This is a genomic window from Micromonospora sp. DT81.3, assembly GCF_049847225.1.
In the GTDB taxonomy this organism is placed as follows: domain Bacteria; phylum Actinomycetota; class Actinomycetes; order Actinomycetales; family Microbacteriaceae; genus Microbacterium.
Genome location: NZ_JBNCNY010000011.1, coordinates 57,458 through 112,588, shown reverse-complemented (window position 1 = coordinate 112,588; position 55,131 = coordinate 57,458). Strand labels below are relative to the sequence as shown.

Genomic DNA, 55,131 nt, shown 5'->3' with positions numbered 1-55,131 from the left:
GCCGATCGGATCAGGTTCGAGACCGGCAACGACAACATCGACGTCCGAGAACTTGAGCTGACCGATCTCCGGTCGGTGCGCAGGTTCGTTGAGGGCTGGAACGAGCCACTGCACCTGCTGATCAACAACGCCGGGGTGATGGCCATCCCCGAACGCACCGTGAACGACGACAGTTGGGAAGGGCAGTTCGCGACCAACTTCCTCGGACACTTCGCCCTCACCGTCGGGCTTCGCCCGTCGATGGCCGGCGTGGACGGGGCGCGCGTGGTCTCCGTCTCGAGCTCGGCACATCTCTTCTCTCCGATCGTGTTCGACGACATCAATTTCCGATTCCGGCCCTACGACCCTCTTCAGGCGTACGGGCAATCGAAGACCGCCGTCATCCTGTTCGGGGTCGGCGCGTCGCACCGGTGGTCTGATGACGGCATCACCGTCAACTCGCTGAACCCCGGGGCGATCGCCACGCCGCTCCAACGCCACACGGGCGGCAAGCTCGCCACCCCTTTGAACCTGCAAAAAACACCCGCGCAGGGGGCCGCCACCACCGTGCTGCTCGCCACCAGCCCGCAGCTGAAGGGAGTCAGCGGCCGCTACTTCAATGACAACCAGGAAGCCACGCCCGTCGATCACCGCCCGAGCGATGTCACCGAGCTCGTCAACTCCGTCGCTGAGTACGCCCTCGACATCGACGCCGCCGATCGCCTCTGGGACCTTGCCGGTCGGGCGATCCGCTGAGACGCGGACGCTCAGGAGAGGACTGTGGCCTCCTCGCACCTCGCCAAAGTCGACCGTGCAACACCGGCGCAACACAGAACCCGACGATGCTCGATGCGGGCGCGGTCTGGCGAAACGGAGCGAGTAGTGCGACGCGGTGCGCCGGATGCAGCGCCGCTCAGCGGCTGATGGAGACTGAGAGGTCCTCGAGGAGCGTGGCGAGCTGGGCAACCGGCAGTTGCGAGGGATCGAGCGCATACCGCTCGACGATGTCACTCGGGGAGGTGTACGCCGACTTCGTGGTTCCATTGTCATCCCAGATCAGAATGCGGAGGGGCAAATCGATTCCGGCGCGAGCGTTGTGCTGCATGAGCTTCGTCCCCAGCGTCGGATTGCCGAAGATCGCGACGACCTCATCCGGGAGCGTGAGCCCCGCCTCGCGCGCCGCGTCAGCATGGTCGATCACGGCGAAGAGCCGGACACCCCGTTCCTCAAGTTGGATCAGCAGTCGAGCAAGAACGTCATGCACCGACCCGACGCAGCCGCGCTCGACGAATGTTCAATCATCAGCGACGCCCGGAACGGATCGCACGCTGGCTTTCAGGGCTCGAGCGTTGCAATGGGCTGACCCGTCTCCACGATGTACGTCGACAGCATCTTCCCGGTGTCGGGGCCGAGGTCGGTCGCGTTGTGGGGGACTCCCGGCGGGATGAGGAAGCCGTCGCCCGCGTTGAGGATCTGGGTGGTGGCGTCTTCGCGTTCCATGCGCACCTTGCCGGCGACGATGTAACCGACCTCCTCTCCGGGATGGTGGTGCCATCCCGAGGACACGTCCACGGGGATCTCCGTGAGGACCTGCACGATGTCTCGTCCGGGGATCGATGAGGAGGCGTGCTGGATCTCCGTGCGCTTGAGCCTTCCCCGAAGCTCGTCTGCATCCTGCCCTGGAGCATCCGGAGTGGAGGGTGAATCGTTCATGATGTCTTCCTTCGAAGGTCGTTCTGAGTCGGCTCTGGAAACGGCGAACGCGGTTAGCTGCCGGTCGTGGTCGCGCCGGCGGCTTCGCGGATGAGGTCGAACACCTGGGCGGCTTCGGGGATGCCGACGGTATGCGATCCGCCCTTGAGCTCGATGGTCTTCCTGGAGCCGGCACGGTCGGCCATGAAGTGGTGCACGGCGGCCGGGATGTTCTTGTCGAGCTCGCCGAAGAGGAACCATGACGGGACCGACTTCCAGGCCGGCTCGCCCGAGGCCTCTCCGAAAGCGGACTCCTGGATGGGGCGTTGTGTGACGGCCATCACCCCAGCGACCTCGGTGGACGAATCCGCCGCGAACTGCGCGTGGTACTTGTCTTGCTTGATGTACAGGTCAACCCCTCCGCCAGGCAAAGGCACCGGCGTGAGTGTTTCCGCGAGCGTCGAACCGGGCAGCTTGCCGGCCAGGTCTCCGGGCGTTTCACCTTCGTCCGGGGCGAAAGCTCCGATGTACACGAGTGCTTTCACATTCGCGTTGCCCGCGCCGCCCCCGCTGATCACCGTGCCGCCGTACGAGTGGCCCACCAGCACGATATCGCCGCTGATGTCCGCCAGCGTGGCCCGCAGGTAGTCGGAATCGAACGCCACGCCACGAAGCGGGTTCGCGACCGCGATCGCGGGGTATCCCTCATTCCGCAGGAGCGTGATCACTCCGCTCCAACTCGATGACTCAGCAAACGCGCCATGCACGAGCACGACCGTCGGCTTGGACGTGGATCCTTCGGTGATACTCATCTCGCCGTCTCCTCTATGGCAGGGAGGACAGTCGGTGCGCCGCGGAGTATGAGTCGCTCCCGACGAGCCCCACTGTTGACTTCCTGCTCGCTTCAGTTGAGTTGATTAAGAGTGTTCGCGGCTGCGGTCCGAAGCGCGCGCCGGTCAGCCGGAGAAGATTTCCGGAGAACCCTACGGTGCAGCCGCGCTACGTCGGCGGTATCATAATGACACCACCAGGAAAGGAACCGTCATGGCCCGCACTGTGCGCCTTTCGCCAGAGGCGGAAATGAAGCTCACCGAGCTCGCTTCGCTGATGGGGCAGAGCAAGAACAGCGTGATCGAGATGGCCGTGCTCGAGCTGGACGCTCGCACGATCCGCCGCGAGCGGGTACGCCGTGCGTTCGATCGGGTCCGCGACCGCGACGCTGACCTGCTCGACCGGCTGTCCCGGTGACGGAGTACATCGAGCCGGATGACGTCGACGAGCTCGTCGAAGATGAGGGGTTTCACTACCGGGATCGCAATGGCCTGCTGTCCGCCCTGGCGTCGCCGATGCCCGTGTTCGGCGAGGAGGTCTACCCAGCGATTCACCAGAAGGCGGCAGCGCTGATCAGCGCGATCAACCACAACCATCCGCTGCTGGATGGCAACAAGCGGTTGAGCTGGTTCGTCACGGTCGCCTTCTATGACATCAACGCCTACGACCTGCGCGCCGACGCCGAGGACGCCGACCACTACATCCGACTCATCGCCGGCGCGAACCCACCGCCTCCACACGACGTCGAACTGTGGCTCGACAAGCACACGTTTCCCTTGGACTGACCAGCACCTCGCGGACGCTGCGGGTACGTAGACCCACAGGGCCGAGAACTCGACCAGCGCTGGATCACGTCACTCACCGAACCGGTGCTCGACGTCCTCGATGTACTTGGACTCTGGCGGGCAGGAGGTCGGCGCCGCGACGTGCCGGCCACAGCCGCTGTTCGCGCGATCGCCCGCCTCGCATTCAGATAGCGAGGCGGGTCGGACCCCTCTATCGGGTCGACGATTGCCGAGGCAGTGAGTCGGCCCACCGCTGCACAGCAGCAGGCCGTGGACGCGCTAGTCACGGCGCGGCGACCGACGAGGTGACACGCAGAACTGCTTGCCTTCGGAGGGGTCTGTGAAGGTGAAGACGGAGTCGGAGGACTTACCCGGAACGATGCCGGTGAAGCTCCGACCATGAACATCTTCGCCCGAGCCACTCGGACTCGACTTCGCGCGAATGTCAAAGGTCGAGGAAGTCGCCGAGCCAGGTCCGAACTCGGAGGAGGCAGGGGTCACTGACGGCGCCGGCGATCCCCGTCAGACGTTCCCGGGTGAGGGTGCGCGGTTGCTCTGTCATGATCCACGAGGGGTGCTTGAGACCGCTCGCTCCCTCGACACGCACGTGATTCGGCCATCCTCGATCGACCGACGTAATCGGCAGGACGATCGCCAGAGTTGTCACCGCGTCGAGGTATCCCTCCGAGGCGACGACGAGAACAGGGCGGTGACCGCCTTGCTCTCGGCCGCGAACTGGCTCGAGGGCGGCCCAGGCAACGACTCCGGGCGCGAGCTCGAGGTCAGTCACGTGGGAGGTCGGAGAGTTCTGCGAGCTCCCACGATTCCGACTCCTCGGCGTGAGACGAGCGGTCTTCGATCGAGGACGCCGCGATTGCGTGTTTAAGCGATGCCATGCGATCGCGGCGGTCCGCGGCATCCGCGAGTACTGCGAGGTGTGCGCCGAGCGTCAAACCGGCGCGTGAGGCCTGCTCCTTGAGCCGATCACGCAATTGATCGCTGACCTTGATCGTCGTGGTCATACTTTCAGTATACCGGTGGACCCGGCGCGGCACAGCTCGAGCATGCCCTCTCGACAACGGCGATCTTCCGGGGGTCAAGGAGGCCTCCCGCCCGTCCCGCTCCGGTCCTCCGACTCCCTAAATGGAAGGTCCAGCTATGCTCAGCACTCTGCGCAACAGTCGAGGCTTTTAGTCCGGCATACTGAGCATTATGCTCAAAATCACCATGATGGAATTTGCTCTCAAATGCTGATGAATGACGGCCCCCTCCAGAAGGCTCTGCTTGAGCGGCAGATCGGCCCATTTTTGCCCGCATTTTGCCCGCATCCCATTTGCCGGTGGCTGTTTTCGGACGTACCTCGATGTCGTCTGACTCTCGAAAATCCGCATAATTCCGCGGAACTTGCAGGTTCATGCGCCCATGCAAAATGCTCAAAACGTGTTCGAGTCCCTCCAGGGGCAACTGTAAACGTCCACCGACAACTGGGATCAAGATTCGTCATGGAACTGATGGCGACGGCGGGTTGCGCCGCCTTCACGAGCCACCTCCCCGCGATCTTCGCGCTTAGGGTGCTGTGCGGGCGAGGCCGTTCATCTGGCCGCCTCCTACGGGCTTGAGGCGCCGGGTAGCGTTGACGCGTGCCCGCACGCCGTTCACGCCGGATCCTCCGCCTACGCGTATCGATCGTGGGCATTCAACCGGAGATCTGGCGCACCATCGATGTCGACGACAGCCTGTCGCTCGCCGAGTTCCACATGGTGCTGCAGGTGGCCTTCAACTGGCTCGATTCGCACCTGCACCGCTTCTCCGAGGACGATCCGTGGGCGCGCAGCAACGGCATCCCGCGTATCGGACGGCAGCCTCGCGCGTGGGTCGATGCCTGGTCGCTGGCTGAGCTCGAACTCGAGGGCGAGGAGGATGAGGCGGAGACGACCATCGGCGAGGCGATGCAGCACGACGGACCGCTCTGGTACGTCTATGACTCGGGCGACAACTGGCTGCACCGCATCGATCTGATCGAGCGCGATGCCGCGAGAGCCGATGAGCCGCTCGCGCAGTTGATTTCAGGGGAGCGGCGCGCGCCTTTCGAGGACTCCGGCGGCATCACCGGCTACCAGGAGATCGCCGACATCCTTGCCGACCTCTCGCATCCCGAGCATCGGTCGACGAGGGCGTGGGTCGCCACGGCAGTCGGACCGTGGGGTGCAGACGATCTCGAGGATGCCGATCTGGACGGCGCGCGCGGCGAGCTCGCCTTGCTGTTCGGCCCGCCGGAAGCTGAACTCTCGGGGCTGGTGAATGCCGCCACCGGCGTCACAGCCGATTCGCCCATTGCCCGACTCGCCTCAGACCTCCCGGTGCCGTTGAGATCGAACCTCCGACGGCACGTACGGCGCGGTGGGCTGCTCGGGCCGAACCGGCTGCGCGATGGGGACGTCGCTGACAGCGTCAGGCCGTATGCATGGCTGATCGACCGCGTCGGGATCGAAGGGCTTACGTTGACGAAGGCAGGGTGGATGCCGCCCGCTGTGGTGCTCGACGGGATGACAGCCCTCGGCTGGCACGACGACTGGATCGGCGAGGCGAACCGCGAAGACCTCACTTATCCCATCCGGGAGTTGCGCGCGTCGGCCGAACGGATGCGCCTGATCCGCAACGTGAAGGGGCGCCTCCAGCTGGTCAGCCGCACACGCCCGGCGATCGGGCGACCGGCGCTGCTGGCCGAGCAGATTGCCCGGATGCTTCTTCGACAACGGATGACGGATGGCCAGCGCGTCGCCGGCACGATATTGGTCATCGGTCTGGCCGACGGGACAATCACCACGCGACGTGAGGCGGAGAGTCAGGTGATCGACATCCTCAATGAACTCGGATACATCGACCCGCAGGGTCGAGAACTCGACCGGCCCTGGTTCTCCTCGCTGACCGAGCCTGTCCTCGAGGTGCTTGACGCGCTCGGCCTTTGGCGTTCGGACGGCCGCCGCAGAGACGTCCCGCCTAGCGACGCCGTTCGGTTCATCGCCCGCCTCGCACTCAAGTAGCGAGTCCGAGTCGCCATCTTCACAATGGGGAAGTGTGGGTATCGAGCCACAGTTCGATGTCCCTCAGAGGCAGATCGGCGCGGCCGCCTTCTGGTGCATTCCGGCATAGACCTCTTCGCCGAACACCAACTACCCGCCGAAAACCCCCGCCGCGGGCACCCGGAAGTTGTCGCCCTCGTACGTCCACACATTGGACCACTGCGAGATCACCTTGTCGCGCTCGCTCGGGCTGGCCGTGTAGAAGTGGTGGAGGACGCTCGGGCTCCAGAAGCGCGCGACCGGCACCGTGTCGGGTTGCGTCGACGTCGCCGGGTATACGAAGTAGGCGACGCCCTCATAACTCCACACGTTCTGCCAGACGGAGATCACCTGGTCGCGCTCCGCAGGGTCCGCGGTGTAGAAGTGGCCGTTCAACGCCGCGCTCCAGAATCGGTACAGGGGTACCGTGCCAGGGACCTGGCTCTTGAAGGCGGTGTACCGCTCTCCCTCGTATGACCAGACGTTCGGCCAGCGGGAGATCACTGTGTCGCGCTCGACGGGGTCGGCCGTGTAGAAGTGGCCGTAATAGACCGAACTCCAGAACCGGTACACCGACACGGGAGTCGCTGAGACCTCCCGCGGCGGCACGTCGGCGCCGCGGTACTCGACGTGAAGGTGGTCGCAGGTGTCGTTGAAGCGGGTCCATCCGGTGGGCAGGGAGAAGTTCTGCCCGCAGTTGTACTGTCCCACGCCGGCGGGGACGGGCAGAACGCTCGCAAGCGAGCGGATCAATGCGACGTCCTGGGGTGTGGCGCCCGTTGAGGGCACGCCGTTCACCCGGACGATGTCGATAGCGTGACCACCGCCGTTCACGATGTGGTACTGCCACCAGATGGTGGGCTCGCTGCCCTCGCACCACCGGTTCAGGGAGCTGACCCGGATCGAGAAGCCATGATCGACCACGACCTTCTTCAGGGCATCGAGGAGGACGTCGTTGAGGTTGCACGGGCGATTGGTGAGGGGGTTCACGTACTCGTAGCCCTCGGCGTACGCCTCTACCTGCGACTGCGGAGACGACCACCCGAACGTCAACCGCCCGCTGGCGAGCAGCGCCTGCGCATTCGCCTGCGCCGCCGGATCCACCTCGGCGGCGCGTGCCGGCCGGGCCTGGCCGACGAGCACCGCCGCCAGCACAAGGAATACCAGCCCGAGTGCTGCGGTCCGGAACCGGATGGAGTGCTGCATACGAAATCCTTCTGTCCAGGACGAGCAACCATGGCGCCGGTCAAGACTCGGCTCGGCGGCTAAGGCGATAGCGACTCCAGAGCGAACCCTATCGACGGGGCGGGCGGGGGGTATGTAGGCCGTTTGGTGGACAGTACCAGCCCGGCGCCCCGTCCCGCGGGATCAATAGAACCGACTCATCGAGGCTGCGTGGATGCTCGAGTCCACGATGTCATGCCACCCGAGCGCGGCATCACCACTGGCGCTGTGGTGAGCGCCGACCGCCTCCAGGATGCGGTCGCGGAAGAGTTCCCCGTTCTCCCACCCCGTCACATCCAGGGTCACGACGTCGATGTCGCGCCCTCGCGTGCGCTCGAAACCGGCGTGCAGCCGGGTGGCAGCCTGGGCGGCAGTGCCCAGGCACGACCCCTCGGGAAGCGACCCGCCGTGGGTGTAAACCACGAAGAGATGCGCCATTCGCGGGTGGGCGGCGGAGTAGGCCCCCACCTCCTGGCACACCTTGCGGAGGGTCTTCTGGGCCGCGTGACGCGACCGTTCCCGTGAGAGATCGACTCCCCAGACGAGAGCCTGCGGTGACTCCGCACCGGATGCCTGGACGACGGCGAGCGGGCCGAGGATGGGCAGGTTGTCGCCCCGGACGATCAATGCTGCAGTCACGATGGTGCCTTTCGTTCGGCGTCGTACGCGCCGACCGGACTTTCCGACTCACCACGCTCCGCACGGCGATCGTGCGGAACCGAAACGACACTACGCCTCCCCGGCGACTCCACGGACGGCGGCACGCAAGATGCCGGATCTGGTCCGCGAAGCGTCAGCCGGCGTCGACTGTGCCGCGCAAGACCGGAGGACGATGGGCGATGGGACTTGCGAATGCCGTGTCCAACGGCGCAATGGACAGGCCGGGCACGAGGATGGAGGCGGGGCCGTCGAAGCCCTGGACGAAGACGGTCGTGAAACCGAGGGTCGCGGTGCCGGGACCGTCGGGCAGATGTCCGAGGAAGACGATTGTTCCGCGTCGCAGCTGGCCGGCGGCGATGCTCTCGCTCCACGAACTGCGGAACGGGTCCGCTTCCAGAGTCGTGCCGTCCTCGGCGCTGAGGGTCGCGTTGGCGTACAACGGGAGCGAGATCGTGTTGGCGAGTCGGTTCTGCACAGTCAGTTCCACGCGCGTGAAGTCCTTGGTGTGATCAATGCCCTCCACTGTGGTCACGACGCCACCGGAGTCCACGGTGACCGGGGCGTTCTGCAGCCGCGGGACGCCCTCCTGATCACCGGTGAGGAATCCGGTCAGAGTCGCGACACCGTAGCTGACCAGAGCACCGGTGAGCCCGACGACGGCGACGATGACCAGGACGGCGATCGCAACGGGGGCCCCACCGCCTCGGGGGCCGGCCGCACCGACCGGCCCCGGCGCCGTCGACCTCCGTCTTCCGGACCGCGCGACGACATACTCCCTTACGACCTCGCCCAGGGCGGCGACGACGGCGATGAGGGGAGCGGCGAGCCATGGCAGCCCCCACTGACCGGTCGCGAACTGGATGGTGACGCCGACCGCAAGGACGAGGAGGTTGACGACGATGCCGACGACGATGGATTTCCAGATGCGCACCCGACCATGCGCGCCGCCGCGCGGCTGCGGTGCGGGCGCGCTTCCATGCGACATGGACACACCTCGGTTCCAGCGGAGACTTGGAGTCCGCGGATGCTGCGGAGGTTGATGCCAGGGTACTCCTCACGGACCGGCGGATGCAGGACTGTTCGGTCGCTGGACCGAATGGTACTTTCGGGTGTGTCAGGCTTCTTCGGGCCGGTCCCGACCGCAGGCGACGAGGCCCCGCTCACGGTGACGGGGCCCTCGCAGGTGCCGTTGCACATCGCTCCGCGAGGAATGGTTTCCTTCGATGTCGCGAACCTGACCGTTCGTCCCGTCCGAGCTCGCGTCTCCGTCGATCCGATCGCCGGGGCCGAACTGTCGTGGTTCGACATCGAGGGTGGAACGCGACGCGACATTCCGGTGGGCGGCCAGGCGACGGTCGAGGTCAGCGTCCAGGTTCCAGGAGATGCGCCGCCCGGGACGGCGTCGTTCCGGTTCGTGGCGGCTCTCGAGGAGGACCCGAGCCAGGCGACGAAAAGCCCGACGGTCCAGTTCACGGTCCCGACGAGAGGTGACGGGACCCGGCGGTGGATCGTCGTCGTCCTGGCCGCGGCTCTGGCAGTAACTGTGGTGGCGGCCATCGGCATCCTGATCTTCGGCGTCATCCGTGACGACGACGAGCCTCCGGCGGCGGCTTCATCGCCCGCGGCGGCGTGGCTCGAGAACGGCGGGGCGGTCGCCATCGTGACGTGGGGAGACGGGTCCTGCACGCCCGCCCTCGGTGATTCGACGTTCTGGGACAGCAGATTCGTCGTGGAGCTCATGGACCCCGTGGGGGAGGAGTGCTCCGGCGAATCGGTTCCCCGCCCGACTCTCGCTCCGCTCACCGAGCCGCTGGCCCTGACGGAGGAACTCGAGATCGTGCTGGCGGGCGACTACGAAGGCGTCATCCGGCTGGCCGGTGACCCGGAGCCGCCGCCGGAGGTGGGCTTCGCGGAGCCCAGCGCCGGCTGGTATTCGCCCGACGGATTCGTACTCCTGACCTGGGGCAGCTCCAGCTGTCCACCCGAGGTCGCGTCGACCGAAGTCACCGCCGAGGACGAGGTGACAGTGGTCTTCGTGGCATCCGGGGAGTCCCCGTGCACGGCGGACCTCGCCCGGCGCGCGACGATCGCGGAGGTCGACGAAGCGGGTCTTGGCGACGGTCGTGTGACGGCGATCCTCCAAGGCGACGGCTCCGACGACATCGAGGTGCCCATCGCGGGAGTCCGCTGGGAGTAGGCGTCGTCGAGGGCCTCGACGCCGCTGAGGGCCGGCCTACGGCCCTCCGCGCCAGTGGTCGATCCGGTGGGTGTCGGGGGAGAAGCCGTGGCGCACTCCGTAGAGGACCGCCTGGGTGCGACTGGTGGCGCCGATCTTGCGATACACGGATCGCACGTAGGACTTGACGGTGTTCGGACTGAGGTACGTGAGGCGCGCGACATCCGCGTTGCTCTTGCCCTGAGTGATCAGCGCGAGGATCTCCGACTCCCGGTCGGTGATGCCATCCAGCCGCCCGGGCCAGTCGAGCCCGGGCGCGCTCGGCGCCCTGTTGCCCTGGTCGCTGATCACGACCTCACCGGCATGGACGGCCTCGATCGCGGCCACCAGCTGAGGGGCGGTGAGGGTCTTGGAGAGATAGCCGTGCACCCCGAGCCGGCGGGCGGATTCGATGAGCTCGGGATGGAAGTTCCACGTGTAGACGACCACGCGCCGGGCGCGCGGGTTCTTGATGAGCTCGGCGACTTCGTCGTGGTCGGACTCCGGCTGGGCGAAGGAGTCGTAGAGCACGACGTCGACCGAGTCGCTCATCGCCGCGTTCGCGTCTATTTCCGCAACCACCACGCGATCGCTGTACTCATCGAACAGGTGGGCAAGGCCTTTGAGGACGACGTCGTAGTCGTCCACGAGGGCCACCGTGATAGGTCGGTGCGGCGCGGGCATGCCCTCAGCATTACACCCCCAGGGGTGTGCCGGTACACCCGGAGGGGTGGTTCAGTCAGATGTCGCCACTTCGTGTGGCGGCCGGCGCCTCACCCGGTGCGTCGCAGTCATCCGCCCCTCGGGGCAATCACAGAGGAGCAATCATGCTCGGTCTCATCATCAGCATCATCATCGTCGGCCTCATCGCCGGCTTCGTCGCTCGCGCGGTGATCCCCGGCAAGCAGGACATGAGCATCCTCATGACGATCGTGCTCGGCATCGTCGGCTCGTTCGTCGGAGGCTTCCTCGGCTACCTGCTCTTCCAGAAGGATGCGACGGACGGCTTCTTCCAGCCCGCCGGCATCATCGGCTCCATCATCGGCGCGATCATCGTGCTGCTCGTCTACGGCTTCGTGAGGGGTCGCAGCGCCACCTCGCGCCGCCGCTCGTAGGCGTCCGACACCACTCGAGCTCATGAGCGGCGTCAGAAGCGCGGCGCGAGCCGCGCAGGACTCGACGGGCTTCCGCGTGACCGCGCGGATCGGGTACGTCGTGCTCGGCATCCTGCACATCGTCATCGGCCTGATCGCCATCTCGTTCGTCTCCGGGGGAGGGGGCGGGGAGGCGGATCAGGGCGGTGCGATGGAGCAGATCCAGAATGCTCCGATGGGGGTGCTGCTGCTGTGGCTGATCGCGCTCACGCTGTTCGCACTGGCGCTGTCGCAGATCGCCGAAGCGTTCCTGGAACGCAATCCCGACCCGAAGCGAAAGTGGGGGTACCGGCTCAAGTACCTCGGCACGGCTGCCATCTACATCGCGCTCGCGGCGACGGCGCTCGTGTACGCGCTGGGTGGGCGGTCCGACTCGTCGGAGTCATCCCAATCGTTCAGTGCGCAGCTGCTTGCCACCCCCGCCGGCGTCGTTCTGCTCGTCCTCGTGGGTCTGCTGGTCACGGGGATCGGCCTCGCCTTCATCGTGCGCGGTGCCACCCGCGCGTTCGAGAAGCACCTCGACCTGCCGGACGGAAAGGCCGGGAAGGGGATCGTCACGTTCGGGGTGTGCGGATACGTCGCCAAGGGCATCGCCATCGCGGTGACCGGCATCCTCTTTCTCGTCGCAGCGCTGACGCGCGATTCAGAGACCGCCGGGGGGCTGGATGCCGCGCTGCACAGCCTCGCGGGACTTCCGTTCGGCGCCCTCATCCTCTGGGTCGTCGGTGCGGGTCTCATCCTCTACGGGCTGTTCTGCTTCGCACGCGCGGCATTCGCCCGCATGTGAAAACCGGTCCGGCAGAAGCCCTCGAGCCCCGGGGGGAGGGCGACGGCTTCTGCCGGACCACATCCTCGCCGTCGCGTGCGGACAACATCGCGGCGCAGAAACAACACCGCGGCGCAGAAGCAACACCGCGGCGCAGAAACAACACCGCTGCGCGGATACAACAGCGCCCGGCCCGGCGGAAGCCGGGCCGGGCGCTGTGTCACTTGCCCTAGAACGGCAGGAGCACCACCTGACCGGCCGGTGGATCGCTGAGCGCGTTCACCGTCGCGTAGATCCCCTTCGTTCCCCACTCGACCGCGGCCCCCTGGGTCGCCTCACGGAACGGCACGGCCTCCGACGTGCCCTTCTTGATCACGCCGATGTGCGGGCCGAACAGCTGAGCGACGTAGATGTCGCCCCCAGGGGTGACGGCGAGGTCGGTCGCCGTCACAAGCCCCGACGCCACAGGAACGACCTTTCCGTTCAGCAGGTTCACCTTGACCACGGCGCCCCGTGCACCGAGCTCAGGGCCTTCCGGCCCACCGGGGAGCAGCGAGACGTACAGCCAGCCGTCTGGGCCCAGCTCGACATCCGTCGGCACCGGCTCGAAGTTGTACGTGTACCCGATCGCGCACTCCGGCAGGCCCAGCGCCAGGGCCGCCTCGTCGACGACGTAAGGCTGAGGCGGAAGGACGGCGAGCGTACGGACCTTGCCTGCGCGGTCGACCGTGAACAGGGCGTTCGACCCGGCGTCGGCGACGACGGTGCCGATCGGCGTGCCGAGTGTGGCATACGGGTGCGAGTCCTGGATGCCCGTGTAACTGCCGGGGATCTGCGCCGGCACCTGCGCGAGGCAGTCCGCCGGAAGATCGGTGAACCCGTACTGCGCCTTCGCATCCGGGTTCGCCTGATTCTCGTACGCACGGATGTCGGCGAGGTCGCTGACGTTGCCGTGCCGGTCGATCTTCTTCAGGTAGGACTCGACCGGCCCTATGTTCGGGTCGATGACCGTCTCGGTGAAGTACACCGTTCCGAGGAAGGCTGAGACACCCCCCACTTCGGCCCCGTTCTCGCTCGTGTACAGCGGCGTCTGGGTGCCGTCGCGGGCGATCTTCGTCAGCTGGCCGGCGAAGTTCTGCGTCACATAGATCGAGCCGCCGACGTCGACGGCGAGCTTGAGGGGTGACACCAGGTTCTCCGCGCGCACCTGCGGGGGCGGGGGAGCCGGCGCCGCGGTGGCGGCGGTGCCGGTGAGGGCGAGTGGGATCGCGAGAGCGATTCCGGCCGAGAGTGCGAGCGAACGCTTCATTGACATTCCTTCGACTAAGGGATGATGGGCGCGCGTCTATCGACATTCCGGCCCCCAGCACCCGGTGTGCTCTTTCGCGCGCATGCTATCGGTGCGGCCGCGGGCAATTCAAGATGCTTCCATCGAGGCGCCCGCCTGTGGACGGCGACTCGACGGACTTTCCCGCGCATGTCGTGCGCCCTGGGCGAACTCGGCCGCTGCCGGCTTCGGCGGTGCTGAGATGGTCGCATGGACTCCGAAGACGCCCTGGATGCCTACTCGGCCGCGGTCGTGCGGATCGTCGAGACGACGCTGCCCTCCGTCGCGGCCGTCTCCGTCCGTTCCGCCCGCGGCGCCGGTGCGGGCAGCGCATCCGTCATCTCGACCGACTCGCACCTGCTCACCAGCGCCCACGTCGTGGCGGGAGCCGACCGCGCGGAGGTGGCGTTCTCCGACGGCTCGGTGCTGCCCGCCCGCGTCGTCGGGAGCGACCCGCTCTCCGACCTCGCGGTGCTGCGCGCCGAGGGCTCCACGCCACCGCCCGTCCCCTGGGGTGACGCATCCAGGCTGCGAGTGGGTCAGCTCGTCGTCGCCCTCGGGAATCCGCTCGGGATGGCGGGGAGCGTGACGGCGGGCATCGTCTCTGCGCTGGGACGGGCGCTGCCGACGCAGGCGGGCCGGGTGGTCGACGAGGTCATCCAGACGGATGCGTCGCTGAACCCCGGCAGCAGCGGCGGAGTCCTCGCCGACAGCGCGGGCCGGATGGTCGGGGTGAACACGGCGGTGGCCGGGGTCGGTCTGGGGCTCGCCGTGCCGATCAACGCGACGACACGCGAGATCATCGACGCGCTGATGACCCGTGGCCGCGTTCGACGGGCGTGGCTCGGCGTCGCGGGCGCTCAGATCACGCTCAGTCCGGAACTCGCCGCACGCGTCGGATCGCGCACGGGCATGCAGGTGGCCTCGGTCGTTCCGGGAAGCCCGGCGGCGACCGCGGGGGCGCGACGAGGCGACATCGTGATCTCGGTCGACGGCACCCCCGTCACCAGTGCCACCGGCATCCAGAGGCTGATGGTCGAGCATGCGATCGGGCGCCGGATGGAGCTGACGGTGTGGCGCAACGGCGCCCTCGTGGACATCGTGGTGCAGCCGGAAGAGCTTCGGGTCCCGTAGCGCAGTCGTGCCCGGAGTCGGCCGGGTAGCATGGCGCAGGACACCGCCGGTGCGGGAATGCAAGCGGAGGGGCAGGATGCCGACCCAGGAGATCGACGTGACGGTGGCCCCCTCGGGCACGGGATGTCAGGAGTGCCTCGAACAGGGCAGTTGGTGGGTTCATCTGCGGCGGTGCGCGACGTGCGGGCACATCGGATGCTGCGACGACTCGCTGAACCGGCATGCCACCGCCCATTTCAGGGCGACGGGACACCGGTACATGCGCACCTTCGAACCTGACGAGTCGTGGTTCTGGGACTACGTCGAGAACAAGGGCTTCCTCGGCCCGGCGCTCGCGCCGCCGGAGAGCAGGCCGATCGACCAGCCAGCGCCCGGCCCCGCGGGTCGCGTCCCGGCGGACTGGCAGGACGTGCTGGAGAGGCGCAACGAAGCCGAGGGGTGAGAGCGGGGCGGAGGGCTGAGGCCGCCGGCCGTCTGCCGGAGGCGCCGGGTCAGCCGGCGAGCGCCCGGTGCACGGACGCGACGGCGCTCGAGCCCTCCCCGACGGCGGCGGCCACGCGCTTCATCGACCCTTGCCGCACGTCGCCCGCGGCGAACACACGAGGGATCGACGTCTCGAACGGCAGCGGCTCCCGCCCGAGTGCACCCCACGCACCGCCGAGGGCGCCGGCGGTTATGTCGCTGCCCGTTCGCAGGAACCCGTCGGGGTCGCGATCGAGGGTCTGCAGCCACGACGTGGCAGGCACCGCCCCGATGAAGCAGAACAGCCCACGCGCATCCACCTCTCCGACGCGGTCGATGCGCACGCTCTCAAGCGACGTGCCGCCGCCCAGCCCGACCACCTGCGACTGCGTGTGCACCTCGACCCGGGGATCCTCGACGAGGCGGTCGACGAGATAGGACGACATCCGGGTGCCGAGCTCCGAGCCCCGCACGACGAGCCGCACCGGGCAGCCGTTGGCGGCGAGATACAGCGCCGCCTGACCGGCCGAGTTCGCGCCGCCGACGACGACCACGGGGGAGTCGATCACCTGGCGCAGCTCGAGCTGGGTCGCGGCGTAGAAGATGCCGGCCCCCTCGAATTCCGACCACCGGTCGAGGGTGAGCGTGCGATACGCGGCCCCCGAGGTCACGATCGCGCTGCGTGCTCGCAGAACGCGGCCATCGCTGAGAGTCACATCGAGCTGATCGCCGGCGGGCTGCAGGCGCACCGCCTCGCACGGGGCATAGACCCGCACGCCGAACTTGAGGGCCTGCAGCGACGCCTGTCCGATCAGGTTGTCACCGCTGACCCCGAACGGGAAGCCGAGGAAGTTCTCGATCCGGGATGTCGCGGCGGCCTGCCCGCCGGGCGCGACGGCGTCGAGCAGCACCGTGCTCAGGCCCTCCGACGCGCCGTAGATCGCCGAAGCGAGACCGGCGGGACCCCCACCGACGACCACGAGATCGACGACCTCGTCGGCGTCGCCCTGGTAGCTCAGGCCGAGCCGGTCGGCGACGATGCCGGGAGTCGCCCGCAGCACCGGTTCGCCCTGGATGAACGCGACGGGGAGGTCGTCGGGCGTGAAGCCGTGCTCGCTGAGGTAGCCCAGCCGGCCGTCGTCGAGCTCCACCGACGAGTGCACCAGATCGAGCCGCTCGGCGAAGCGCCGGAGGAACATGAACTCGCGCGAGGAGTTCAGGCCGACGAGCTTGAGGGTCAGCGCGGCGGGCCCGCGGCGCAGCACCTCCCGGCGCGCCCACAGCGCGTGCAGGATGATGTCGCACAGCTCGTCGTCTTCGGCCATGATGCGGCGCAGGGCGGCCCGATCGACGCGCAGCACGCGGCCGGGTGACACGACCCGCGCCGACAGGAAGGCGCCCTGACCGTTCAGCAGGCCCAGTTCGCCGACGAACGAGTGGGCACCCATTCGCGCGAGGACCGCCTCCTCGACCCAGCCGAGCGAGTCGCGCACGACCTCGACCTCAGCGGAGTCGACCAGGATCAGGTCGTAGTCCGCGTCACCCGAGCGGAAGAGATAGTGGTCGGTATCGACATCCTCCGGGACGCCGAAGGCGACCAGGCGCGCCCACTGGGCATCGGTGAGCGGGGGATTCTGGACCGGGTCGAGGCTGCTCGGCTGCACGACTCCGAGGCTACCAAGGCCGCCCGTGGGCGGGGCTGTGCGGTCGATATCGTCTGCGCTCGACCTCTGTCAATCCCCGAGCGCTCCCGGCGCGCGTGGCGCACCATCGATCTTTTGAACGCAAGGGGTCGAGGTTGGGCAAATTCCTGTACGACGGCATCGTGAAGGTCGATTTCGAGGATCGACTGCTCGCCCACCTGCACCTGGTGATCGGCTCGAAGATGCGGCGCGGTGAGTCGTTCCACTTCTCGTGGAAGGACGATACGAGCATCGGCGACGGGCGCACCACCGTCTGGATCCACCCGCGCTGCTCCCTGGTGTACAAGTACTACGGCAGCAGAACGCCCGCGCTGAATCGCGCATGGATCGACGCCCTGGTGCACGCGGCGAACTCGCCCTCGGGCCTGTATGCCCTACCCGAGCCCGCCCCGTACGCGGCGGTGGAGCGGCAGGAGCCGGATGCGATGACCTGAGGTGTCCGCGCTCAGTACTCCTCGAGGAAGGCGAGCTCGAGAGGGTCGTCGGGCCGGGACGGAGGGGGCGCGTTCAGCATGCGCGTGCGGGAGCGCATGTACTCGACCGCCTCATCGTTGTCGGGTTCCGGGATGGATGACGTGGTGGTCTCGGCCATGATGACGACGCCCGCGTCGAGCACGAAGGTCGCCTCGACATCCGCTCCGTCCGCCCCGTAGGCGGAGAGCGTGACGGTGTCGGCAGTGGCGTGAGCGGCGACGGCAGCCGCATACTCCGTCAGCGCGTCGGCGGCGGCGTCGCCGACGAGCAGGGACTTCTGCGCGTAGGTGATGTGCTTCATGCCGAGAGGATAAATCGCGTCGCGAGCGGCGCGTGCATCCCTTGACGGATGCCGACTCCGACGCTAGCCGACGCCTGTGCCCGATGTCGATGGCACGGCCCACTCCTCTTAACAGGCACACGGACGGGTGTTAAGATTCAGGAGACCCCAGACCCCGGTCGAGCGTTCGTCCTTCGCCGATGAGAGGTCGGGGTCATGAAGCTTCTGGAAACAGCGCACGGTTACTTCGAGACGGGTACCGAGATCGCGGATGCCGTTCTCCGGCGTCATGAGGAACGGTCAGCCGCCTTCCAGGTCGATTCGGTCGTCGTGCCGTTCCGCGACGGCATGGGCGTTCTCGGAAGCGCTCGCATCATGGTCGGCAGGCCGTACACGATCGGCTCAGCAGCCGTGCCGTCGGAGCTGCCCGAACTCAAGGACCCCGACGCGCTGGCCCGCATCCTGGACGACACGGAGGACGACCCGTTCGACGAGATCGCCTGTATCAGTGCGGAGCTCGACCGGCTGGAGCTGCCCGCCGAGGTATGCGCACCGTGAAGCGGATCGACGTTCACGACGGCGGAGAGCTCATCACGCTCATTCCGGTGCCCGACCCTACGGCGGAGATTGGGGAAACGCCCTAGGGCCGGGCACCATTCACTCGGACTCGACCGCCGTCGCCTCGTGCGGCGCTCCGACCGGCTTGGACTCGGCGGACCCCCGCTGGCGCAGGTAGATCGAGAGCGCGACCATCGATCCGACGGCGAGGAACTCCGACTGCCAGTTCTGCAGCGTGCGGTTCCAGAAGTCGGGATTGACGAGGTACTGCGCCCAGGAGATGACGGATGCGCCGTGCTCGAGCTGCTCCTGGTTGTAGACCACCACGCCGGCGATCGATTGCACGAGCCAGGACGCCAGAAACACGGCTCCCATGACGAACAGCAGCGAATTGGAGTAGACGAAGTTGCGCCAGTCCGTCGCTTGAGCCCACTTGGGTGAGTCGGGTCGGGCGTGCTCTCCGACCATCTCGCTCTTGTCATCGCCGACGCCCGCGTCCTCCACCTTCTTGGATTCCGGTGAACCCCTCTCGACGAGCCAGACGGTGGCCAGGATGAACAGGAAGAACTGCAGATACTCGGACTGCCAGTTCTCGGCCACGTCGACGACGAACTCGGACGACGTGATGAAGTCGAGGTACGAGACCGGCGCGGCCCCGTGTGAGAGCTGCTCCTCGTTGAAGACGAAGAGGCCGGCGATCGACTGCCCGAGGAGGGCGAGCAGGAAGATCGTCCCGAAGAAGATGCTGAGCCCGTGCTCCTTGATGCCCTTGAGCATGAGTCAGCGCCCCGACAGCGCGATGACGAACATGTAGGCGAGACCCAGGACGATCACGCCCATCCAGAACCCGAACACGATGCGCATGCCACGACGATAGGCACCCTCCGTGCTGCGTCGCGCTGGCCTTGACGCGCGGGCCGGAGTGGGCTAATCGGTTCCCCGGGTGCAGCGGCCGCCTCCGGATCATGGCACCGCACGCAGGGTCGGTCAAGCCCCTCCGCGCCGCCAACCGTCCGCGTAGCGTCAAGTGGCGCGGTCACGCCATGACGCGTTCCGCGACGTCCACGAGAGGAGCACCATGACGAGCACACCCGAGGAAGGCCGGTCGACGGGCATCGCCGAGTCGGAATCCGACATCCAGCCCCTGCGCGACGGCGACACGTCGATCGAGCCGGATGCCGCGGAGGACCCGGCGCAGGCGGAGTGGGACCGCACGACCCTGCTCGATGCCGGCGTGCCGCCGGAGGACCTGGCGGGAACGACCGCCACCGGCGACGACCCGGATGAGATTCCTGACGAGGACGATGAGATCCCCTCCTACGACCTCCCGACCGATGCCGAACAGCCCGAGAGCCAGGGCCTGGATCCGGTGATCGCCGACCTCGGCGAGGAAGGCGAGGGCGACCTCTCCCCGAACGACTACTGATCTGCGCGCCGCGATGGGACATCGTTCCCCGGCGGCCGGGTCCGACTTCTCGGTGGGCCCGGTCGCGACGGGTGCGCGTCAGTACCCGAGTTTCACCGCAAAAGGTGCACCCGCTGCGCCGGCGGTCGCGACCTCGATGATGACCGTCGGTGACAACTGCACGACCCGCACACCGGGAGATGCCGACAGGACCGACTTGGCTGGTCGGTTCAGCGTGACGGTCAGCCCGGCGGTGTTCGCCTGGGTCGGATCCGTGACGGTCAGCGAGATGCCGGATGCCGTCGCCTCCGTCATGACGACTGCCTTTCGGGACGCCGACAGGAAGTTCACCCCCCCTACCTTGACGGTCGCCGGTGCATCTTTCCAGAACACGGCGCCGACGGCGTTCAGCTTCGTCTCCTTGACGGCCGAGACAGCCGTCGTGTTCGTGAGCACAATCGTCTCCGGCGCGGCGGCGTAGGACTGCGTCCGAGCAGTGGACGCGTTCGGCAGCACGACATAGGAGTACGTCGCATTGCTCGGCGCGACGCCGTGGTTCACCCAGAGTGCGAAATACGAGTCGGTCCGCTTCTGCGTCGACCCGGTCTTCGCATTGATATCGAACCACGATCCGGCGTTCGAGGTCTTCGCCGCTCGCAGCGATTCAGCGCCGGGAAAGGTGTAGCCGATCTGCCCGCGGCTCCCGGAAAGCTGTGCCCAGCGGGGATTGCTGAACGAGATGGCCGTCGCGGAGGTGATGCCCTTACCGTCGACAGTGAGCTTCTGATCGGCCGCCTCGAGCCGGCGGTTGTCGATGATCGACTCGACGTGCACCGGGGTGGTGTCCCATCCGGTGCCCGACAGCGCGGGGTCGTTGATGCCCGAACCGAGGGCCACTATCTCGTTGTCGAAGCTGAACCACGCCTTGTTGGCAAGCAGGTTCGTCTGTGCGCCGTCGAGGATCATTCCGAATGCGCCCGCTGTGCCTGATGCGGATGACAGGCCGCCGGCGAAGTTCTGCCGGCTGAGGTAGTTGCGCCCGTCGTTCACCCCCTTCTTGCGGGTGTCCACGGTTGTGCCGGGGAGGCGGTAGCGATTGACCGTGGCCCAGTAATTGCCCGTGTATTGCGCCGTGTCGTCGGTGTAGAGATACGTCATGCCGTCGCCGGTGTACCAGGCCTTCTGGTTTTCACCCGTGTTAGCCGTTTCGAAGTTGGTGATCCGCGAGCTGGAACCGCTCACCGCGAAGTCGTATGTCTTCGCCCTGTGCACGAACCTGTCCATGGACGAGAAGGCGAAGGCGCCGACCGGCGTCGTACCGGGCACGACGGCGGGGTCGTTCAGCACGGCGGCGGCGAGCTCGAGATCGTAGATCGAGCTGGATGCCTGATAGGCCGGCAGTTCGGCATCCAGCAGCAGTCGCTTGAGGCCCGATCGCAGCTGGCGCGCCACGGTGTCCGGCGCGGACTCTGCGAGCAGCGCGATGGCCCTGATGGTCGTCGATCCAGCGTCGCGATCCTGGTTGTACTCGCGCGAGATCTCCCGCCCGCGCACGCTGTCCATCTTGACGCCGTCGGTCAGGAACGGCGCGTGGGTGACCCGCACCGCATTGTAGATGTTCATGGTCGCCGGGTCGGTCACCTCCCACGGGGACCCCTCGAACAGGTACATGACCTGGCTCACCAGGCGCAGGGCGGAGGTGCCGTAGCCGCCCGCGTACGGGACAGTCGAGTGCTGGATGAAGCCGCCTCGTTCGTAGTACCCGTCACCGGTGGTGACGAACTGCATCACGGGCACGATGCCCTTCTGAGCCTGGGTGGTCATGGCGGGGTCCTTGGCGATGACGCCGCGCAGGGCTACGACCATCACGGACCATGCCCGGTTGGCGCCGGTGGAGTACGGCCCGCTCGTGTAGACGCCGGGAAGGAACCGCGTCTGTGCGGCGATATAGCTCTGGATGCGGGTGGAGCCGAGCTTGTCGTACAGCAGGACGGTGATGTCGTTCAGCTCGAGCGGGATACCGAGTGCCCAGTACCAGGTGTTCGTGTCGCGTACGGTCTGCGTGTTGTAGCGGTTCGCACTCAGCCAATCCAGTCCTACGAGGAGGGAGGCGAGAAGGTCGGGGTTCCCCCTCAGGGCGGATCCCTTCGTCGCGTACGCCACGGTCATCTCCTGCAGGCGAATGTATGACTCATGGGTGTCGGCCACGCTCGTCGCCGAAGAGAGATCGGCCCAGAGCTCGGCCTGGGGCGTGCGGTCCATCGCGTCCCAATGCTCGCGAGCCGTCGCCGTGACGCGAGCCACGGCGTCGGCGTACGGTTGCGCTGCCGGGTCGAAGTCCGCACCGCCGGTCAGGTAGTCGGCCCACCGCTGGCGGGCATCGGCGAACGAGTCAGCGGCGTGGACTCGTGGCGGCGACCAAGGGAACACCGATGAGGACACGACGCCCAGGAGGACGACGGCGAGCAGGGCGCGCATCAGCGGGTGGTGAGAACGGATCACGGATGCTTCGCTTTCGGTCGTCGCCGGGGGGCGGTGCAAGTGGATGCAGAGGCAGGCCCTGCCCAGTCACGGTAGCGGTTCCCGGCGGCGCCTTGGTTTCGGCGAGGTATCAGACGTGAGAAGGTGCGACGACGTGCACACGACCCTCAGCGGCGGCGCCGCGGAGGCGTCGATCAGTGAGCGGCCTCATACGCCTCGACGACGGCGGCCGGCACCCGGCCGCGCTCCGACACCTGGTACCCGTTGTCCCTGGCCCAAGCCCGGATGGCGGAGTAGTCCTCCTGGCCGGGGCGGCGACGCTTTCGCCCACCCGCGTTGGACGCGCCCGAAGAACCGGAACGCCCGCTGGATACGGACCGGCCGGCCCCGACGTACGGGGCGAGCGCGTCGCGGAGCGCGGCGGCGTTCGCGTCGGTCAGGTCGATCTCGTAGGCGGTCCCATCGAGCGCGAAGTAGATGGTCTCACCCGATCCGACCTCGAGGACGGTGCCGTCGATGTCGTCGACGAGCTGATGAACAATCTTTCGGGCCATGGCGCCACACTACCCACGGCCCCAGGCGTTGGCTACGGGAGCAGACCCGCGCGGCGCGCCCGCGCCACGGCCGCGTGGCGAGTGGATGCCTCGAGCTTCGCCATCGCGGAACCGAGGTATGCCTTCACCGTTCCCTCGCGCAGCTCCAGGGTCGCGGCGATCTGGGCGTTTGTGGCGCCGAGCGCCGCGCACGCCAGCACGTCGATCTCCCGGGGCGACAGCCGCACGTCGAGGAACGGCCCGGTCGTCGGGTGCTCTTCGCCGGAGAGTGCGGCCAGGCGCCGTTCGAGCTTCTCCAGCCGCTCGCGCAGCGCGGCATCCTGAACGCTCGCGGCGATGCCCCGCAGCTCGGCGTAGCTCTCGCGGAGCTCTTCTCGCTGCGATGCGGGTAGAGGGCCGGATGCCGGAGGCACCGCGGTCGCCATCGAGTCCACGCGCCGGCGCACCTCGTCGCGGATCCGCAGTTCGGCGGCCAGGGCGTCGGCGACGTGGAACGCGGGGGCGGCGACGACGTCGCCGACGTTCGCGGAGTCCCATGACCCGCCGTAGAGCACTCCTCGGGTGACGCCGTCGACGACGACAGGGACGGCCAGCAGCGTCGTGATGCCCTCACCGAGCACGTGCACGTCGTAGTCGTGGGTGATGTGCCGGGCCGTGCGGTAGTCCGGGGTCATCCGCGGCCGCAGCTCCGTCATGGCCTTGCCCCCGAGACCCCTGTCGCGGCGCACGGTCAAGCCGTCGAGGCTTCGCGTCCTGGTGCCGACCACCGAGCTGATGCGTACGGCCCCATCGACCTCGAGTCCGCCGAACGCGACGGGAAAACGCGTGCGCTTCGCGATCTCGCGCACGGCCCCGGCTACGAGCTGGGTGTCGGTTTCTGCCGTGTCGACGCTGAACAAGCCACTACCTACTCTCGGGGGTGCCATCGCCCCTCGGCCGTTTCGTAGCGTCGACCATACCACCGGCCCGCGGGCGGTCCGGGGTGGCCGGCGGGAGGCGCGCGGGCGCCGCATCCCATCCGTGGGATCCGCTCGGGCGGGCTCGCGGCCCGCGGACGGCCTACACGTCCGCGGGCCACACCCCGCTCGACCCGCGCCGGTGACTTCCCACCAGGTGCGTGTCGACGATCCCCGTCGCCTCCATCAGTGCGAACGCCGTGGTGGGGCCGACGAAGCGGAATCCGCGGCGCTTGAGCTCCTTCGCCAAGGCGACGGACTCCGCCGACGAGGAGGGGATGTCGGCCAGCCGCTCGGGCCTGAGCGGTTCGGCCGGCTGGAAGCCCCACACCAGCTCCGGCAGCCCTCCCTCCTCCCGCAGGGCGATGGTGGCCCGTGCGTTGCCGATCGTCGCCACGATCTTCGCGCGATTGCGGATGATCCCGTGGTCGAGCAGCAGGCGCTCGACGTCGGACTCGTCGAAGGCCGCCACCGCGTCCGGATCGAAGCCGGCGAATGCGGCGCGGAAGCCCGGGCGCTTGCGCAGCACGATCGCCCAGGACAGCCCGGACTGGAAGGCCTCGAGGCTCAGGCGTTCGAACAATCCGTGCTCGTCGCGTACGGGCATGCCCCACTCCGAGTCGTAGTACTCGCGCATCATCGGATCGGTCGCCGCCCACACCGGGCGGGCGAGACCGTCGTCGCCGACGATCAGCTCTGTCGTCATCGGGGGAGCCCTCCGGGGTTCTCGTGCTCGATCAAAAATCGTTTCACATCGGGCCGCGCGCCGTATTCCCCGATCGTCCCGTCGGAGCGCACCACACGGTGCACGGGAACCACCAGTGAGAACGGGCTCAGTCGGCACGCCGTGCCGACCGCCCGCGCGGCGCCGGGTCGGCCTGCGGTGATCGCCACCTCTCCGTAGCTGGCCGTCTCGCCGTACGGGATGTCGCAGATCGCCTGCAGCGCGTCGCGGTGGAACCCCCGGGTCAGACTCCAGTCGAGTGGGATGTCGAAGTCGCGGCGCGCGCCCTCGAAGTATTCATCGAGCTGCGCGATCACGGATGCCGCGGCCTGCGGATCGAGAGCCGGCATCTCGCCGAGCTCGTGCGAGAGTCCGGCGAGCTCCGCCTCGACGTCGCGTTCGCCGAGCCGTAGGGCGATCATGCCCGTGTCGGTGAACGCCATCAGCGCCTGCCCGACGGGGGTTTCCGTGACCGCGTAGCGGGAATTCGTCATCCCCCTATCATCACGGTGGCGTGGGCCCCGGACCGTGTCGCGCTGCCTGCTGGGGAGACTCCCTGGGCGGAAGGGGCTGGGGAGGAACCGCTGATCGCGACGGCGTGTCCCCCGGTGTGCACCGTCCGGCGGTCACGGTGCCAATCGAGCGAAACTCGGTCCACCTGCGTGCGTGCGGTGCGGACCGCGCATAGTGTGGCGTGTGTGTGGCGAGCCGAAGGAAACGCCGTGGTGGGGGAAGAAGACGACCGGCCCGCCGCATCCGTGAACCCCGGGGAGCTGGGGCTGTCGGAGGTGGGAGTCAGCGTCATGCACATCGCCGAGCCCGACCGCGAACGGCTGCGGGCCGAGGCTCGCGGTCTCGGAGGACCCTCGCCGCTGTTGCAGTACGTTGACGCCCCCGAGACGGGCATCGACATCACGAAGGCGCATCCCGGCAGCCTTCCGCCGTTCATTACGGGCAAGTCGACTCTGCTGTCGAACCTGTTCCGTGACGAGGTGGCCCTCCGAAATGCCCGACTTGCCGCCGAGCGCATCACCGCCAAACACGTGGAGCTGCGCACCGTCCGGGGCATCGATGCCGTGAACCTCGCGGTCGGCCTCGCCTCGTGGCGGGTCGGCGGCATCGCCTACGCGGCGCCCGTGCTGCTTCGGCCGCTCGCCATCCGTCGCCACCACTCCGACTTCGAGCTGAAGCTGCACGGCCGGTTCCAGGTGAACCCCGAGCTGGTCCGGGCGGTGCGCTCGGCCTTCGGGATCGAGCTCGACGGCGACGCGCTCGCCGCCCTCGCGTACGACGGCGGGGTCTTCAAGCCACAGCCCGTGATCGACCGGCTGCGCGCCGCCACGGCCGCCATCGAGACGTTCACCGTCCTCCCGCGCCTCGTGGTCTCGACCTTCGCGGACATCGGCGGGGCCATGGGACGCGACGCGACGGATCTCGACCACCCGATGCTGAACGCGCTCGCGGGGCACGCCGATGACCGCGAGGCCCTGACGGTACGCCGCCCGGACCCGCAGATCACCAGCGCGGATGACCGGGCTCCTGCATCCGACACACTGCTTCTGGATGCCGACGCCGAGCAGGAAGCCGTGCTTGCGCGCATCACCGCGGGGCATTCGCTCGCGGTGCACACGCTGCCCGGAACCGGCGGCACCCAGACCATCATCAACGCGGTCGGCGCGCTCGTGCAGGGCGGCAAGCGGGTGCTCGTCGTCAGCGCCCGCCGGTCGAGCCTCGAGGGCGTTCGTCATCGCCTCGCGGGCATCGGCCTCGGCGGGCTGGCCGTCTCGCCGTCCAGCCTGCAGCGCGACCTCATCCGCGCGATCGTCCGCAACGAGAAGGCGACGCAGCCCAAGGTCGCCGACGTCGATGACGCCCTCGTGCGCCTGCGCACCGTACTTCGCGACTACCGCCGGGCGCTGACCGCGCGGCATCCGTCCCTCGGCGTCTCCGCACTCGACGCGACCCGCGCCCTGACGACGCTCGCCGCCCGCGAACCCGCACCGTCGACCACCGCGCGCTTCGACCTGCCCGCTCTCGAGCGTCTCTCGCAGCACCGCGGCGAAGCGGCCGCCAAGCTCGTGCAGGCGGCGCGGCTCGGCGAGTTCCGCTTCGGTCCCAACGATTCGCCGTGGTACGGCGTCTCGTTCGCCAGCACCGAGCAGGCCCGTGCGATGCACGCGCTCGCGGGGCGCCTGCACCGGGTCGACGTGCCGGCGCTGCTCGAGCGCGGCTACGCGCTGATCGCACAGACCCGGATGCGTCCGTTCGCCACGATCGATGAGCTCGGAGAGTACCTGCGACTGCTGCAGGGCATCCGCGACTCGCTCGATCGCTTCAGTCCGACCGTCTTCGAGCGGCCGCTCGGCGAATTGATCCAGGCGCTCGGCGCGCGCCGCGACGCTCCGGGGATGAGCGGCACGAACCGGCGGCGGCTGCGCCGGCTCGCGAAGGAGTACGTGCGGCCTGGAGTGCACGTGCCCGACATGCACGAGGCGCTCGTGCGCATCCAGCAGCAGCGCACATCGTGGCAGCGTTTCGTCGACGCAGGGGTGACCCCGGAGGTCCCCCTGGGGCTTGCCGATGTGCAGGTCGCGTGGCAGCGGGTCGAGGCAGACCTCGGTGAACTCGATCGCCCACTCGGGCGGGAGCGCGCCGGGCGGTTCGGGAGCCTGCCGGTCGGGCAGCTCGTGCGAACGCTCGCGGGACTCGCCGCCGAGTCCAAGGTGTTCGACAACCTCGTGGAGCGCGCCACCCTGCGCGGCGAGCTGTCGCGGCTCGGCGTCGAGCCCCTGCTCGCCGAGCTGTCCGTGCGTCACGTGCCCGAGAACCTGGTCGCCGGCGAGCTCGAGTTCGCGTGGTGGCAGTCCGTGCTCGAGCACCTGCTGCAGAACGACCGGGCGCTGCTCGGCGCGAACACCTCGGTGGTCGACCGTCTGGAGCGCGACTTCCGGCTCGTCGACGAGGCCCACGCTGCGGCATCCGGGCCCCTCCTCGCGTGGCAGCTCGCCACCCAGTGGCGGATCGCGATCGTCGACCAGCCGGCCGAGGCCGCTGCGCTCAAGCGCGCCCTCGTGCATCCGAGCCCGGCATCGCCCCGCGACATCGCCCGTGCCGCGCCGACCCTTCTCCGCACGCTCGTGCCCGTCTGGCTGTCGTCGCCGTACGACGTGCCGCTCGTGCCGGATGACCAGCCCTTCGACGTCGTGCTGATCGCCGACGCGGCCGCGCTCAACCTCGCCGAGGCCACGCCTGCCATCCGCCGAGCACGCCAGGTCGTCGTGTTCGGCGATCCGGTCACGCAGAAGCCGACGCCCTTCGCGACCGCCACCGGTCGTGCGGCCGACGAGAACGCCGACGTGCCGTTCGACGACGTCTCGGTGTTCGAGCGCCTGGCGGAACTGCTGCCGGTCACCACCCTCACCCGCAGCTACCGGGCCGGCGGCGAGGACCTCGCGGAGCTCGTGAACGACGCGTTCTACGGCGGTGAGATCGTCTCCCTGCCCTGGGCCGGTTCGTATCTCGGCCGTGGCAGCCTCGCCGTCGACTACGTCGAGGGCGGCAGCGGGGCCCCCGATCCCGTTACCGGGGCCGTCGAGAGCCCGGATGCCGAGGTGGCCAGGGTGGTCACGCTCGTCGTCGAGCATGCCGTGCACCGATCCACCGAATCGCTCATGGTGGTCACTGCCAGCGCCAAGCACGCGGAGCGGGTTCGCGCGGCCGTCGGCACGGCCTTCGCGGGCCGGGCGGATGTCGCGGACTTCGTGTCGCGCGATTCGGCGGAGCCGTTCGCCGTGCTGAGCCTCGAGGAGTCGGTGGCCGAGAGCCGCGACCGCGTGATCTTCTCGCTGGGGTTCGGTCTCACCAAGCACGGACGCGTCCTGAGCGACTTCGGCGACCTCTCGACCCCCGACGGCGAACGCCTGCTGACGGTCGGGATGACGCGGGCCCGCCGCTCGATGGTGATCGTGTCGTCGATCAGGCCGTCGGCCTTCGACGACGGGCGCCTCGAGTACGGGGCGGCGACGTTGATGAACATCCTCTCCGGGGTCGCGGCGCGCGCCCGGGAGGCGCGACTCGAGGACCTCGCCGACCCGCTGACCCGTGCGCTCGCGCGCGAGCTTCGCCGCCTCGGCGTGCTCGTGGACGTCGACTACCGCGGGCTCCTCCCGTTGGTCGCCCAGCACGGCGGCAAGGCGGTGGTGGTGGAGAGCGACCCCGAGTCGCGGCCGGAGTCGCTGCGCGAGACGCTGCGCCTTCGCCCCCATGTGCTGCGCCGGCTGGGCTGGCACTACGTGCGTGTGCACGCGTTCGACCTCTACAGCAACCCGGCCGCGGTCGCCGCCCGCATCGCGGGGCTGCTCGGCGTGGAGCCGGAGGCCCCGACCGTCGACACGGACACGCAGCCGATCGATGTCGCCGAGTGACGAGCACGGTGCCCGCCAGCACGTCGAGCGCGTGCGCGGTGCCCGGCGGGCGAAGCTGACCCCCGCCCCCGGTACCGCGGCGGAGCCGGTGCCCGCCGACGAGCAGCACGAGGCGGATGAGGGGAACCGGAAGGATTCCGGCCCGAACGACGCGCAGCTGCGGCTCGACGTCCCGCCGCACTATTAGCGGCTCTCCTACTGCCCGAAGCGTCACATCTCGCCCTTGCGCGGAGCCGTGGCTGATGGGCACCTCCTGCGACGAGTGCACGGGCTGCCGCCGAGCGCACAGCTTCGTCGCGTTGCCAGGCCGTGCGTTGGGCGGGAAGCCGTGCACCCGGCAGCATGCATGCGATGCGCGAGCGAGCGGGCGTGTGCCGCTACGCGCGCGGCGTGTCCTTGGCGAGCAGGTCGCGGATCTGGATGAGGAGCTCCTGCTCGTTCGGCAGGGAGGATGCCTCTTCCTCGGCGATGCCCGCCCGCGCGGCGGCGCGTTCCTTCGCCCTGTTCATCGGCACGACGAAGACGAAGTACACGACGACGGCGACGGCCAGGAAGTTGATGACGGCGCTGATGATCAATCCGATGTTGAAGTCCGTCACACCGCCTCGGATGTTGGGGATTCCCCAGACGATCTCGCCTAGGCTGTCGGCCTGGAAGATGAGCGCGATCAGCGGGTTGATGAGCCCTGCGACGATGGCGTTCACGATGCCGGTGAACGCGGCGCCGATGACCACCGCGACCGCGAGGTCGATGACGTTGCCGCGGAGGATGAACTCCTTGAATCCCTGGATCACGTGCTGCTCCTCGCTCATCGCCGGCGTGCGCCGGTCACTTTCCGGTCGGTGGGGGCGAGGCCTTGGCCTCGGATTTCGATGATGCCGAAGAAGAGCCGGAGTCGCCACCGGACGAGCCGGTTGACGAGCCGGAGGATGATCCGGACGCGGACGTCGATGACGATGAGCCGGCGGCATCCCCGGCCTTCGTCGCGGCGGCCCGCGAGTCGGTGCGGTAGAAGCCCGAGCCGTTGAAGGTCACGCCGATCGACCCGTACTCCTTGCGCAGCGGCCCACCGCACTCGGGGCACTCCGTCAGGGTCGGCTCGCTGAAGGACTGGACGGCGTCGAAGCGGTGTCCGCACGACTTGCAGGCATAGGCGTAGGTGGGCATGGGTCCTGTATCCGTCGAGGGTCAGCGCCGCGTGGGCGCGAGGGTGATCGTCTGCGTGGGGGTGACGACGCCGGTCACCGGCTGGTCGTGCACGTCGCGCGGCACGCGGTCAAGCATCTCCGAGTCGAAGATGACCGCGTAGACCGGCGGGCAGCGCTCCATCGATCCGATGGTCTTGTCGAAGTACCCGCGGCCCCAGCCGAGGCGCATTCCGGAGCGATCGATGGCGGCCGCCGGGATGATCATGAGGTCGACGTCGTTGACGGCGATCGGCCCGAGCAGTTCGCCCACCGGCTCCGGAAGCCCGAACAGCCCCTCGGCGATGTCGCCGCCCGGCGTCGCCACCGACCAGTCGAGCAGGCCGTCGGCACGGGTGATGGGCAGCAGAACGCGGATGCCGCGGCGAACCGCCGCCTCGACGAATTCGCGTGTTCCCGGCTCCGTCGTGGTCGAGAGGAAGCATGAGACGGAACGAGCGCCACGCGCGTCGACAAGGGCGTCGAGCTGGGCGCGCACACCCGCGGCGGCGGCATCCCGCTGCGCGTCGGAGAGCAGCTGGCGTCGCTCACGAAGCTCGGCGCGGAGGGCGCGCTTCTCGTGATCGACGTCATGCGGCATGTTCCCGATTCTAGGCGGCGCCGTCGTCGCCTCCGACATATCCCGTTCACACGCCGCCGTTAGAGTGATTCCATGTCCAAGAAGTCAATGAAAGCCGTCATCCCCGCCGCAGGTCTCGGTACGCGGTTCCTTCCTGCCACAAAGGCCATGCCGAAGGAAATGCTTCCTGTCGTCGACAAGCCGGCCATCCAGTACGTCGTCGAAGAGGCCTCGCAGGCCGGCATCCGCGACATCCTGATCATCATCGGACGCAACAAGAACAACCTCGCCAACCACTTCGACTCCGTCCCGGAGCTCGAGGAGAAGCTCAAGGACAAGGGCGACCACGATCGCCTTCAGCGGGTGCTCGAATCGAGTGACCTCGCCGACATCCACTTCGTCCGACAGGGCGAGCCGAAGGGTCTCGGGCACGCTGTCCTCCGTGCCCGAGCGCACGTCGGCGACGCGTCGTTCGCCGTGCTGCTCGGCGACGACCTGATCGACGAGCGCGACCCGCTGTTGACCACCATGATCGACGAGCACGACGCCCGCCATGCGAGCGTCATCGCCTTGATGGAGGTCGACCCCGACCAGATCCACCTCTACGGGGCCGCCGCCGTCGAACCAACCGACAACCCCGACGTCGTCAAGGTGACGGGTTTGGTCGAGAAGCCTTCCAAGGAGGACGCCCCCTCCAATCTGGCGGTGATCGGCCGGTACGTCCTGACCCCGCAGGTCTTCGACATCCTGGAGCGCACGGAGCCGGGCAAGGGCGGCGAGATCCAGCTGACCGACGCGTTGCAGGAACTCGCCACCACCGAGGGCGAAGGCGGCGGCGTGTACGGCGTCGTTTTCCGGGGTCGGCGGTACGACACCGGCGATAGGGTGGACTACATCAAGGCCATCGTGCAGCTCGCGGCCGACCGCGAGGACCTCGGACCCGAGCTGCGACCCTGGTTCAAGGAGTTCGCGGCAACGCTGTAGCCGCCCGTTCGAGGGAGGTCGCATGGATCTCTCTGTGCCGCGCCGCCACGGGGACATCTCGATACGTCTCGTGCGGCCCCGCGACGCCCGGGTGCTGCAGAACGAGCTTCTCAGCAACCGCTCGTGGCTGCGACCCTGGGAGGCGACGAGCCCCGACGGGCCGGTGTCGTTCGACATGAAGACCGGCATCCGCCGCCTGCTGCAGCAGTATCGCGACGGCAACGGCGTGCCCTTCGTCATGGAGGAGCGCGACGAGGTCGCCGGCCAGCTGAACGTCTGGGGCATCGCACGCGGATCGCTCGCGTCGGCGACCATCGGCTATTGGGTGAGCGAGCGCTTCGCGGGTCGCGGTATCACCCCGACGGCGGTCGCCCTGGCCACCGACGTGTGCTTCACCGAGCTGCACCTGCACCGCATGGAGATCTGCATCCGGCCCGAGAACAAGGCCAGCCTGCGCGTGGTCGAGAAGCTCGGATTCCGCTACGAGGGGCTGCGCCGGCGCTACATCCACATCAACGGTGACTGGCGCGACCACTACGCGTTCGCACTCGTGCGCGAAGAGGTTCCGGAGGGCGTACTCCAGCGGTGGGTGCAGGGGCGGGCTCCACAGGATGCCGCCACCGTGCCGCCGGCCGACCACCTGCACGCCTGAGCCGCGTCGGGGCGACACGCGCCGGAGAGATCGGCAACGGGCCCGAGGCCGCTTACCGTGGAGCACATGGGTGGGCCGGTTATGGGCGGGGGAGTGATCGTGCTCGTCGCCGCGCTCCTCTGGTTGGTGTATCTGCTGCCCTCGTGGCATGGGCGGCACCAGTACAACGCCGCCGAGCGCAATGCCGTTCGTCTCAATCAGGCCCTGCGCGTGCTCGCCGAGACGAGCGAGACGCCGGACGAGGTGCGGCTCGAGCTGAACGCCCGCACCGCGTTGGCGCAGCAGCGACTGGCGCGGCGAACGCGGGCGGAGCTGGAGAGCGCCGAACTCGAGGAGGCCCGCCGCGCGCTCGCCGCGGCGCGCGCCATGCCGGCCGCGCGGATGGCACGGGCTCGACGCCGTGCCCGGCTGCTCACCACCCTGATCGGGTTCTCCGCCGTCGCCCTTGCCGTGTGGGGTGGCTGGCTCGTCGTGTCCACCGGGAGCCAGGTCGTGCTCTGGTCGGGTGTCGCGCTCTCAGGGGTCTGCGGGCTGCTGCTGCATCGGATGTCGCGTGTCGGCGCCAGGGCCGTGGCCAGCGTCGAGACAGCCGCACCCGTGCCCGAGGCCGAGGTTCAGGACGTCGAACTGGCCGGCGCCGTCGCATGGACCCCACGCCCACTTCCACGCCCGCTGTCCTCGTCTGCGGGATCGCGCGCGGCCGCCGTGCTCGACGCCGCCGAGGCGCTGCGTGTCGCGGCGCGCGAGGAGGCGCTACGTGCGCACGCCGCCGAGCGGCAGCCCCCGTCGATCGCCGTCGCGCGTCGCGTGCACGAGCAGGCGGCGGCATCCGCCCTTTCGCCTTCCGGGGGTCCGCGGAACGTCGATGATGCGGAGATCGAGGCGCACGTGCGCCAGCTGCTGGCGCGTCGCGCGGCAGGCTGATCTCCCCGACCGTTCCTCCGCTCTGCGGTGCGCAGGTCCGCCACGTGGGCCGTGATAACCTATCGGAGGTTCACGGGCCTGTGGCGCAGTTGGTAGCGCGCTTCGTTCGCAATGAAGAGGTCAGGGGTTCGAATCCCCTCAGGTCCACCGTGTGATGTCTCGCGACATGGGAGTCATCTGAGTCGCGACATCGCGTCATATCAGGAAGAGCCCGGCCATCGGCCGGGCTCTTGGTGTCGGTCGCCGCAGTAGCCGCGTTCGGGCTCGATCTCGTGGGTTCGGGGCGCCCCCGTCGCTTCGGGGCCCACATCTCCGCCGCGAAGAGCGTACGGCGCCCCACACCCGCCCAAGGTGGTGGAGGTCGACGGACTACGCCGGGCTTCGCGTCGAACGGCAAGGGAGCGGTGTCCCCCACATGGGGGACGCTTCACCGATCTTGGTCCCCCAAAAGGGGGACGAACCCCGCGATCCGCCCAAAATAAAGGGAAAATTGCCCGTCTGGATGAGAGGAAAACGACGGATTCGGTGCCGCCCGGCTGATACGTTCCATCTAAAGCGCTCGGTCGGATCTCGGGTGCAACGAAGCGCAGCGTCGCGTTCCTCCCCCCAGTAGATCGGACGCACATGCCGCGCAGTCATCCCTCTCTTCGTCATGCCCTCGGCGTTGTCCTGGCCGCCGCCTTGCTGATACCCGCCGGGCTCGCGATCCCCTCTCCGGCGGTCGCCGCAACGCTCGCTGAGCCGCCCGAGGTGATGGTGGCGCTCGGGGATTCGATCAGCCGGGCTGGCGCTGCCGATGGGACGAGCGGCGACAACCTGCCCAACAGCTGGTCTACGGGAACTGCGGTTGACGTCATGTCGCATCGTGCGCGCATCGCCGATCTCTTCGGCGCCGCCCCGACGGCACACAACCTGGCTCGAGGCGGCACTGAGACTTCGGATCTACCTCGCCAGGCATCGAACGCGGTGTCCGAGTCGGCTGACTACGTGACGATGCTCTCCGGCGGCAACAACATATGTCACGCCTCGAGCGTGACGGAGCTCCCCGCCGCGAGCTCGGTGGGCGCCGACTACGCTGCGGCGCTCAAGATCATCAATACCGGGCTTCCGAACGCAGAGGTCCTCGTTTCCTCCATCCCCAGCATGATGAGCCTCTACCTGGCCGGGCGGGATTCCTGGATGGCACGAGTCGTATGGGCTGCCGTAGGCGTGTGCCCGGTGATGCTCGCGGATCCGCTTGATCTGTCCGGGACCGCCCACGGTCGCCGTGCCACGGTCGAGTCACGGGTTGATGCCCTGAACCTCGCCATAGAGGAGGCATGCGCGGCCGCTCTGAACTGCACATACGACGACGGCGCGGTGAACGACATGACGGTGATCTTCTCCGATCTGTCGACTCGGGACTACTTTCACCCGTCGGTGGCGGGACAGGCCAAGATCGCGGCCCAGACATGGGGGAAAGTGATCGAGAAAGGCACGTTCAACTCCGCACCGACGGCACTGCCGGGCGCACCGATGACCACGGTCGTGGATGAGACGTCTTCCCGGATCGAGTGGACGGGGTCATGGGCGACGAGCGCTCACCCGAGCGACAACGGCGGCTCGGTGCGATACCCGCGGATTGCCGACTCCGGATACTCGTTGCGGTTCAACGGAACCCGGATCAGCATCGAGGCGCGAAGGACACCCTCGTCCGGCATCAGCGAAGTCCGGATCGACGGGGTGCTGGTCGGCCGGATCGACGGCTACTCGGCCTCTCGCGAATACCGCCAGCTCGTCTTCGTCAGCAGGGGGCTTCTCGCGGGCCCCCACACCGTCACGGTGTCGGCCACGTCGGAGAAGAACCCGGATTCGACGGGCCGCAACTCCATCGTCGACGCTCTGATCGTGGAGTCCTCGTCGTGACCGTGGACTACGCGACGCCCGCGGAAGAGAGCCGGTCTGCGACCAGATCCCACCACGACGACGCATCCCGCCGATGGAGGGGTCGTCGCTCGGAGGCCACCGCCTGGATGTGAGGGCGCCGGGCGCGAAGGGATCCCACCAGGGAGAGCCCTTCTCGCTCGGCCCTGGTGATGGGGACGACCGTCCCCTGACCCCAGTGTTCGAGTGCGCCGCGCTGCTTCACCGCCGTGTACTCGTCGGTCACCAATCCGAGCACCGGTACGCCCGCCGGGGCCGCGAAGACGGCCGGGTGATAACGGCCGGTGATGAGGAGACCGGCCCCGCGGGCGAGGGCGGCCGCGCCGCCAGAGCCACCCGTCGGGATGACGAGCGAGGGCGTGCGCATCTCCGCGCGGACCTCGTCGTGCAGCACCTCGTCGCCGCGCCGGATGCCGCCGTGCTCCGGTCCGAAGTGCGCGTGGAAGAGGACGCGTCCACCTTCGGCGTCGGCCGCGGCATCCACCAGCCGGGCGATCGCCCGCACCGTCTCCGCCCGTGGTGCATCGCCGAGCGACAGTGAGAGGCTGACGAGCACACCGCCCGTTGCGCCCGCCGGCGGCGACGGGGCGTCCCACGCAAGGAAACTGGCGTCGTCGACGCCGACCCGCGCTTCGACGCCCAGCTCAGCCGCCAGCGCACGCGATGCGCTCTCCCGCACCCCCACGAGCGCGGCCGAACGCAGCATCCCGCCGACCAGTTCGCGATCCCGGCCCTCGAGGCGCGGACCGAACGTCTGGCCGGTGATCACGAAGGCTCGCCCGAGCCGCTCGGCGATGCCGGCGAGGGCCGCGCGCTCGTAGACGTGCAGGGGCCAGGTCGATGCGAGGTTGCCGCCGCCGGCGACGACCACTCCGTCCGCCGAGGCGACGGCGCTGATCACGGCCGCGGCGGGGTCGCCGGCCGCCAGGGGCGCGCCGCCCTCGGCCGCCGCGAGGACCGCGGCAAGGCGTGCTTCGGAGGCGCTCCGATCCAGGCCGGTGAATCCGATGCGGGCGATCGAGCGGATGCCGTACCGCGCCGCCGTCTCGTGCGGGGCGGAGGAGAGCGCCACGATGTCCGCCCCCCGGGCGGTCAACTCGTCTCTGAGCGCCTCGAACATGGCCTCGTCGCCGATGTGCATCATGTCATCGACGACCCCCACATCACCGATCGCCACCAGTCTCATGAAGCTCCTTCCGTGCGCCGAGAACCCGACCCACGCTAGACCACCCGCGGGTTCACTCCGGAGCGTTACCATTCGAACTGCGGCCGTCCCTCGTCACGGCCGGTGAGGGGATCAACGATGGGTGTGCAGACGGCCCTCGACGCGGTGCGCGAAGCGCCCGGAATCATCGACGCGATGCGCCTCGCGGATGATCTGGCCTTCGAGGCCGGCCGCAATCCCGGCGTCCGCACGCTGCGCGTGCTCGCCTCGGCGCTGAACGGCGATGACGAGGTGACCGCGATCGCGGCCGTGCACGCCCTGGCCGGGATCTTCGACGAGCAGGCCGGCCGCATGCTGACCGGCCTGCTCTCCGATCGCCGGGGAACCATCCGGGAGCACGCCGCGTGGGCACTCAGTGCCGGCCTGCCCCGCTTCGACGCCATGGGCCGTCTCATCGGCCAGGTCGCCGCGGGCGGGTTCACCGGGATGCTCGCCCAGCGCACCCTCGAGCAGTGGTCATCGGCGGTGGCGGAGAGCCTGACCGTCGGCCTGGAGACCGCCCTGCTCGGGGTGAGGGAGCCCGCGGCCCGGGCTCGGCTGGTCGAGACCCTCGGGCTCGTGCGCCCCTCGATCGCCACACGGCTGCTGGTCGGGATCGCCGCGGACGCCCGCGAGCACGAGGACGTGCGGATCGCCGCGGTGGCGGCGCTCGGACAGCGAAGCGGCGACGAAGGCATAGGCGCTCCCCTCGAGGAGCTCGTCGGCGGGGAGGGGCGGCTGGCCGATGTCGCACGGCTCGCGCTGATCGACCTCGAGGCCCTGCCCGCCCGGCGCACCGCCAGGGACCGGGGCTTGACGATCGCGCAGCTCTTCCTGCATGCCGACATCGATCCGGCCCTCTCATCGGCCGGCGCAGGTGACAACGGGGGCATCGCCACGCTGCTCGTCCGTCTCGGAAACGCCCTGGTGGCCGATCCAGAGACCGGTGTATCGCGGGTCATCACGCTGTCGCGCGGGCCCGTGCCGCAGGCGGCGGTCGACCTTCTCGAGCTCGGCTCGCTGAACGAGGGACACGTCTACGGGCGGGTGCCGCTGCGGGCCGACCCGGTGCCGTCGGCGGCCGCGTGGCCGCTCCGCGTGACGGCGCGGCGCGGCATCCGGCGCATCCTGCGGGCGGCCGGGCAGGTCGATCTGCTCCATCTGCGAATGGCGGATGTCGGCAGCCTCGCCGCCGCAGACGTCGCGCGAGAGCTCGGCATCCCCGTCGTCTTCACGGTCGCGCCCGACCCGCACGCCGTCATCCAGTCCCTCGATCGCGCCGGCTCTCTCACACGCGAGGACTTCGGCGAGGTGGATCTGCGTGAGCACTTCTGGTTCCGCACGAGGCTCGTGCAGAGCCTCGCGTCCAACGCCGCCCACACGGTGCTCTTTCCCCGGCCGGAGCTCCAGCGTGACATGAACCAGCTCGTCGGCATCGACATCACCTCCCACCCTGAGAGGCACACGATCGTCGCCGAGGGTGTGGATCTCGAGGTGATCGATCGCGCCGTGAGCGAGCGCAGCGCAGGATCGGGCGACAGCGGCGCGATGGATGACCTTCGCGTCGCGCTCTCCGGGCTGCCCGAGGATCGCCGGCACCTGCCCTTCGTCGTCAGCGTCGGTCGCCTGCACCGCGTGAAGGGCATGGCGACGCTCGTCGACGTCTGGGCGAGAAGCGGACTGCGCGAGCGGACGAACCTGCTCATCATCGGCGGCGACCTCGAGCGGCCGTCTCTGGACGAGCGGGAGCAGCTGGAGCGCATCGACGCGGTGATTCCGGAGGCCGGCCGCGCGGAGGCGGGGCTCATCCTCGCCGGACACCGGCCCAACGACATCGCCTCACGGTGGCTCGCCGCCGTCCGCCTGGGCGTGCCGGGCGTTCTCGCGCCGCGGGGCGTCTACGTCTGCGCCAGCCTCAAGGAGGAGTTCGGCATCGCGCTGCTGGAGGCTATGGCCACCGGTCTCATGGTCGTCGCGCCCGACGGCGGAGGACCCGCGACCTACATCAAGGACGGTGTGACCGGCGTGCTGACCCAGACCTGGGATCCGGTGCGGCTCGAAGCGGCGATCGAGCGCGCCCTCGACGTGGCTGCTCTGGATGACGATGGGCGTGTGAATGCCGCCCACGACATGGTGCGTGATAACTTCACCATCCAATCGATGGCCTCGGCCCTGGGGCCGGTGTATCGCGGCGTCGCCGTCGAGGAGGCTGCGCTTCTGAAGTCCGCCGGAGCGTCGGCGTGACGCTGCTGGTCATCAGCCCTGATTACGCGTCGCACCTCCTTCCCCTGGCCACCCTCGCGACCGCGTGGCGAGACGCGGGGGAGCGGGTCGTCGTCGCCACAGGCCCGGCCACGGATCCGCTCGTGCGCGAGTTCGGCCTCGAGCGGTACGACCTTCCGCTCGGCCGTGGCAGCAATGCCCGCGTCATCCGGGCCGACGACCAGCCCGACGAGGAGGCCGACTCGCTGCGCGGGTTCTTCGACGCCACGCGCCGGGGAATGGTGCCCACCCTGAGCTATCAGGCGCGCGAGCGGTTGACCGACCTGATGTGGCAGCCCGTGGATGCCGGGCGCCGGACTCTCGCGGCCGTCGAGGCGGTGCGCCCCGATGCGGTCATCATCGATCACCTGGCCTTCAGCGCGCGGCTCGCGCTGCAGACGGCGGGCATTCCGTTCGGCGACGTCGTGCTGGGGCATCCGACCGCCCTTCCGGTCTCGGGGGAGGTCTACGGATACCCGCCGTTCTGGCCGAAGGCGTTTCGGCCGGACGCGGGCGACCTCGGATCGCTGCGTGCGCTCTGCGACGAGGTGTCGGCACGGTTCACGGACGAATGGAACCGCACGGCGCGCGCCCTCGACCCGGGGGCGGCGGAGACCCCCGACGCGTTCGGCGAGCACGGGGAACTCGTGCTCTACAACTACCCCCGCGAACTCGCCGAGGGCGATGGGCGCGCCCTGCCCGCGCACGAGTTCCTCGGATCGACCCGGCGCGTCGAGGCCCTCGACGCCGAGGTCGAAGACTGGATCGCCGGCGCAGGGGATTACGCCTATGTGAGCTTCGGCAGCTTCCTCTCCGTGCGGGGCGACGTGCTGGCGCGCGTTGCGCAGGCGCTGTCTCGGCTGGGGATGCGGGCCGCCATCGCGACCGGATCGACGCCGATCACGGACCTCGGTGGCGTGCCGCAAGGGTGGCTCGTGCGGGACTACCTGCCACAGGTGCGGCTGCTCGGCGGCGCGCGATTGGCGATCACGCACGGGGGCAACAACTCGGTGACGGAGGCCGTGGGGCAGGGCGTGCCCCTGCTCGTGCTTCCCTTCTCGACGGATCAGTTCGCGGGCGCCGCGGCGATCGAGCGGACGGGGACAGGTCTCGCCCTCGACCCGAACGCGGCGTCGGTGGAGGAGCTGGCGGAGGCGATCCGTCACATCGGGGAGCTGGAAGCCGCCGAGCGGGCGCTCCTCGACGCGCTCGCCCGCGAGCAGCGGCGCCGCCCGGGGCCGGCGATCGCCTACGAGGTGCTGACCGCGGGGCGCTCCGCGACGAGCTGAGCCATCGCGTCGACGTCCCCGGCCGCCGCGCGGTAGCGGTCCATCAGCGCCGCGTTCGCGTCGTACCGGGTGCCGGCCCGCACCTCGGCAACGTGGTGCATCGCGTACACGCGGCCGTCGTGGCGGATGGGCGGCTCGCCCAGCAGCGTCTGGTGCGCGAGATACCACGCGGCATCCTCGAAACCCCAGCCACGGAAGCGCTCGTCCTGCCCGCCGTGCGCCGCCCACGTGCGGGGGGTCGTGACGTACACGCCCGAGCAGGCGCCCCGCACCAGGTCGAACGTGCACTCCTCAGCGGCCGTGCCTGCGCGCAGCTGGGCGGTGCCCTCGGCGCCGAGCCAGCGGTACTCCGTAAAGGGCAGGTGCACCCGGCCGCTGGTCGCGGCGGCCGCCACCGCGGCGCGGAGCGCGGCCGGCTCCGGGAGCGTGTCGGCGTCATTGATCACCACGACCTCGTCGAGCCCGGCCCCGCCGACGCCGAGGTTGCGGCACGCGGCAAGCACGAACACATCGTCGTCGGTGTCGACCGGTCGGAGCGCGAACTCGGGAAGGTGCCGGACGTACCACGAGCGCACGAAGTCGAATGCCGGGATCCGTGAGGGCGCGGGGCGCCATGGCACGACGACGGTCACGGCCGGCACGCTCCCGGCCGGGACACTTTCGGATCGGACGCTGCCGGCACGGGCACTGGTGGAGGGCGATGGTGCAGCGGGGACGTTCGTTGGGGGCACCGGTCCAGCGTACGGACTCGGAGGGGTGCGCCAGCGACGCGAGACACGGAGGACGGGCCCGGGCGTCTGCAGCCTCGGTCTCGGGGCTGGTAGGCGTTCGTATCTTCAGGCGCGGGTTTGGGGCGCCTCAATCCCTTTGGGGCGGAAGTCGTGCGCCCCAGAGCGCACTGGTGCGCCCCGAACCGGAGAGCAGACGGGTTTGGGGCGCGTTGCGTTCTTCGGGGCGCAAATGCCGCGCCCCAAGGCGACTCTAGTGCGCCCCGAATGAGTAAGGCGCCGCGCAAGATCGGCAAGACCGCGCAAAAAGTCGACCGTTTCTCGACAATCGTGGACACGACCTTGTAGAGACGGCGCCCGTCCCCTAGATTCGAGGCACTTCGGCGTCCGGGCGCGACCCCGAGTGAAGCGAGTCGACGATGACACGTCCCCCTTTCCGACCGCACCGGCTTCTGAGCGGCATCGTCGCCGTGACTCTCGCGACGACGACGCTCGTCGCGGTCGCGTCCCCCGCATCCGCCGACCCCGCCCCACCTCCTGCGGTGGTGACCCGTGCGGCGCTCGACCCTGCGCTGGTGGCCGGCCGTGGCGCCGACGTGCCCTTCCTCGAGCAGGAGGCGGAGAACGGCGTGACCGATGGAGCCCTGGTAGCCGCGGATCGCACGGCCTACACGCTCGCCGCCGAGGCGTCCGGGCGGAAAGCGGTGAGTCTCGCGCCGGGGCAGTACGTGGAGTTCACGCTGCCCGAAGCCACGAATGCGATCACCGTGCGGTACAGCATCCCGGATGCCGCCGCCGGCGGCGGCGGCACGGCCCCGCTGCAGATCGGTGTCGGCGGTAAGAAGGTGAAGACGCTCACGCTGACGTCGGCGTACGCGTACCTCTACAACCAGTACCCCTTCACCAACGATCCCGCGGCCGGCCTGCTGCACCCCGACTGGTGGGTCACGGAGTGCGCCTGCGTGCCCGCGTTCACCACTCCCGCTCCGACGTTCGAGACGCCATTTCGGCCGATGAAGTACTTCGACGAGGAACGGCTGCTGCTCGGCAGGACCTACAAGGCCGGCGAAGTGCTTCGCCTCACCGCCCCGGTGGGCACGCCGGCGGCGAGCACGGTGATCGACCTGATCGACACCGAGCTCGTGGGCCGCCCGCACGTGCGCCTCGCCGCCTCCAACGTGCTGCTCTTCGGCGCGGACCCGTCGGGCGGAAAGGACTCGGCGCCGGCGATCGAGAAGGCGATCGCCGCCGCCAAGAAACTCAAGCTCAAGGTGTACATCCCACCGGGCACCTACCGCGTAGATCGTCACATCCTGGTCGACGACGTGACGATCGAGGGAGCCGGCAGCTGGTACACGAAGATCAAGGGCCGCGAGGTCGCCCTGGCGAGCCCGTCGCCCGACGGGTCGGTGCACACCGGCGTCGGGTTCTACGGCAGGGATGCCGCGGCCGGGGGCTCGCGCAACGTGCACCTGTCGGGCTTCGCGATCGAAGGGGACGTGCGTGAGCGCATCGACACGGACCAGGTCAACGGCATCGGCGGAGCGTTCAGCGACTCGAGCTTCTCGAGGCTGCACATCCAGCACACGAAGGTCGGCATCTGGCTCGACGGGCCGATGGAGCGCGTCACCGTCCGCGACAACATCATCGTCGACCAGATCGCCGATGCCGTGAACTTCCATCGCGGCATCACGAACTCGACCGTGTCGAACAACTTCGTGCGCAACACGGGCGACGACGGTCTCGCGATGTGGTCGGAGGGCACCGCCAACGCAGGAAACACGTTCGAACGCAACACCGTGCAGTCTCCGACGCTCGCAAACGGCATCGCCGTCTACGGCGGCACGGACAACACCGTCTCGGGCAATCTGGTCGCCGATCCGGTGCGGGAGGGGAGCGGTCTGCACGCCGGTTCGCGGTTCGGTGCCACCGCCTTCGAGGGAACCCTCGCTTTCACGGACAACACCACGGTGCGGGCCGGAACCTACGAGCTGAACTGGAACATAGGACTCGGCGCGATCTGGATCTTCGCGCTCGACCGCTCGATCGAGGGCGCGATCCGCGTGACCGGCGACCATTACCTCGACAACACCTACAACGCCATCATGATGGTCTCGGACTGGCCCGTGAAGGACGTCGTGAAGATCACGGACGTCGCCTTCGCCGACGTGCGCGTCGACGGCACCGGCACCTCGGTGCTGAGCGCGCGCGTGGCCGGAGGGGCGTCGTTTTTGAACGTGGACGCGCGCAACGTCGGGGCGGTCGGCATCAACAACTGCGGCTCGTTCAACTTCCTGCCGAGCGGTTCGGAGTTCGCGGTCACCGACCTCGGCGGCAACGACGGCGCCGGCACAACCGGCCCGTGGATGGCGGCCTGGGAGCTGCCGAACACCATCACCTGCGACGACCGCCCACCGGTGGTCAGCCCCCCGCCGCCTTCGACGTGGTGAGCGCGAGTCGCGCACGGTGACGGGTGGATGCCTCGGCCGGCCGGCCGGGGCATCCATTCGTCTGCGGCGCGGGCGCTACCAGCCGCGCGTTCCGGGAGCACCCTTGAACGGGCCGGTGACCCAGGACGTGATCCAGCCGCCGTAGAAGTCGCCCTCCTGCGGCGTCACCGGCTCGCCCGCGACCGTGCACGCATCCATCCGTCCGGGATACAGCGCGACGCGGCCGCGCAGGATCTCATAGCCCTTCCACGGGCTCGGGTACGTCCAGCCGGCGGCTTCGGCCGTGCGGCCGCCGGCGGCGACCGACAGGTAGCTCGCCGCCCCCTTGAACTCGCACAGCGAGGCGCCGGCGGCCGGGGCGAGCGCGCCCGGAGGGAAGGCATCCATCGGCAGGTAGTAGACAGGCGGATGCGACGTCTCGAGCACCCGGACGACGTCGGTGGTGTCGATGAGAACCTCCCCGCCGAACATCACGGTGACGCGATCGTCGACGCGCTCGACCCGCGGCGGGCGCGGGTAGTCCCAGACCGACTCGACGGGCCTCATCCCTGCATCACGGCGAGAACGTTGCCGCTCGGGTCGGCGAACCAGGCGATCTCGGGGCCTTGGTCGGGGTTGGCCGGACGGACGACGCCGCGCTCGTCCTGGTGCATGCCGTCGTAGCGCAGCATCTCCACGCCCTTCCCGGCGAGTTCATCGACGGCCGCGTCGAGATCGCCGACCTGGAAGTTCAGCACCGTGTGCTGGGCCGGCACGTGGTTGTCCTTGCCGTAGACGAAGAGCTCGCCGCCGTCGCCGAGATCGAGGGTCAGGAATCCGTTCTCTTCGGTGACGGGCAGGCCGAGCACGTCGGCGTAGAAGGCGCGGGCCGCCTCGATGTCTGAGACGGCCAGACCGGGAAAGATCCGTTGAGTATCCATGCGACCAGATAACCATCGGGTGGGGACAGTGGCAACGGGTGGCGGCCGGTGAGAGCCGTCACGGGGCGACCAGCGAGGAAAACCCGCTCAGACGGTCGCCGTCTCCCGCGCGCGCAGGTCTTTGCGCAGGATCTTGCCCGCGGTCGACTTGGGGATCGCCTCGATGAACTCGACCCGGCGGATCTTCTTGTGGGGAGCCACGTTGTCGGCGACGAAGGTCATCACCGCGTCCTCCGTCAGACCGGAACCGGGCGCCGGCACGATGAACGCCTTCGGGATCTCCTGTCTCTCGTCATCGAGCACGCCGATCACTGCGGCATCCAGCACCGCAGGGTGCGACAGCAGCAGCGCCTCGAGCTCGGCGGGAGCGATCTGGTAGCCCTTGTACTTGATCAGCTCCTTGACGCGGTCGACGATCGAGAAGTAGTCGCCCCGGTGGTACACGCCGATGTCGCCGGTGTGCAGGAAGCCGTCGGCATCCAGCGTCTCGGCCGTCGCGTCCGGCTTGTTCAGATAGCCGAGCATGACGTTCGGCCCCTTGATCCAGAGTTCCCCCGCGGCAGTGCGGCCGTCCTCGCCGATCTCGGTGATCTCCTCGCCGGTCTCGGTGTCGATGAGCTTGCACTCCTGGTTGGGAAGCAGCGTTCCGACCGAGCTGACCGGGATGTCGTGCCGCTCGTACGGCATCGCGTGGGAAACGGGGCTCAGCTCGCTCATGCCGTAGCCCTGCATCATGCGGGCGTGGATGCGGCTCCCCGCGAGTTGCGCCGTATCGCCGTCGAGCGGGGCGGCGCCGGAGAAGACGGTGTGCACGCTCGAGATGTCGAACTCATCGACGACGGGATGCTTCGCCAGGGCCACCGCGATCGGCGGCGCGATGTAGAGATAGGTGCACTGGAACTTCTGGATGTTCGTCAGGAACTCCACGAGGTCGAACCTGGGCATCGTCACGAGGCTCGCCCGCTGGCGCAGCGCCAGGTTGAGCAGCACGGTCATGCCGTAGATGTGGAAGAAAGGCAGAACGGCGAGCACGCGGTCGGTCTCGGTCAGCTCGATGTTGCTGCGGCACTGCTGCACGTTGGCGACGAGGTTGCGGTGGCTGAGCATCACGCCCTTCGGGATGCCCGTCGTGCCGGATGAGTAGGGGAGCACGGCGACATGCGTGGCGGGGTCGAAGCTCACCTCGGGTGCGGGGCTCTGCTCCATCAGCAGCTCGCGCAGGTTCGGGTGCCGGTCCGCGCTCTCAGAGCCGGCCCCATCGAGCACGATGACGTGGTCGTCCGGGATGCCGCAGGCCTCGGCGGCCGCCGAGGCGCCGGGGAGCAGCGGCGTGACCGTGATGAGCCAGGTGGCCCCGGCATCCCGCAGCTGCTTCTCGATCTCACCCGCGGTGTAGAGCGAGTTGATCGTGGTTACCACCGCGCCCGCCCGCAGGATCCCGTGGAACACCGTCGCGAAGGCCGCGACGTTGGGGCAGAGCAGACCGAGCACGCTGTCGGTGCCGACCCCGCGAGCGGCGAGGGCGCCGGCGAATGCGTTGACCTGAGCGCGCAGCGCGCCGTACGTCGTCTCCGCTCCGGATGCCGGGTCGATCAGGGCGACGCGCCCGAGGTCTTCGTCGGCGAGGGTGCCGAACAGGTAGTCGTAGATCGAGACCTCAGGGATCTCGACGTCGGGCAGCGGGCTCGTGAACATGGCGTCTCCTTCGACCCGTTCATCCTGCCATCCCGGCGACCGAGTGTCACAACCCGCGGAACTCAGTCCGAGCACCCTCGCCGGGCGGAAGGCTCACGCCAGGGCGTGCTCCCGCACGGTCGCGCCTGTGCGCAGCCGCTCGGCGGCGAAGGCCTCGGCGGCCTCGAGCGGCGTCACGCCGGCCGACTCGGCCTCGTCGAAGATGCGGCGCACGGTATCGCCGATCCCGGCGACGCGCTCCATGATCTCCTCGCGGGTGCCGAGCTTCTTCGCCTCGAGATCGAGGTAGATGACGCCCCCGGCGTTGACGACGAAGTCGGGGGCGTAGAGGATGCCGCGCCGGGCCAGGCGGACCGCGCCGGAGTGATCGGCGAGCGGGTTGTTCGCCGGTCCGCAGACGGCACGGGCGTCGAGGGAGTCGATCACCTCGTCCGTGAGGAGGCCGCCGATGCCGGCGGGCACGAAGACATCGGCGGGAATGAGGTGCTCCTCGCCGGGGGCGATCCACTCCGCGCCGAGCTGGCTCGCGAGGTCCCGCTTCGCCGGGTTGACGTCGGTGACGGTGAGGCGGGCGCCCTCGGCGCTGAGGCGCACGGCGAGTCGGCTGCCCACTTGACCCATGCCGGAGATCGTGATGCGGCGCCCCTCGACATCGGCCGAGCCGGTGACGCGCTCGAGCGTCGCGCGAAGCGACTCGTAGACCCCGAGGCTGGTCGGGCCGGCCGGCTCGCCCGACCCGCCGCCGGTTTCGGGAAGGCCGACCACGTGGCCGGTGCGCTCGCTGACGATGAGCATGTCTTCGGTCGTCGACCCGACGTCCTCGGCGGTGCGATAGAGGCCGTGCAGCGACTCGACGGCGTCGCCGAGATCGAGGAACGCCGCGCGGCGGCGCTCGGCATCCAGCACGGTCCCTTCGGGCAGCTGGATGACGGACTTGCCGCCGCCCGCGTCGAGGCCCGCCGCCGCGTTCTTCAGGGTCATGGCCGCCGACAGGCGCAGGGCATCGCCGAGGGCATCGCTCCAGTGCGGGTACGTCCAGAGGCGAGCCCCGCCCAGTGCCGATCCGAGCACCGAGGAGTGCAGCGCTACGGCGAGAAAGAGTCCGCTGCGCCGGCCGGTGAGGGTTTCGACGCGTTCGTGGCGGAAGTCGGGCAGGGGCAGGCTCGCAGACATTGTGGTCCTCGTTGATCAGTCGGCCCCGATCTTCGTGGGATCCGGGCGGAGCGTGTGCGATGCGCGTCGGTGCGGCATCCCTTCCATTGGACCACTGCGCGGCCGATTGTTCAACGTGGCGCGCGAATGCTGAGCACACTGCTCACCGGCATGACGGTCGAGGCGCCGGAACTGAGCTCCCTGAGCCGTGCTCCGGGGTCGGCGGGTTTCGACTGCGGGCCGGATTCAGGCTCGCCGTGACGCAAGCGCCCCTACGTGGCCGCGCCGAGAGTGCACCACGGGGTCGAGCCTGAATGCGGCACACGGATCGCGGCACTCGGAAGCCTGACGGCGGGACACGGGATCACTGGGACTCGCGGGCCGGAATCAGGCTCGCCGTGACGCAAGTGACCCGATGAGGCGGCAACGGCAGCGCACCAGACGGTCAAGCCTGACTGCGGTACACGAATCGCGGCACCGGGAAGCCTGCGGGCGGTGCGCGGGTCGTGGGATCGCGAAGCCCCGGCCTCCTCCCCAGCGGCCGAGCTAGCGGCCCACGTCCACAGTCGTCGTCCCCTGCGCATGAGTAGTTCGGGCGGCGGTCAGGGTGGGCGGATGCTGATGCGCGACGTCGACCCACTGCAGGAGATCCTCTTGTCCCGGCCGCAAGGCGTCGTGGACCTGCTGTTCCGCACGAGCGACCTACGTGTTGCCGGCCTGAGCCGGCGCCAGATCGCCGGTGCGATCGACGGCGATGCGCTGGTTCGGGCGAGGGCCGGTGTCTATCTTCCGGCGGACGCTTCGGTGGAGAGCCGGTGCGCCGCCACGGTCGGCGGCCGTCTTGCGTGCGTCTCGGTACTGGCGCGCATGGGCGTGTTCGTGATCTCGAACGACACCGTGCATGTGCACCTGCCACGTTCGGCCTCACGGCTCCGGGACACGGGTCACAGAGTGCGCCTGCACTGGGCGTCGCTCTGCCGGGAGCCGCATCCGCGCTCCGCGCGGGTTGAGGTGATGGATGCGCTGATTCAGGCGACGAACTGCCAGCCGCCGCGCGCCGCCGTGGCGACGCTCGACTCGGCTCTGCACCTGCGACTGATCGATGAGTCGAATCTGGATGAGATCTTCGCGCACGTGGTGCCTCGGCGCCGAGTGCTCCGCCGGCGCCTGGACGGGAGGGCAGAATCGGGTCCGGAGACCCTCGTGCGGCTGATCGCCCGAGCGCTGGGGTTCGAGGTCGAGCTGCAGGTCGCGATCGATGGCGTCGGGCGCGTCGACCTCGTGCTCGACGGGTGGCTCGTGATCGAGTGCGACTCCGAGGCGCACCACGCCGGATGGCGTGCACAGAAGCGCGACCGCCGCCGCGACCTCGCGCTCGCAGCGCTCGGTTACGCGACCATTCGCCCGATCGCGGAGGACATCCTGTTTCACCCAGAGGTGGTGGTTGCCGCACTGACAGGGATGAGGAGCGGCCGGCGCGCTCTCCTCCCCGTCACCCGTACCGGACGCAGGCTGATTGGGGTGGGATGAGTCTCCAGAGGAGACGCGGCGCCGATTCCCACCGGTTGCGCCTGAATCGCGCACCGAGGCGGGCGCGCCGCGGCGGTGGGCCTGCCAGGTGAGGAGGCGCTGGGTCGGAACTTGATGATCGTGCCGTCCACCGCCGCGCGCAGATGCACGAGCACCCGCGGGTCGGCAGAGCGCCCGGTTGCGCGCGCCCGCCGCGGCGTCGCGCCGGTGGACGTCTATCGGGCCGGGCTGCACCGGAGTACCGTCTGCGCCAGGGACGGGGAGTCCCAGGGATGGGGGAACAGCCATGTTCGAAGATGCACAGGGCGCGGCAGTGATCGCCGCGTCGGATCTGGAGCGAGCCCGATCGTTCTACGAGGGGGTTCTGGGGTTGGCGGCCGAGCAGGTCGACGAGGAGGCGGCGTCGGTGTTCTACCGGCTCGGGGGAGTGCCGGTGATGGTCTACCAGACGAGCTACGCGGGGACGGCGCAGAACACCGTGTTCGCCATCGAGACAGAGGACCTCGCCGCTGCCATGTCCGCGCTGCGGGAGAAGGGCGTGACCTTCATGGATTACGACTTCCCCGGCCTGACGACGGTCGACGGGGTCGCGGAGCTGCCCGGCGAGCGAGCCGCATGGTTCGCCGACAGCGAGGGGAACATCCTGGCGCTCAGCGAGAGAGCCTGATTCGACGCCGCGCCGTCCGCCTCACCAGGCGAGCAGGTGCCGGGGTCGGAACTCGATCAGCGTGCTGAACTTCTGCGCGAGTGCCTCGGCGGGAATGCCGAACGCCGCGATGGACTCGGCGTACTTGGCCGTGTACCGTTCGCGGAACCGCTCGATCCATCCGGCCGCGCCATCCGGCGTCAGGGTCGCGGTGCCGCGCAGCACGACGACGTCATCCCCCGTCGGACCGCCCGCATGCAGGTGCACGAGCACCCGCGGGTCGGAGCGGATGTGCGTCACCTTGTGCGATACCGGCTCGCTCAGGATACTCATCGTGCCGTCGTGCCAGAGGAACCAGACGGGAACCGCCCGGGGCGAGCCATCGCTTCCCAGAGTCGTGATCCACGCGATCAGGTCGCGGTCCAGCATCCCGAGCGCTTTCGCGTGCGCCGGGTTGTCCGGATCGAAGATGTTGTCGGCCATGTCGTCCCTTCATCGGCTCCCCGCGGTCACGAGGCTACGACCGACGACCGACACCGCCAATAGGCTGGAGACGTGACCGTCGCACTCCCCGAACGCAGCCGCATCGTCGCCGAACGCCTCGCCGAGGCCGGCATACGAGGACAGATCGTCGTTCTTCCGGATGCCGCTTCCACGGCGCCGCTCGCGGCCGCAGCCCTGGGGATCGAGGTGGGGGCGATCGCCAACAGCCTGGTCTTCTGGTCGGACGGGGAGCCGCTCCTCGTCATGACGAGCGGCGCTCACCGCGTCGACACGGCGGCGCTCGCCGGACGCCTCGGCCGCGCGATCATCGCGCGTGCCACACCGGAGCAGGTGCGCGCGGCCACGGGGCAGGCCATCGGCGGAGTCGCGCCGACCGGGCATCCGGCGCCGCTGACGACGGTCATCGATCGCGACCTCGCCGCATTCCCCGAGATCTGGGCGGCGGGCGGCACACCGCACACCGTCTTTCCCATGACCTTCGACGAACTGGTCGCGCTGACCGGCGGCACGGTCGCACAGGTCGACTGACTCGGGCAACCTCCTCTCCCGCCGAGGCTCGCTGCACTCCGATCACCGCGCCCGGACAGCGGCGGAAAGCGCGCCGGGATACAGCTCGTCGAAGAGCTGGACCGCCATGTCGCGAAGCAGGCCATGGAGCTCCCGTTCCAGGCGCTCACCGCCGTCGCTCTCGGCGCGCAGCGCCCACACCGCTGCGAGCCGCTCGGCGTTGTCCAGGACCGCATCGACGACCAGCGGCCGCCAGAACGGCGGATACTCGCTCTCCTTCCACTCCCCGCGACCTCGGCCGTAGTGGGCGATCGCCAGGTATTTCAGCAACGCCGAGGTGACCAGTCCGTCGAGGAAGGCCTCCTCCCAGCGCGCGCTCGATTCGTTCTTGCCGCGCACGACGTTGACGCCACGGGCGATGCCCGCGCCCCCGAGCGCGCCGATGATCGCCCCGGCCACCATGCCGGCCCCGAACGTGAGTCCACCGGCCATGAGGTCGGCGCCGAGCCCCGTGAGGGCACCGGACACCACGCCGGACAGCGCGGCGGTCCGCCCCGCATCCACCGGAGTTTCCACCTGCACGTCGCTCGCCACCCGCTGCAGCACCTCGCCCATCGCGCGGCCCTCGAGGTTGTGGATCGCGATGAGGCTCTCGGTGCTGAGGCGGAGATCGAGCTCGAGCCGCTCGGCCAGGGTGCGCTCCGCCTCGCCGCGAGCCTGTGTGCGGGCCACGTTCTGCAGACCGACGGAGCCACCGATCCGGGCCGTGAGGGGCTCCGGCGGCAGCACGACCCGGTCCCGAGCTGCGGCCGCGATGGGGACAGCCAGCGCTGTCATGGCCGCATCGAACTGCGCCATCCGCCGTTCGCCCCACGCGTGCAGCAGCCGGGTGAAGGCCGCGGTCTTGTCGTCCGGCAGGGCAGCGCCGACGGCGGCGAAAAGGGTGAACTCCTGCACCCAGCAGCGCGCGAACGCGTCCAGCGTGAGCACGCCCCGCACGTGCGGGGCGCCCGTGACCGCCGCGCGCCACCGATCCTCGTCCGCGTCCGCGCCTCGAGCACGGGGCGGCCCGGTCTGGTTGAGGAGAACCACGACGGGCTTGCCGATCCATCCCAGCACCTCGAGTTCGGGCTGCAGGTAGCCCGCGTCGTCGGGCTCCTCCGCCGCGCTGACGAGGTAGAGCACGACGTCGGCCTGCTCCGCAACGTTCCGGACCGCCAGCTGACTGAGCCAGAAGGGCCGATCCCGGTAGCGGTCCCAGACCTGGGAGAGGAACCAGCCGATGGGGCTGCCGTTCTGACCGAGGCGCCGGGCGAGCCGCACGCTGTCGCCGAAGCCCGGCGTGTCCCAGAGCGTCAGCAGGTCCCCTTCGGCGGTCTGGATGAGCGGAAAGGGTGTCGCTTCGTCCGTGACGTGCGGCGCGTCGCGCACCTCGCCGACGTCGCGGCCGAGAAGCGTTCGGGCCAGTGTCGTCTTGCCCGCGTTGGTGTGCGAGATGAGCGAGAGCGAGATCGCCCCGGCATCCATCCCGGCGACGGTCACGGCGTCGCTCACCGCGCACTCCCGGGCGGGCCGCCTGGTCGTCCGGCGGATGCCCCGACCAGCGCGGACTCGGCTTTCGCCAGATCCGGGGCGCTCAGGTCGACGAAGAGGGCCGTGGCGCGGTGCTCGTCGAGGAGGTCGCGCCACGCCGCACGGCGGCCCGCGATCCTCTGCTCGTCGTCGTGCCAGCGAAGACGGATGCCCGATTCGTCGACCATCGCGATCAGCGGATTCCCCGTCGCGTGCAGCGCCGCGATCGCGTCGAGGAAGGCGCCGTGCGCTTCGCGCTCGGGCGTTGCCGCGAGGGTGAAGAGGGGGACGACGTCCTCCTTCGCGTCAGACCCCGTGAGCGTCGCCAGAGCCCGGTCGTCGCCCCAGGCGACGGGCGCCTGCACCGTGACGGCGGCGCCGGGGTAGGCACGGGACAGAATCGCGTCGAGCCCCGCTCGCGCCTGCGCCGACGCGGTATAGCTGTACGGCACGACGCGGACCCGACCGGGGCCGCCGACGTAAGAGGAGACGAGCCGCTGGTAGTACGGCTCGGAGAGCGGGAGGGAGACCCGGGCGGCGCGGCGCCGCTCGGTCATCCACGCGACCGCGGCCAGTGCCACCCGGGGCAGTATGACGAGGGTCACGACCGTGCCGGCGAGCAGGTGCATCCAGGTCGCCGCGTTCTCGCTGGCGGGTTGCTGTATCGCCGCCACGGATGCCGCGTCGGGCACCGGGATGCCGGTGAGCCAAGAACCGGGAGCGAGGGTCGCGGCCAGCAGGGCCCGAACCTGGTCGGCGCCCAGGAACGTGCTCTCCCACGTCGCGCGGTACTCGAACGCGAGACCGCGCAGGTAGAGGCCGGCGATCACGCCGAGCGCCGTCATGGCGGCGGCGATGTGCAGCACGCGTGCCGCTCGCGCGCCGTAGAGCGGCGCCGCGACGCGAGCCCAATCGGAGGGAAGCGCCGCGAGGATCGACCGGCGGGCCTCTGCGGCGTCGTCCCCGCGCCGGCGCGAGAAGGGCGTCCGCACCGCGGCGAGACGGATGAGCAGGCTCCGCACGGGCCCCGGTGAGCCGCGGAACGCAACGAGGCGCACCAGCAGGGTGATGTAGACGACGAAGTTCCACACGAGCAGGGCGAAGACCGGGGGAGCCAGGAGATTGATGCTCGTTCCGCCTCCGATCCGGTCGGCGATCAGCCCCAGCACGAATGCGCTCAGAACGACCGCCGCGCCCACCCAGCCGCGCCACCGGAGCGCACGGACCGCGCGCGTCACCGCGGGCTGCCGAGGGCCGATCCGCTCGAGCACGAGCCGTGCGCGCCGTGCCAGGAAGGCGTCCTCACCCGCCCCCTCGCCGACCACCTCGGCGGCGGCACGACTGGCCCAGTCCCGATCCGCGTCCGTCCAGAGCAGGCGATCACGGTCGCCCGTCTCCACGGCTCGCGCGGCGGTCACATCGAGGGCGGCTGACTCGTCCATTGGCCGCATTCTATGCGCGCGATGTCGCCTCTCGAGGGTCAGAGCGCGGCGCCGGGCGGAAGCCGTCGCGCGATCTGGGCGGCGGCCACCGCCGACGCCGCCGACCACGCCTGGGGGCGGCACGCCGCGGGATACGGCGTCGGAAGCGACGTCTGCGAGCGGGGGTCGCCGCTGTGCAGCTCCGGCATCCGGAAGCCGAACCCCTCGGCCGCGGCGAGCAGGCCGTCGATCACTGCTCCGGCCTGCTCGTGCAGCCCCGCGAGCGCCATGCCCCGCGCGATGATCGCGGAGTCATGCGTCCACACGCTTCCGCCGTGGTAGCTGAGCGGCCAGTAGCCCGCCGCATCCGTCGACATCGTCCGCACCCCGAAGCCCGAGAGCATGGTCGGCCCCACGAGCAGTGCGGCGACCTGCCGCTCTTCGTCCGGGTTCAACAGACCGGTCCCGAGCAGATGGCCGATGTTGCTCGTCAGCGTGTCCACCGGACGCTTGTGCGCATCGAGGGCGATGGCGGGGTACCTGCCCTCGGGCGTTTCGACCCAGTACGCCTCCGCGAAGCGGGCCTTCAGACCCGCGGCCCAGTCCCACAGCTCGGTCGCCCCCGGTTCTCCGAAGGCGTCGAGCAGCTCAGCACCCGCGAGCGCCGCCTCGTAGGCATAGCCCTGCACCTCGCACAGCGCGATCGGTCCCTGCGCCAGTTCGCCGGAGCGCCACTGGATCGAATCGCCCGAATCCTTCCACCCCTGGTTTGTGAGCCCGTGACCCGTCTCGTCGATGTAGTCGATGAATCCGTCGCCGTCCGTGTCGGCGGACATCAGCCAATCCAGTGCACGTCGGAGGGCGGGGAGCAGTTCGCGCACCTCGTCGTCGGGCATGCCCGCTGCGTGCGCTTCGAAGAGCAGGCAGACCCAGAGCGCGGTCGCGTCGACGGTGCCGTAGTACACGGGCGGCAGGGTGATGCCCTCGCCCGGCATCTCGAGCGGAGCTGCTCGCAGCTCGTGCAGGATCTTGCCGGGCTGCTCCGCCGAATCCGCGTCGGTCGCGTCACCTTGCAGGCGAGCCAGCACGCGAAGAGTGGATGCCGCGATGCGACGATCCAGCGGAAGCGCGAGGCGCGCGGCCCACAGCGAGTCCCGCCCGAAGAGCGTGAGGAACCACGGTGCGCCGGCGGCGTAGAAGGCGTCGTCCGGATGCTCGGGAAGCGCCAGGCGCAGGGCGTCGAGGTCTTGCAGGGCGGCATCAAGCCACCGGCCGATCCGCGGATCCTCCCCCGGCGCCGGCCGTGCGGGTACCACCCAGCGAGAGTGGTCCGACGCGACCTGCACCACGAGCGTCGGGTCTACGAGCGACAGCGACCACGACGCACCCGCGCCTTCGCCCGGCGCGATCCGCAGATCCCAATCGAGGACGATGGCGCCGTCGTCCAGGCTGACGTCCGCGTCGGCCGCGAGGAGCGTGAACGAGCGCTCGCCCGACGAGACGGTGAAGGGGGCCCCCGCCCCGAGCGGAATCGATGGAGACCAGTCCCTCGCCTCCGGCATGCCGGACTTCACGTCCATGAGAAGCGCGAAATCCGGCACGAGTCGCGCGCGCAGCGTGATGTCCACCTCGTGCTCCACCTTCGAGTGGAAGGTGTAGGTCTCTCCTACTTCACCCGCCGCCACCACGCGCTCGCGCAGCACACGCACCTTCGGGTCGGGCGTACCGTCATCCAGTGCCCTCAGCAGGCCGCCGAAGACGACGCGGGAAGCGCCGTCCGGCGACACCGAGATCCACTCGGGCGCGGCGTCGCCCACGGTGAGCGTGATCTGCCTGATATGACGGACATCCCCGTGGTAGACGCCGTGGATCGGCTCCGCCCCCAGATCGCCGGAGCGGCCCGACCAGACCTGCGTGGGCGCGCGGAGGGCGATGATCGCGTCGTTGAGCAGCGGTTGCAGAGCGCGCGGCGCGAGAGGTGCGTCGCTCATCCCTTGACGGCTCCTTCGGCGGTGCTCATGATCTTCTTCTGGAAGACGAAGAACATCACCGCGACCGGGATCGTCATGATCGCGGCGGCCGCGAGCTTCAGCGGGTACTGGTTGCCTTGGCCGAGCTGGCCGGACGCCAGCGAGGCGACGCCCTTCGTCAGCG

General features: G+C 69.2%; 56 protein-coding genes and 1 tRNA gene (2 of these 57 only partly in view). 25 read left to right on the top strand and 32 right to left on the bottom strand.

Going from position 1 to position 55,131, the window contains the following annotated elements:
* Positions 1-735, top strand: the 3' portion of a protein-coding gene (locus ACPW96_RS19930; RefSeq protein WP_425885189.1) for an SDR family NAD(P)-dependent oxidoreductase. 204 nt of this gene lie to the left of the window's left edge; 735 of the gene's 939 nt are visible here — the last part of the coding sequence; its start codon lies beyond the left edge, outside the window; it ends in the stop codon at positions 733-735.
* A gap of 157 nt (positions 736-892) precedes the next feature.
* On the opposite strand, the gene ACPW96_RS19925 is transcribed toward ACPW96_RS19930, so the two are convergent.
* From ACPW96_RS19925 to ACPW96_RS19915, 3 genes are all read right to left on the bottom strand, one after another.
* Positions 893-1,243 carry a DUF302 domain-containing protein gene (locus ACPW96_RS19925; protein WP_425885188.1) on the bottom strand — a complete coding sequence of 117 codons (351 nt, stop codon included), beginning with the start codon at positions 1,241-1,243 and terminating at the stop codon, positions 893-895.
* 71 nt (positions 1,244-1,314) lie between these two features.
* On the bottom strand, positions 1,315-1,692 hold the full coding sequence (locus ACPW96_RS19920) for a cupin domain-containing protein (RefSeq protein WP_425885186.1): 378 nt from the start codon (positions 1,690-1,692) through the stop codon (positions 1,315-1,317).
* A 53-nt stretch (positions 1,693-1,745) separates the two neighbouring features.
* Positions 1,746-2,483 carry an alpha/beta fold hydrolase gene (locus ACPW96_RS19915; RefSeq protein ID WP_425885184.1) on the bottom strand — a complete coding sequence of 246 codons (738 nt, stop codon included), beginning with the start codon at positions 2,481-2,483 and terminating at the stop codon, positions 1,746-1,748.
* 232 nt (positions 2,484-2,715) lie between these two features.
* On the opposite strand from ACPW96_RS19915, the gene ACPW96_RS19910 reads away from it, so the two are divergent.
* Both ACPW96_RS19910 and ACPW96_RS19905 read left to right on the top strand, forming a co-directional pair.
* A complete protein-coding gene (locus ACPW96_RS19910; protein WP_425885182.1) occupies positions 2,716-2,919 on the top strand; it encodes a hypothetical protein in 204 nt (67 codons plus the stop codon).
* Complete coding sequence (locus ACPW96_RS19905) at positions 2,916-3,287, top strand: type II toxin-antitoxin system death-on-curing family toxin (protein ID WP_425885180.1); 372 nt, start codon at positions 2,916-2,918, stop codon at positions 3,285-3,287. Before ACPW96_RS19910 ends, ACPW96_RS19905 begins: the two co-directional genes overlap by 4 nt.
* Before the next feature lie 445 nt (positions 3,288-3,732).
* Here the strand turns inward: ACPW96_RS19905 and ACPW96_RS19900 are convergent, their stop codons facing one another.
* Both ACPW96_RS19900 and ACPW96_RS19895 read right to left on the bottom strand, forming a co-directional pair.
* A complete protein-coding gene (locus ACPW96_RS19900) occupies positions 3,733-4,077 on the bottom strand; it encodes a type II toxin-antitoxin system PemK/MazF family toxin (protein WP_425885178.1) in 345 nt (114 codons plus the stop codon).
* Entirely contained in the window at positions 4,070-4,309 is a 240-nt protein-coding gene (locus ACPW96_RS19895) for a hypothetical protein (RefSeq protein ID WP_425885176.1), read from the bottom strand. Before ACPW96_RS19895 ends, ACPW96_RS19900 begins: the two co-directional genes overlap by 8 nt.
* Positions 4,310-4,927: 618 nt before the next feature.
* Between ACPW96_RS19895 and ACPW96_RS19890 the strand changes: the two genes are divergently transcribed.
* Positions 4,928-6,331, top strand: a complete 1,404-nt coding sequence (locus tag ACPW96_RS19890) for a plasmid pRiA4b ORF-3 family protein (protein WP_425885175.1) — start codon at positions 4,928-4,930, stop codon at positions 6,329-6,331.
* A gap of 129 nt (positions 6,332-6,460) precedes the next feature.
* Here the strand turns inward: ACPW96_RS19890 and ACPW96_RS19885 are convergent, their stop codons facing one another.
* From ACPW96_RS19885 to ACPW96_RS19875, 3 genes are all read right to left on the bottom strand, one after another.
* Positions 6,461-7,555, bottom strand: coding sequence for a hypothetical protein (locus ACPW96_RS19885; protein ID WP_425885173.1), 1,095 nt, complete (start codon positions 7,553-7,555; stop codon positions 6,461-6,463).
* Between the two features lie 162 nt (positions 7,556-7,717).
* Positions 7,718-8,212 (bottom strand): hypothetical protein, encoded by a 495-nt coding sequence (locus ACPW96_RS19880; RefSeq protein WP_425820964.1) that lies wholly within the window; start codon positions 8,210-8,212, stop codon positions 7,718-7,720.
* 154 nt (positions 8,213-8,366) lie between these two features.
* Complete coding sequence (locus ACPW96_RS19875; RefSeq protein WP_425885172.1) at positions 8,367-9,218, bottom strand: hypothetical protein; 852 nt, start codon at positions 9,216-9,218, stop codon at positions 8,367-8,369.
* A gap of 126 nt (positions 9,219-9,344) precedes the next feature.
* Here ACPW96_RS19875 and ACPW96_RS19870 point away from each other — a divergent pair, with 126 nt between their 5' ends.
* Positions 9,345-10,430 carry a hypothetical protein gene (locus tag ACPW96_RS19870; protein ID WP_425885171.1) on the top strand — a complete coding sequence of 362 codons (1,086 nt, stop codon included), beginning with the start codon at positions 9,345-9,347 and terminating at the stop codon, positions 10,428-10,430.
* 36 nt (positions 10,431-10,466) lie between these two features.
* Here the strand turns inward: ACPW96_RS19870 and ACPW96_RS19865 are convergent, their stop codons facing one another.
* Entirely contained in the window at positions 10,467-11,132 is a 666-nt protein-coding gene (locus ACPW96_RS19865; RefSeq protein WP_425885169.1) for a LuxR C-terminal-related transcriptional regulator, read from the bottom strand.
* A 143-nt stretch (positions 11,133-11,275) separates the two neighbouring features.
* Between ACPW96_RS19865 and ACPW96_RS19860 the strand changes: the two genes are divergently transcribed.
* Positions 11,276-11,563 (top strand): GlsB/YeaQ/YmgE family stress response membrane protein, encoded by a 288-nt coding sequence (locus ACPW96_RS19860; RefSeq protein ID WP_425820968.1) that lies wholly within the window; start codon positions 11,276-11,278, stop codon positions 11,561-11,563.
* A gap of 22 nt (positions 11,564-11,585) precedes the next feature.
* Positions 11,586-12,389, top strand: coding sequence for a DUF1206 domain-containing protein (locus ACPW96_RS19855; RefSeq protein WP_425885168.1), 804 nt, complete (start codon positions 11,586-11,588; stop codon positions 12,387-12,389).
* A 208-nt stretch (positions 12,390-12,597) separates the two neighbouring features.
* On the opposite strand, the gene ACPW96_RS19850 is transcribed toward ACPW96_RS19855, so the two are convergent.
* On the bottom strand, positions 12,598-13,677 hold the full coding sequence (locus ACPW96_RS19850) for a ScyD/ScyE family protein (RefSeq protein ID WP_425885167.1): 1,080 nt from the start codon (positions 13,675-13,677) through the stop codon (positions 12,598-12,600).
* A gap of 228 nt (positions 13,678-13,905) precedes the next feature.
* On the opposite strand from ACPW96_RS19850, the gene ACPW96_RS19845 reads away from it, so the two are divergent.
* The gene (locus ACPW96_RS19845) at positions 13,906-14,829 is read left to right on the top strand and encodes a S1C family serine protease (RefSeq protein WP_425820971.1); all 924 of its coding nucleotides are present in this window, start codon (positions 13,906-13,908) and stop codon (positions 14,827-14,829) included.
* A gap of 76 nt (positions 14,830-14,905) precedes the next feature.
* Complete coding sequence (locus ACPW96_RS19840; RefSeq protein ID WP_425820972.1) at positions 14,906-15,271, top strand: UBP-type zinc finger domain-containing protein; 366 nt, start codon at positions 14,906-14,908, stop codon at positions 15,269-15,271.
* A gap of 49 nt (positions 15,272-15,320) precedes the next feature.
* Here ACPW96_RS19840 and ACPW96_RS19835 read toward each other — a convergent pair whose 3' ends face one another.
* Complete coding sequence (locus tag ACPW96_RS19835) at positions 15,321-16,955, bottom strand: FAD-dependent oxidoreductase (RefSeq protein ID WP_425885165.1); 1,635 nt, start codon at positions 16,953-16,955, stop codon at positions 15,321-15,323.
* 134 nt (positions 16,956-17,089) lie between these two features.
* Here ACPW96_RS19835 and ACPW96_RS19830 point away from each other — a divergent pair, with 134 nt between their 5' ends.
* A complete protein-coding gene (locus ACPW96_RS19830) occupies positions 17,090-17,428 on the top strand; it encodes an ATP-dependent DNA ligase (protein ID WP_425820974.1) in 339 nt (112 codons plus the stop codon).
* A gap of 11 nt (positions 17,429-17,439) precedes the next feature.
* Here the strand turns inward: ACPW96_RS19830 and ACPW96_RS19825 are convergent, their stop codons facing one another.
* Positions 17,440-17,769 carry a hypothetical protein gene (locus ACPW96_RS19825; protein WP_425820975.1) on the bottom strand — a complete coding sequence of 110 codons (330 nt, stop codon included), beginning with the start codon at positions 17,767-17,769 and terminating at the stop codon, positions 17,440-17,442.
* Positions 17,770-17,964: 195 nt separating this feature from the next.
* Between ACPW96_RS19825 and ACPW96_RS19820 the strand changes: the two genes are divergently transcribed.
* Positions 17,965-18,306 carry a hypothetical protein gene (locus ACPW96_RS19820; RefSeq protein WP_425885164.1) on the top strand — a complete coding sequence of 114 codons (342 nt, stop codon included), beginning with the start codon at positions 17,965-17,967 and terminating at the stop codon, positions 18,304-18,306.
* Between the two features lie 99 nt (positions 18,307-18,405).
* Here ACPW96_RS19820 and ACPW96_RS19815 read toward each other — a convergent pair whose 3' ends face one another.
* On the bottom strand, positions 18,406-19,083 hold the full coding sequence (locus ACPW96_RS19815) for a DUF6766 family protein (protein WP_425820977.1): 678 nt from the start codon (positions 19,081-19,083) through the stop codon (positions 18,406-18,408).
* Positions 19,084-19,384: 301 nt separating this feature from the next.
* On the opposite strand from ACPW96_RS19815, the gene ACPW96_RS19810 reads away from it, so the two are divergent.
* Positions 19,385-19,732, top strand: a complete 348-nt coding sequence (locus ACPW96_RS19810) for a sugar ABC transporter ATPase (protein ID WP_425820978.1) — start codon at positions 19,385-19,387, stop codon at positions 19,730-19,732.
* 78 nt (positions 19,733-19,810) lie between these two features.
* Here the strand turns inward: ACPW96_RS19810 and ACPW96_RS19805 are convergent, their stop codons facing one another.
* The 5 genes from ACPW96_RS19805 to ACPW96_RS19785 all read right to left on the bottom strand — a co-directional run bounded on the left by ACPW96_RS19805 (position 19,811) and on the right by ACPW96_RS19785 (position 24,920).
* Positions 19,811-22,213: a polysaccharide lyase 8 family protein gene (locus tag ACPW96_RS19805; RefSeq protein WP_425885162.1), complete on the bottom strand. Its 2,403-nt coding sequence runs from the start codon at positions 22,211-22,213 to the stop codon at positions 19,811-19,813.
* A 173-nt stretch (positions 22,214-22,386) separates the two neighbouring features.
* A complete protein-coding gene (locus ACPW96_RS19800; protein ID WP_425885160.1) occupies positions 22,387-22,746 on the bottom strand; it encodes a histone-like nucleoid-structuring protein Lsr2 in 360 nt (119 codons plus the stop codon).
* Positions 22,747-22,778: 32 nt separating this feature from the next.
* Positions 22,779-23,645 carry a helix-turn-helix transcriptional regulator gene (locus ACPW96_RS19795; protein WP_425885159.1) on the bottom strand — a complete coding sequence of 289 codons (867 nt, stop codon included), beginning with the start codon at positions 23,643-23,645 and terminating at the stop codon, positions 22,779-22,781.
* A gap of 160 nt (positions 23,646-23,805) precedes the next feature.
* Positions 23,806-24,408: a DNA-3-methyladenine glycosylase I gene (locus ACPW96_RS19790; RefSeq protein ID WP_425885157.1), complete on the bottom strand. Its 603-nt coding sequence runs from the start codon at positions 24,406-24,408 to the stop codon at positions 23,806-23,808.
* Entirely contained in the window at positions 24,405-24,920 is a 516-nt protein-coding gene (locus tag ACPW96_RS19785; RefSeq protein WP_425820983.1) for a methylated-DNA--[protein]-cysteine S-methyltransferase, read from the bottom strand. Before ACPW96_RS19785 ends, ACPW96_RS19790 begins: the two co-directional genes overlap by 4 nt.
* Before the next feature lie 228 nt (positions 24,921-25,148).
* Here ACPW96_RS19785 and ACPW96_RS19780 point away from each other — a divergent pair, with 228 nt between their 5' ends.
* Positions 25,149-28,850: a hypothetical protein gene (locus ACPW96_RS19780; RefSeq protein ID WP_425885155.1), complete on the top strand. Its 3,702-nt coding sequence runs from the start codon at positions 25,149-25,151 to the stop codon at positions 28,848-28,850.
* Positions 28,837-29,037 carry a hypothetical protein gene (locus ACPW96_RS19775; RefSeq protein WP_425885154.1) on the top strand — a complete coding sequence of 67 codons (201 nt, stop codon included), beginning with the start codon at positions 28,837-28,839 and terminating at the stop codon, positions 29,035-29,037. Before ACPW96_RS19780 ends, ACPW96_RS19775 begins: the two co-directional genes overlap by 14 nt.
* A gap of 190 nt (positions 29,038-29,227) precedes the next feature.
* On the opposite strand, the gene mscL is transcribed toward ACPW96_RS19775, so the two are convergent.
* Genes mscL through ACPW96_RS19760 form a run of 3 tightly spaced genes read right to left on the bottom strand, consistent with a single transcriptional unit; the run spans position 29,228 to position 30,635 of the window.
* The gene (gene mscL / locus ACPW96_RS19770) at positions 29,228-29,644 is read right to left on the bottom strand and encodes a large conductance mechanosensitive channel protein MscL (RefSeq protein ID WP_425820985.1); all 417 of its coding nucleotides are present in this window, start codon (positions 29,642-29,644) and stop codon (positions 29,228-29,230) included.
* A 34-nt stretch (positions 29,645-29,678) separates the two neighbouring features.
* Positions 29,679-30,017, bottom strand: a complete 339-nt coding sequence (locus tag ACPW96_RS19765) for an FmdB family zinc ribbon protein (protein ID WP_425885152.1) — start codon at positions 30,015-30,017, stop codon at positions 29,679-29,681.
* Between the two features lie 21 nt (positions 30,018-30,038).
* Entirely contained in the window at positions 30,039-30,635 is a 597-nt protein-coding gene (locus ACPW96_RS19760) for a 5-formyltetrahydrofolate cyclo-ligase (protein WP_425820987.1), read from the bottom strand.
* Positions 30,636-30,707: 72 nt separating this feature from the next.
* Here ACPW96_RS19760 and galU point away from each other — a divergent pair, with 72 nt between their 5' ends.
* The 5 genes from galU to ACPW96_RS19735 all read left to right on the top strand — a co-directional run bounded on the left by galU (position 30,708) and on the right by ACPW96_RS19735 (position 35,079).
* Entirely contained in the window at positions 30,708-31,598 is an 891-nt protein-coding gene (galU, locus tag ACPW96_RS19755) for a UTP--glucose-1-phosphate uridylyltransferase GalU (RefSeq protein ID WP_425820988.1), read from the top strand.
* 22 nt (positions 31,599-31,620) lie between these two features.
* On the top strand, positions 31,621-32,250 hold the full coding sequence (locus ACPW96_RS19750) for a GNAT family N-acetyltransferase (protein ID WP_425820989.1): 630 nt from the start codon (positions 31,621-31,623) through the stop codon (positions 32,248-32,250).
* A 66-nt stretch (positions 32,251-32,316) separates the two neighbouring features.
* Positions 32,317-33,174: a hypothetical protein gene (locus ACPW96_RS19745; protein ID WP_425885151.1), complete on the top strand. Its 858-nt coding sequence runs from the start codon at positions 32,317-32,319 to the stop codon at positions 33,172-33,174.
* Positions 33,175-33,248: 74 nt separating this feature from the next.
* Positions 33,249-33,321, top strand: a tRNA-Ala gene (locus tag ACPW96_RS19740).
* Positions 33,322-33,798: 477 nt separating this feature from the next.
* Complete coding sequence (locus tag ACPW96_RS19735) at positions 33,799-35,079, top strand: GDSL-type esterase/lipase family protein (RefSeq protein ID WP_425885150.1); 1,281 nt, start codon at positions 33,799-33,801, stop codon at positions 35,077-35,079.
* A 7-nt stretch (positions 35,080-35,086) separates the two neighbouring features.
* Here the strand turns inward: ACPW96_RS19735 and ACPW96_RS19730 are convergent, their stop codons facing one another.
* Complete coding sequence (locus ACPW96_RS19730) at positions 35,087-36,283, bottom strand: polysaccharide pyruvyl transferase family protein (protein WP_425885148.1); 1,197 nt, start codon at positions 36,281-36,283, stop codon at positions 35,087-35,089.
* A gap of 117 nt (positions 36,284-36,400) precedes the next feature.
* Here ACPW96_RS19730 and ACPW96_RS19725 point away from each other — a divergent pair, with 117 nt between their 5' ends.
* Both ACPW96_RS19725 and ACPW96_RS19720 read left to right on the top strand, forming a co-directional pair.
* Positions 36,401-38,545, top strand: a complete 2,145-nt coding sequence (locus ACPW96_RS19725; protein WP_425885146.1) for a glycosyltransferase — start codon at positions 36,401-36,403, stop codon at positions 38,543-38,545.
* Positions 38,542-39,852 carry a glycosyltransferase gene (locus ACPW96_RS19720; protein ID WP_425885145.1) on the top strand — a complete coding sequence of 437 codons (1,311 nt, stop codon included), beginning with the start codon at positions 38,542-38,544 and terminating at the stop codon, positions 39,850-39,852. Before ACPW96_RS19725 ends, ACPW96_RS19720 begins: the two co-directional genes overlap by 4 nt.
* On the opposite strand, the gene ACPW96_RS19715 is transcribed toward ACPW96_RS19720, so the two are convergent.
* A complete protein-coding gene (locus ACPW96_RS19715) occupies positions 39,813-40,484 on the bottom strand; it encodes a hypothetical protein (RefSeq protein WP_425885143.1) in 672 nt (223 codons plus the stop codon). The two genes, ACPW96_RS19720 and ACPW96_RS19715, sit on opposite strands and share 40 nt — an antisense overlap.
* Before the next feature lie 515 nt (positions 40,485-40,999).
* On the opposite strand from ACPW96_RS19715, the gene ACPW96_RS19710 reads away from it, so the two are divergent.
* Entirely contained in the window at positions 41,000-43,030 is a 2,031-nt protein-coding gene (locus tag ACPW96_RS19710) for a glycosyl hydrolase family 28-related protein (RefSeq protein WP_425885142.1), read from the top strand.
* Positions 43,031-43,105: 75 nt separating this feature from the next.
* On the opposite strand, the gene ACPW96_RS19705 is transcribed toward ACPW96_RS19710, so the two are convergent.
* The 4 genes from ACPW96_RS19705 to ACPW96_RS19690 all read right to left on the bottom strand — a co-directional run bounded on the left by ACPW96_RS19705 (position 43,106) and on the right by ACPW96_RS19690 (position 46,818).
* Positions 43,106-43,576 (bottom strand): DUF427 domain-containing protein, encoded by a 471-nt coding sequence (locus tag ACPW96_RS19705; protein ID WP_425820996.1) that lies wholly within the window; start codon positions 43,574-43,576, stop codon positions 43,106-43,108.
* Positions 43,573-43,950, bottom strand: coding sequence for a VOC family protein (locus tag ACPW96_RS19700; protein WP_425820997.1), 378 nt, complete (start codon positions 43,948-43,950; stop codon positions 43,573-43,575). Before ACPW96_RS19700 ends, ACPW96_RS19705 begins: the two co-directional genes overlap by 4 nt.
* An 87-nt stretch (positions 43,951-44,037) precedes the next feature.
* Positions 44,038-45,645 (bottom strand): AMP-binding protein, encoded by a 1,608-nt coding sequence (locus tag ACPW96_RS19695; protein ID WP_425885140.1) that lies wholly within the window; start codon positions 45,643-45,645, stop codon positions 44,038-44,040.
* A 93-nt stretch (positions 45,646-45,738) separates the two neighbouring features.
* Entirely contained in the window at positions 45,739-46,818 is a 1,080-nt protein-coding gene (locus ACPW96_RS19690) for a Glu/Leu/Phe/Val dehydrogenase dimerization domain-containing protein (protein ID WP_425885138.1), read from the bottom strand.
* A 561-nt stretch (positions 46,819-47,379) separates the two neighbouring features.
* Between ACPW96_RS19690 and ACPW96_RS19685 the strand changes: the two genes are divergently transcribed.
* Together ACPW96_RS19685 and ACPW96_RS19680 are read left to right on the top strand one after the other, a co-directional pair.
* Entirely contained in the window at positions 47,380-48,327 is a 948-nt protein-coding gene (locus tag ACPW96_RS19685; RefSeq protein ID WP_425885137.1) for an endonuclease domain-containing protein, read from the top strand.
* A gap of 286 nt (positions 48,328-48,613) precedes the next feature.
* Entirely contained in the window at positions 48,614-48,994 is a 381-nt protein-coding gene (locus ACPW96_RS19680; protein WP_425821001.1) for a VOC family protein, read from the top strand.
* A 21-nt stretch (positions 48,995-49,015) separates the two neighbouring features.
* Here ACPW96_RS19680 and ACPW96_RS19675 read toward each other — a convergent pair whose 3' ends face one another.
* Entirely contained in the window at positions 49,016-49,456 is a 441-nt protein-coding gene (locus tag ACPW96_RS19675) for a pyridoxamine 5'-phosphate oxidase family protein (RefSeq protein WP_425885135.1), read from the bottom strand.
* Positions 49,457-49,528: 72 nt separating this feature from the next.
* Here ACPW96_RS19675 and ACPW96_RS19670 point away from each other — a divergent pair, with 72 nt between their 5' ends.
* Positions 49,529-50,005 carry a YbaK/EbsC family protein gene (locus ACPW96_RS19670; protein ID WP_425885134.1) on the top strand — a complete coding sequence of 159 codons (477 nt, stop codon included), beginning with the start codon at positions 49,529-49,531 and terminating at the stop codon, positions 50,003-50,005.
* A 42-nt stretch (positions 50,006-50,047) separates the two neighbouring features.
* Here the strand turns inward: ACPW96_RS19670 and ACPW96_RS19665 are convergent, their stop codons facing one another.
* The 4 genes in view from ACPW96_RS19665 to ACPW96_RS19650 are tightly spaced (at most 38 nt apart) and all read right to left on the bottom strand, a layout consistent with a single transcriptional unit that may run on beyond the window.
* The gene (locus ACPW96_RS19665; RefSeq protein WP_425885133.1) at positions 50,048-51,538 is read right to left on the bottom strand and encodes a DUF3482 domain-containing protein; all 1,491 of its coding nucleotides are present in this window, start codon (positions 51,536-51,538) and stop codon (positions 50,048-50,050) included.
* Positions 51,535-52,998 (bottom strand): DUF2868 domain-containing protein, encoded by a 1,464-nt coding sequence (locus tag ACPW96_RS19660; RefSeq protein WP_425885131.1) that lies wholly within the window; start codon positions 52,996-52,998, stop codon positions 51,535-51,537. Before ACPW96_RS19660 ends, ACPW96_RS19665 begins: the two co-directional genes overlap by 4 nt.
* Positions 52,999-53,036: 38 nt before the next feature.
* The gene (locus tag ACPW96_RS19655) at positions 53,037-54,968 is read right to left on the bottom strand and encodes a glycogen debranching N-terminal domain-containing protein (RefSeq protein WP_425885129.1); all 1,932 of its coding nucleotides are present in this window, start codon (positions 54,966-54,968) and stop codon (positions 53,037-53,039) included.
* Positions 54,965-55,131: the 3' portion of a carbohydrate ABC transporter permease gene (locus ACPW96_RS19650; RefSeq protein WP_425885128.1), read on the bottom strand. The gene runs 739 nt beyond the window's last position; 167 of the gene's 906 nt are visible here — the last part of the coding sequence; the start codon falls outside the window, past its right edge; it ends in the stop codon at positions 54,965-54,967. The genes ACPW96_RS19655 and ACPW96_RS19650 overlap by 4 nt, the downstream gene beginning before the upstream one ends.

Excerpts from the sequence above, each read along its gene's own strand:
- ACPW96_RS19920 (WP_425885186.1), bottom strand. The coding sequence starts at position 1,692 with ATGAACGATTCACCCTCCACTCCGGATGCTCCAGGGCAGGATGCAGAC.
- ACPW96_RS19915 (WP_425885184.1), bottom strand. The coding sequence starts at position 2,483 with ATGAGTATCACCGAAGGATCCACGTCCAAGCCGACGGTCGTGCTCGTG.
- ACPW96_RS19910 (WP_425885182.1), top strand. The coding sequence starts at position 2,716 with ATGGCCCGCACTGTGCGCCTTTCGCCAGAGGCGGAAATGAAGCTCACC.
- ACPW96_RS19895 (WP_425885176.1), bottom strand. The coding sequence starts at position 4,309 with ATGACCACGACGATCAAGGTCAGCGATCAATTGCGTGATCGGCTCAAG.
- ACPW96_RS19885 (WP_425885173.1), bottom strand. The coding sequence starts at position 7,555 with ATGCAGCACTCCATCCGGTTCCGGACCGCAGCACTCGGGCTGGTATTC.
- ACPW96_RS19875 (WP_425885172.1), bottom strand. The coding sequence starts at position 9,218 with ATGTCGCATGGAAGCGCGCCCGCACCGCAGCCGCGCGGCGGCGCGCAT.
- ACPW96_RS19865 (WP_425885169.1), bottom strand. The coding sequence starts at position 11,132 with ATGCCCGCGCCGCACCGACCTATCACGGTGGCCCTCGTGGACGACTAC.
- ACPW96_RS19860 (WP_425820968.1), top strand. The coding sequence starts at position 11,276 with ATGCTCGGTCTCATCATCAGCATCATCATCGTCGGCCTCATCGCCGGC.
- ACPW96_RS19855 (WP_425885168.1), top strand. The coding sequence starts at position 11,586 with ATGAGCGGCGTCAGAAGCGCGGCGCGAGCCGCGCAGGACTCGACGGGC.
- ACPW96_RS19850 (WP_425885167.1), bottom strand. The coding sequence starts at position 13,677 with ATGAAGCGTTCGCTCGCACTCTCGGCCGGAATCGCTCTCGCGATCCCA.
- ACPW96_RS19845 (WP_425820971.1), top strand. The coding sequence starts at position 13,906 with ATGGACTCCGAAGACGCCCTGGATGCCTACTCGGCCGCGGTCGTGCGG.
- ACPW96_RS19840 (WP_425820972.1), top strand. The coding sequence starts at position 14,906 with ATGCCGACCCAGGAGATCGACGTGACGGTGGCCCCCTCGGGCACGGGA.
- ACPW96_RS19825 (WP_425820975.1), bottom strand. The coding sequence starts at position 17,769 with ATGAAGCACATCACCTACGCGCAGAAGTCCCTGCTCGTCGGCGACGCC.
- ACPW96_RS19820 (WP_425885164.1), top strand. The coding sequence starts at position 17,965 with ATGAAGCTTCTGGAAACAGCGCACGGTTACTTCGAGACGGGTACCGAG.
- ACPW96_RS19815 (WP_425820977.1), bottom strand. The coding sequence starts at position 19,083 with ATGCTCAAGGGCATCAAGGAGCACGGGCTCAGCATCTTCTTCGGGACG.
- ACPW96_RS19810 (WP_425820978.1), top strand. The coding sequence starts at position 19,385 with ATGACGAGCACACCCGAGGAAGGCCGGTCGACGGGCATCGCCGAGTCG.
- ACPW96_RS19800 (WP_425885160.1), bottom strand. The coding sequence starts at position 22,746 with ATGGCCCGAAAGATTGTTCATCAGCTCGTCGACGACATCGACGGCACC.
- ACPW96_RS19790 (WP_425885157.1), bottom strand. The coding sequence starts at position 24,408 with ATGACGACAGAGCTGATCGTCGGCGACGACGGTCTCGCCCGCCCGGTG.
- ACPW96_RS19785 (WP_425820983.1), bottom strand. The coding sequence starts at position 24,920 with ATGACGAATTCCCGCTACGCGGTCACGGAAACCCCCGTCGGGCAGGCG.
- ACPW96_RS19775 (WP_425885154.1), top strand. The coding sequence starts at position 28,837 with ATGTCGCCGAGTGACGAGCACGGTGCCCGCCAGCACGTCGAGCGCGTG.
- ACPW96_RS19765 (WP_425885152.1), bottom strand. The coding sequence starts at position 30,017 with ATGCCCACCTACGCCTATGCCTGCAAGTCGTGCGGACACCGCTTCGAC.
- ACPW96_RS19760 (WP_425820987.1), bottom strand. The coding sequence starts at position 30,635 with ATGCCGCATGACGTCGATCACGAGAAGCGCGCCCTCCGCGCCGAGCTT.
- galU (WP_425820988.1), top strand. The coding sequence starts at position 30,708 with ATGTCCAAGAAGTCAATGAAAGCCGTCATCCCCGCCGCAGGTCTCGGT.
- ACPW96_RS19750 (WP_425820989.1), top strand. The coding sequence starts at position 31,621 with ATGGATCTCTCTGTGCCGCGCCGCCACGGGGACATCTCGATACGTCTC.
- ACPW96_RS19745 (WP_425885151.1), top strand. The coding sequence starts at position 32,317 with ATGGGTGGGCCGGTTATGGGCGGGGGAGTGATCGTGCTCGTCGCCGCG.
- ACPW96_RS19735 (WP_425885150.1), top strand. The coding sequence starts at position 33,799 with ATGCCGCGCAGTCATCCCTCTCTTCGTCATGCCCTCGGCGTTGTCCTG.
- ACPW96_RS19730 (WP_425885148.1), bottom strand. The coding sequence starts at position 36,283 with ATGAGACTGGTGGCGATCGGTGATGTGGGGGTCGTCGATGACATGATG.
- ACPW96_RS19725 (WP_425885146.1), top strand. The coding sequence starts at position 36,401 with ATGGGTGTGCAGACGGCCCTCGACGCGGTGCGCGAAGCGCCCGGAATC.
- ACPW96_RS19710 (WP_425885142.1), top strand. The coding sequence starts at position 41,000 with ATGACACGTCCCCCTTTCCGACCGCACCGGCTTCTGAGCGGCATCGTC.
- ACPW96_RS19705 (WP_425820996.1), bottom strand. The coding sequence starts at position 43,576 with ATGAGGCCCGTCGAGTCGGTCTGGGACTACCCGCGCCCGCCGCGGGTC.
- ACPW96_RS19700 (WP_425820997.1), bottom strand. The coding sequence starts at position 43,950 with ATGGATACTCAACGGATCTTTCCCGGTCTGGCCGTCTCAGACATCGAG.
- ACPW96_RS19695 (WP_425885140.1), bottom strand. The coding sequence starts at position 45,645 with ATGTTCACGAGCCCGCTGCCCGACGTCGAGATCCCTGAGGTCTCGATC.
- ACPW96_RS19690 (WP_425885138.1), bottom strand. The coding sequence starts at position 46,818 with ATGTCTGCGAGCCTGCCCCTGCCCGACTTCCGCCACGAACGCGTCGAA.
- ACPW96_RS19685 (WP_425885137.1), top strand. The coding sequence starts at position 47,380 with ATGAGTAGTTCGGGCGGCGGTCAGGGTGGGCGGATGCTGATGCGCGAC.
- ACPW96_RS19680 (WP_425821001.1), top strand. The coding sequence starts at position 48,614 with ATGTTCGAAGATGCACAGGGCGCGGCAGTGATCGCCGCGTCGGATCTG.
- ACPW96_RS19675 (WP_425885135.1), bottom strand. The coding sequence starts at position 49,456 with ATGGCCGACAACATCTTCGATCCGGACAACCCGGCGCACGCGAAAGCG.
- ACPW96_RS19660 (WP_425885131.1), bottom strand. The coding sequence starts at position 52,998 with ATGGACGAGTCAGCCGCCCTCGATGTGACCGCCGCGCGAGCCGTGGAG.
- ACPW96_RS19655 (WP_425885129.1), bottom strand. The coding sequence starts at position 54,968 with ATGAGCGACGCACCTCTCGCGCCGCGCGCTCTGCAACCGCTGCTCAAC.